The organism is Streptomyces sp. NPDC001787 (assembly GCF_040297465.1).
Taxonomy (GTDB): Bacteria; Actinomycetota; Actinomycetes; order Streptomycetales; family Streptomycetaceae; genus Streptomyces.
On the sequence record NZ_JBEOZE010000005.1, the window covers coordinates 286,532 to 342,365 of the forward strand.

Consider the following 55,834-nt stretch of genomic DNA (forward strand, 5'->3'; position numbering starts at 1 on the left):
GCCCCCGGACGTCAGCGCCTTCGTCGTACCGGAGAACTCGAAGTCGTTGATGTCCCCCACGACCAGCACGTCGGCCCGCTTGTCCGCGTTCAGCAGCTTCTTCACGAAGGTGTTGACCGACTGCGCCTGGGCCAGCCGCTGGACCTCGGAGGAGCGCGTCGGCGGCTGGTGGTGCGAGAGGATCGACTCGTCCCCGCCCTTCGACGAGAAGTGGTTGGCGACGACGAACACCGGACGGCCGCGGAAGGCGAACTCGCCGACGAGCGGCTTGCGGCTGTCCGTCCACGCGGCGGCCGACGGGTCCACACGGCCGGGGGAGAGGGTCAGGGCCGCCCGGCCCCGCTCCCGGACGACCTCGGTCGCGGTGGTCGCGTCGCCGCCCGCGCGGTCGGTGAACGACACCCGCTCCGGGTTGAACAGGAACACCTGACGGATGTTGCCGCCCGGCTCGCCGCCGTCCTTCTTGTCCTCGGGGGCGATGGAGCGCCAGTCGTACGCCGGTCCGCCCGCCGCCGTGACCGCCTCGGTGAACCTGCGCACGGTCCGCTCGGCCGAGACCGTGCCGTCGTCCGTCGGGCCGTTGTCGTCCTGGATCTCCTCCAGGGCCAGGATGTCCGGCGAGGCGAGGTTGTCCACGACGGCCGCCGCCAGCGCGTCGAACTTCTCCTGCGGGTCGCCCGGGTCGAGGTTCTCGACGTTGTACGTCGCCACCGCCAGCTCCCCGTCGCGCTGGGCACGCGTCCGCTCCCGGCCCGGCCCGCGGTCCACGACCGTGCCGAGGGTGCGCGCGGTGAGCGTGTAACCGCCGTACTGGCTGAAGTCCAGCGGCCCCTCGGTCGGGCCCGCCAGCACATCGCCGACGTCCGCCTTGGGGAACGGCTGCTCGGCGAGCGGCACCAGGGACTGGATCTGGAGCCGCCCGGTGTTCTGCGAGGTGTACGAGCCGTAGACCGTGCCGCCCCGACGGTTCGTGTTCTCGTGCGGCTTGACCGTCACCCACAGCTCCGCGTGGGAGTCGGTGGCGCCGACCACGCGCGAGGAACCGACACGGACGTTCATGCCCTCCAGCGACTCGTAGAAGTCCAGGGCGTACCGGCCCGGGGAGAGCCGGAGTCCGTTGACCGAGCCGCCGGCCGCCGGGTCGCCCGCCGGGGCGTAGCGGGCGGGTACCGAGTGCGCCGAGACGGTGACCGGGGCGGGCAGCGCGTTGCCGGACGAGACGACGGAGACGGTGGGCCTGGTGATCTGGGTGAGCGACTGGTTGCCGGACGCGGCGCCGCCGGGGACGTACTCGGCGACCGTGCCCGAGACGGTGACCGCGTCGCCCACCGCGACGGCCGGTGCCGAGCCGGTGTAGACGAAGACACCCTCACTGGTGGCCCGGTCGGTGTCGGCGTCCGGGTCCTGGAACCAGAAGCCCTTCGAGCCGTAGCCGCGCACACCGGTGACGATGCCCGGAACATCGGTGACCTGCGCACCGGCCAGCGGGGATATCCGGGTGGTGCCCTGGATGTCATGGATACGGACCTGGCCGTCGGGGGCCGCGACGGCCGAGGACGCGCCGGTGAGCAGACCTGCGGCCAGGGCGGCGGTGACGACGGCGGAGACGGCGGTGGTGCGGGAGGATGCGGCTGGCATCACGGACTCCGGAGGGTTCGAGGGTGCGGAAGGACGCGTAGCGGGCTCGGCGGCACAACGTCTACGCGCGTCAATCTCTTGGGTCCGTACCGGAGTTGTCAAGGTTCTCCGTGAGACGGCGGTGGTAGGCCGCCTGAACCGGGTGGCATGGGACGAAATGCGTCTACGCTTGGTCGGCCCAAGCCGCGTACGCACCCGGTACGCCCGAGCACGCCCGAGGAGAACCCCCGATGTCCGCAGAGCGCCCCACCCTGCCGCCGGTGCGGCTGCATTCCGAGGCCGAGCTGGCACGGGCCGCCCTGGCCGCTCCGCTGCTCGCCCGCGCCGTCCGGCTCGCCCGCTGGGCCGGACCCGCCACCCGTGTCGGCGCGGGCGGCGAGCTGGCCGAGGCGCAGCTTCCGGCGGCGGCCGAGCACCTCGGCCTCACCCCGGACGAGGACGGTGCCGCGTACGCCAGCGAGGCGTGGCGCCTCGCCGTCGACACCGGGCTCCTGGACGTCACCGACCCCGAGGAACCGGCGCGGGACGCCGGGGACCCGGAGGCGGGCGGGGAGAGCGCCGAGGACACCGCCGAGGCCGAGGGGACCGTCACCGAGGGCGAGAACCTGGCCCTGCTCACCGGCGGCTCCCCGCAGGACGTCCTGGCGATCTGGCTCGACGGCCTGGAAGCGGTGCACGCCGACGCCACCGCACCGGTCTTCGACGACTTCGCCGACCTCGTCAACGAGGACGGCTCGATCGACTTCGACGCCCTGGACTGGGACCCGGAGGCGGAGGCGGAGTTCCTCGACGGGGTCCTCGGCAACCTCTACCTCCTCACCCTCGCGGACAACGGCGCGGGCGACGGGCCCGTACCGCTGCCGGCCCTCGCCGCGTCGATGATCGTGCCCGACGACATGGGCGAGCCGACCGACGACATCCTGGAGCAGGTGTCGGAGGCGATGATGCGGCTGGACGACCAGTTCCGGCTGCTGGAGCCCATCGGGATCGTCGAATACCGGCCGGTCGACGAGGCGTTGCTGGTCGAGGAGGGCGAGCAGGGCGACCAGCCGGCCGCGCTCGCCGACGAGGACGACGTCACCCGGTACGGCATGGTCAAGCTCACCCCGCTCGGCCTCTACGGCATCCGGAACCGGATGCTGGAGGCCGGGGTGGACGCGCCCGCCGTCGGCGACCTCGCCGGCAAGGGCGCCGATGTGCTCCTCGACGGCATCGCCCACTACCCGGAGGCGGCGGCCCGGTCCGAGGTCGAGCTCTGGCTCGGCGACCGGGGCGCCGACGGCGCGGTGGCCGCCGCCGCCGAACTGCTGGCGGCGGCGCGCGGCACGGACGAGGGGGCGCCGCTGCGCCGGCTGCACTGCCAGCAGGCGCTCTCGCTGGCGGGTCCCGAGGCGGAGCCCGCGGTGCGCGCGGTGCTCGGCCACCCGGAGCTGGGTGGTCTGGCCCGGGTCTGGCTCGCGGAGCGCGGAGCGGCCGACGTCCCCGCGCCGCCGGAGTCGATGATCTTCTGGCTGGCCATCGACACCATCGCCGCGCAACTGGACGCGGACGGCGATCTGGAGGAGCTCCAGGGGCTTGTCGAGGGTCTCGCCGGGCAGCACAGCGGCTTCTTCGACGGTGCCTGGCGGGTCGACCACCCGGCGACGGCGGATGTCCTGGAGGCCATGGGGCGGCTGCACAGCGACAAGAAGACGGCGAAGGACGCCCGCAAGGCCGCGTTCAAGGCCCGCTCGCGCACGGGCGGCTGAGCGCGCGGGACGCTCCCGGTGGGCGGGGCCGGAATCAGGGCCCGCCCACCGGAACTGCGGGAAACCCGGCCGCGGAGGCCCGCGCACGGCAAGGGTGTTGCTCGAAGTCGCCCGCTGTTCAACCGGCGTTCGCACACGGCGGGGAATGTGGGCGGGCCAGCCACCAGCCAGCCGCACCAGGAGCCCCGATGCCCGTCACGCGCAGGGAATTCACCAAGCAGTCCGCCCTCACCGGCGCGGGCATCGCCCTGACGGGTGCGGTCGGCACCCTGGCGACCGCACCCGGCGCCCTCGCCGCCGAGGACGCGCGGCACGGCCACGGCCACGACGGGCACGGCCACGGTCACGGCAGGGAGCCCGGCTACGGCCCGCTGATCCCCGACCCCGAGGGCATACTCGCGCTGCCGGCCGGATTCTCGTACCGCATCGTCACCCACAGCGGTGTCACCAAGCTGGAGTCGGGCGAGTACACCCCCTCCAACCACGACGGCACGGCCGCCTTCGAGGGCCCGCGCGGAGTCACCCTCCTCGTCAACAACCACGAGCTGAGCGGCACCCGCGCCAAGTGGAAGTACCCGGTCCCGCTCACCGAGGGCCTCGTCTACGACCCGGTCGCGGCCGGTGGCTGCACCGTCGTGGAGACCCGTCGCGACGGCCGCACCGCCGAGTGGGTCGGCATCGCCGGTACGTCCACCAACTGCGCGGGCGGCAGCACTTCCTGGGGCACCTGGCTGACCTGCGAGGAGACCGAGGACAAGGCCGGCAGGAACGGTCTGCTCAAGGACCACGGCTATGTCTTCGAGGTCGACCCCTACGACAGGCGCGCCAACCGTGACCCGCGCCCGGTCAAGGCCTTCGGCCGGTACGCGCACGAGGCCGTCGTCATCGATCCCAAGCGCGGCCACGCCTACCTCACCGAGGACGCCTCCGGCCCCAACGGACTGCTCTACCGCTGGGTCCCGCCGCACGGCTTCAAGCACGGCCGGGGCAAGCTGCGCACGCTCGCCGACGACGCGGGTGTCCTCCAGGCCACCAAGTGCTTCGACGGGAGCGGGCGCTTCGTCGACGACCTGTCGCGCGCCACGAAGGTCGGCACGGTGTACGGGGTCGACTGGGTCGACGTGCCCGACCGTGACGCGAGGACCGTCTCCGTGCGCAAGCAGTTCACCGACAGTCAGGTCACCCGTGCCCGGAAGCTCGAAGGCATGTGGTGGGGCGACGGCGGCGCCTACTTCGTCTCCTCGTACGCCCGCGACGAGAGCCCCGTCCAGCACGACGGCCAGGTCTGGTTCTACGACCCGAAGCGGCGCACGGTGACCCTGAAGGTGATCCTCGGCGTCAACGCCGACCCGTCCAGGGACGGCGCCTTCGACGGCCCCGACAACATCACCGTGTCGCCGTACGGCGGCATCGTCATCTCCGAGGACGGCGAGGGCGTCCAGCACCTCTTCGGGGCGACCGAGAGCGGTGCCACGTACCCGATCGCGCGCAACGAGCTCAACGCGGGCACCGAGGAGGAGCCCTCGTACAGCGAGATCGCCGGGGTCACGTTCTCGCCCGACGGGAAGACGCTGTTCGCCAACATCCAGACGCCCGGCATCATGCTGGCCATCACGGGCCCGTGGCGGCGCCGTCCGAACGGACACTGACCGGCACCGCCGGCCGCCGAGGGGAGGCCGCCGGTACTCACGGAGGGTCGCGCCGTGTTCGCGTACGGTGGTGATGGTGTCGTGCGGCCCGGGGCGGAGGGGCCTGCCGCACCGGTGAACCGGACCGGCCGCGGCGCGTCCGGGAGTGGAGAACGCCACACCTTCGGGGGTCTTTCCGGCGCGGAATTCCGGGCGGCGAGCCTGCCGAAGGCGGGTGGAACCGCCGCCGGGGCCCGGTAACGCCTGATTACGAATCCGGTACTTCTGGGCCTCCGGAAGCGGTCGGGCATGGCGTCGGGCGTCGCGGGGGCGCATACTCAAGGTAATGAAACAGTCAGCCGGATCCCGGCGTCACCTGCCTTCCAGTCCCTTCAACCGCCCGGCCCAGGCGGCCCCACCGGTCGAATGTTTCGATGTGGGCGACAGGGTGTCGCACGATCAGTTCGGGCTCGGCAGAATCCTTGCTGTCGAGGGCGACAACGATGCAGTCCTCATCGACTTCTCGGGGCGACAGGGGAGGATCCTGAGCCCGTACTCCAAGCTGACCAAGCTCTGAGAGGGCGGACGAGTTCGAGCAGCGTCCACCCGGAGAACCTCCGGATCCGGGGCACCTGAGAACATCAGGTGCCCCGGAAGCCGTTTGCCGGGGGTTGCCGGGGGCTGTTCCCGGCCCGGGGTTACAGGGACTTGGCGGCGGGCTTCACCATGCCGCGCACGGTGCGCGACTTCACGAACTCGCCCATGGCGGTCATCTCCCACTCACCGGAGAACTGCTTGATCAGCTTGGCCATCATCACGCCGGTCTGCGGCTCGGCGCCCGTCAGGTCGAAGCGGACCAGCTCCTCGCCGGTGGCCGCGTCGAGCAGCCGGCAGTAGGCCTTGGCGACCTCGGTGAACTTCTGACCGGTGAACGAGTTCACCGTGAAGACCAGTCCGGTGGCCTCGGCGGGGATACGGCCCAGATCCACGACGATCACCTCGTCGTCACCCGCGCCCTCGCCCGTGAGGTTGTCGCCGGAGTGCTTGACCGCACCGTTCAGGATGGAGAGCTTGCCGAAGTAGCAGCTGTCCAGGTGGTTGCGGTTCGGGCCGTAGGCGATCACCGAGGCGTCGAGGTCGATGTCCTTGCCCCGGAACGCGGGCTCCCAGCCGAGGCCCATCTTGACCTGCGAGAGCAGCGGCCGGCCGCCCTTGACCAGGGACACGGTCTGGTTCTTCTGGAGGTTGACCCGGCCCTTGTCGAGGTTGACCTTGCCGGAGCCCGCGGGCGCGGCGGCCGGAGGGGCGGGCGGCGCGGGGGGAGCGATCCGCGGGTCCACCGGGGCGGCGTGCGGGACCGGGGCGGCCGGCGGGACCGGTGCCGGAGGGGCGACCGGGGCGGCCGGGGCGGCGGCCGGGGCCGCGGGCTCCTCGACCGAGACGCCGAAGTCCGTGGCGATGCCCGCGAGTCCGTTCGCGTAGCCCTGGCCGACCGCGCGGGCCTTCCAGGCGCCGTTGCGCAGATAGATCTCGATGACCACCAGCGCCGTCTCGGCGCCCAGCTGGGGCGGGGTGAAGGTGGCGAGCACACTGCCGTCGTCCGCGTTGCGCACGGTGGCGGTGGGCTCGATGCCCTGGAAGGTCTGGCCGGCGGCGTCCGGGCTCGCGGTGACGACGATCTTCTCGATGCCGGGCGGGACCGCGGCGGTGTCCACCACGATCGCGTCGGGCGCGGAACCGCCGCCGGAGCGGTAGGTCACCCCGGGGCCCGAGGGCTGGTTGTAGAAGATGAAGTCGTCGTCGGAGCGCACCTTGCCGTCGGCGGTGAGCAGCAGGCCCGAGACGTCGAGCCGCACCGGTGCGGCGACGTCCACCGCCACACGGGCGGCGGAGAGAGGGATGTTCGAGCCGGGGGTCATTGCGGTCATGCACCGGGTAACGAACGACCCCGCTTTGCCGTTCCCTTACCTTCGCGCACCTTCGCGCACCTTCGCGCGCCTCCACCCGGACCGCCCGGCGCGGCCCCGGTCCCCGGCTCAGCGTCGGTTGCGGGGGTGGTCGCGGGCGGTGCGCTCATTGCCGTGCCGGTACGCGCCCGTCCAGCGCGCCATCACCAGCTGGGCGTCCCCCGACTCCACCTCCGCCAGGAACTTCTCCGCCCGGCCGCCGCGCAGGGTGCCCGCGGGACGGCCGTGATGGGTGATCGTGACGATGGCGTCGCCCCGCTGCTCGTACCGGAATCCGGAAGGTCTGGGCATGGGCGCATCCTGCCCGGCCCCCGCCGTCCTGTCCCGCGGTTTTCGGGTGCCGGGCAGGTGGGGGACCGGCGTTCCGCGCCGGTGGGGACCGCGCCGCTCCCGTGGGGGATCAGCGCGGCCAGATGGGCGGGTCGGTCACGAAGTGGCCGCCCAGATGGGCGTGGTCGGGGTTGGCGGGGTCCAGTTCGCCCTGCTCGGCGATGAGCCCCGCCGCGTAGCCCTCCGAGTCGTCCCTCGGTTCGTACCCGAGCGCCCTGGCGGTCGTCAGGTCCCACCACAGGCGGGTGTTGTCGGAGGAGCCGTACACGACGGTGTGCCCGACGTCCTCGGCGGTGAGCGCGGCGTGGAAGAGCCGGGCGCCGTCGGCGGGGCTCATCCAGACCGACAGCATCCGTACCGATGTCGGCTCGGTGAAGCAGGACCCGATGCGCACGGAGACGGTCTCGATGCCGTGCTTGTCCCAGTAGAGCTGGGCCAGGTCCTCCCCGAAGGACTTGGACAGGCCGTAGAAGGTGTCGGGGCGGCGCTTGACGCCGATGGGGAGCAGCGGATCGCCGGGGACCGGGCGCGGGGTGTAGCCGATGACGTGGTTGGAGGAGGCGAGGACGATGCGGCGCACGCCCTCCGCGCGCGCGGCTTCGTAGAGGTTGTACGTCCCCTCGATGTTCGCGCGCAGAATCTTCTCGAAGGAGGCTTCCAGGGAGATGCCCGCGAGGTGGATGACCGCGTCGGTGCCCCGCACCGCCGCGCGCAGAGCCTCCCTGTCGCCCAGGTCGGCGGTGATCGCGGCGGGTTCGCCCTCGACCGGGGCCATGTCGAAGAGCCGGAGTTCGTAGCCGTACGCGGGCAGCAGCCCCCGCATCAGGGTGCCGAGGCCGCCGGCGGCGCCGGTGAGCAGGACGGTGCGTGGAGCGGGCATACGGGATCTCCTCGGTGCGGCGCATCCATCGGCCGCGCGGCGATCGGATGCGCGAAGCATCAAATCCATGGATGTCATTCACATGCATGGACAAGCTAAGAACCCGTGGCCGGACCCGTCAAGTGTCGTGGACGGGGTCCGGCTCCGCCGTGCGGAGCGGTTGGCTCGGTGCCGCGAGGGCGTGTTCCCTTCTTGACCTGCGCCGCGCGGCTGCCTTAGCGTGATGCTGTTCAGAAATATGGACGACGGTCAGAGTTGTGTACGTCTGAATCTGCTCAGGGAGCGCACGTGTCCTCAGCCCCCCTTGCCGCCCGGCTCACCCATGTCGCCGGGCCGCTCTTCTTCCCCGTCACCGCGTACGGGCCTGACGGCACCGTCGACCTCGACACCTTCCGTACCCATGTGCGCCGGGGCGTCGACGCCGGTGCGGCAGCCGTCTTCGCCTGCTGCGGTACGGGCGAGTTCCACGCGCTGACCCAGGAGGAGTTCCGCCTCGTCGTCGCCGCCGCGGTCCAGGAGACGGCCGGCCGGGTCCCCGTCGTCGCGGGCGCCGGATACGGCACGGCACTCGCGGTCCAGTACGCGAAGCTGGCCGAGGAGGCGGGGGCCGACGGGCTCCTCGCCATGCCCCCCTACCTCGTCGTCGCCGACCAGGAGGGGCTGCTGAAGCACTACGCGGCCCTCGCGGCGGGCACCTCCCTGGAGACGATCGTCTACCAGCGCGACAACGCGGTCTTCACCCCGCAGACCGTCGTCGCCCTCGCCCAGACGCCCGGGATCATCGGGCTCAAGGACGGCTACGGCGACCTCGACCTGATGCAGCGCATCGTCAGCGCCGTACGCACCCAGCTGCCCGGCGGGGACTTCCTGTACTTCAACGGGCTGCCCACCGCCGAGCTGACCGGACCGGCCTACCGGGGCATCGGCGTCACGCTCTACTCCTCCGCCGTCTTCGCCTTCGCCCCCGACATCGCCCTCGCCTTCTACCGGGCCCTCGAAGCCGGCGAGGACGGCCTGGTCAACGCGCTGCTCGACCGCTTCTACCGGCCCCTGGTCGAACTGCGCGCCCAGGGCCGCGGATACGCCGTCTCCCTGGTCAAGGCGGCCGTCCGGCTCCAGGGCCTGGACGTCGGCGGGGTACGCACCCCGCTCACCGAGCCGACCGCCGCCCACGTCAAGGACCTGGCCGGGATCATCGCGAGCGGGCGCGCGCTGCTGGAGGAGTACGCGGAGGGGGAGCGGGCGTGAAGACCTCCGCCTTCCTCTACCCGTGGGACGTCATCGGGGACCCGGACGCCCCCGCGCGGATCGCGGACCTCGGCGTCCAGCAGGTGACGCTGGCCTCCGCCTACCACTCCACCCGGGCCCTCACCCCGCGCCATCCGGAACGCAGGATCGTCACCGCCCAGCACGCCGCGGTGCTCTACCCGCCGGACGCGAGCCGCTGGGCGGGGCGCGAACCGGCGCCCTACGCGCAGACCTGGGTGGACCGGGACGACCCGTACGGCGACGCGGCGCACGCCCTGGCCGGGGCCGGTCTCGACGTGCACAGCTGGGTCGTCCTCGCGCACAACTCCCGGCTGGGCGCGGAGTATCCGCACCACAGCGTCGTCAACGCCTACGGCGACCGCTACCCCTGGGCGCCCTGCATCGCCCGGCCCGCGGTCCGCGACTACCTCGTCGCCCTGGCGGAGGAGGCCGCCGCCCGGCCCGGGACGAGCGGCACCGAACTGGAGTCCTGCGGCTGGTACGGCTTCGCCCATCTGCACGCCCACGACAAGGTCACGGGCGTCGGTCTGGGGGACGCGGCGCAGTACCTGATGTCCCTGTGCTTCTGCGCCTCCTGCCGGGACGGCTACGCCGCGCAGGGACTGGACGCCGACGAACTGGGGGCGGCCGTGCGCCGCGCCCTGGCCCCCGGCTGGGCCGGTTCCGGCTCCACCGAAGCCGGCTGGTCCGGCGTCGAGAAGCTCCTCGGGCCCGGCCTCGCCGACGCCACCCTCCGATGGCGGACCTCCGCAGCCCGCGCGCTCCAGGAGGCCGCGGTCGCCGCGGTGCGGGCGGCGGCCGGGCCGGGCTTCCAGGTCCTGCTGCACGCCGACCCCGCCCCGTACCGCTCGGGGGCCAACGCCGGAGTGGAGGCGGAGCACATCCTCGGGGTGGCCGACGGCGTGGTGCTGCCGTGCACCGGCGGTGACGCGGTGCGCGAGGCGGTGCTCGGGCCGTTCGCGGGGCGGTCCGCGGTGCTCGCCGCCAACTTCGGTGTGGTGACCGGGATGGGCGGCGCTCCCGGCACCCTGGAGCGGGACGCGGCCCACGCCGCCTCCCTCGGCGCGAACCAACTGCGCCTCTATCACGCCGGGCTGGCCTCCGACCCGGACCTCAGAGCCGTCGCCGAGGCGCTGTCGCGCATCGGGCGATGACGGGAACGGACCGGTGGGGGCGCCCGTCAGCCTCCCCCGCCGGTCCGGACCGGCCGCGGTGCCCCCCGGCGCCCCCGGACCGGCAGCACCGCCGCGAACAGTCCCAGCGCGCCCGTCAGTGCCAGCAGCACCCGGGTGTCCAGTACCGCGACGAGCCCCGCGCCGAGGGCCAGCGCCAGCGCGTTGGGCGCCATCATCAGCGAGTTGGCCGTCGCCGCCGTCCGGCCGAGCGCCGCGTCCGGTGTCTCCCGCTGCACGGCCGTCATCGCCGCGATCAGCACACACGGCAGCCCGAACCCGATCGCCACGGCGCTCACCGGGGCCACCGCGTCGTACGGCAGCGCACGCGCCCCCACGGCAACCGCGAACAGCGCGATCCCGGCCCCCGCGAACACCCGCTCGCCCAGCCGCCGCAGCAGCGGTCCGGCCAGCAGCCCGACCGCCACCGAACCGGCGCCCTGGGCCGCGTACAGCAGTCCGGCGTACGCGGGGGAGCGGCCGAGCACATCGTCGACATAGGCGTAGGCCGCGGCCCCGTTCAGCCCGGCGAGCAGCATCGTCGCCGCTCCGGCGCGCACCAGGGGCCGCAGCACCGGCGATTGCCGCAACTGCCGGGCGCCCTCGGACAGTTCTCTCCAGCGTGACTCCTTCCCGGTCCCGCTCCGCAGCGGCTCCCGCGCCTCCTCGCGCACCGGCAGCCGCGCGAAGATCAGCGCGGCCAGGACGAAGGTCGCCGCGTCCAGCACCGCCACCGTTCCGCCGCCGAACCGTGCGTACAGTCCCGCGCCGGCGAGCGGGGCGAGCAGCTTCATCCCCTCGTTGGCGCTCATCCGCAGCCCGTTGAGGTCGCCCAGCAGTGCGGGGTCCACCGAACGTGCGACCAGGGCCGCTTCCGCCGCGTCCACGAGCACCCCGCTCACCCCGTAGAGCACCAGGACCACGAAGACCAGCCAGATCCGCCCGGCCGAACCGACCAGCGGCAGCGTCATCAGCAGGACCGCCATCGCGGCGTTCACCCGGACCAGCAGCGGCTTTCCCGGCAGCCGGTCGGCGACCGCGCCGAGCGCCGGAGCGATGAGCACCGGCGCCCACATCGCGAACACGGTCAGCGCGGCGAGGGAGTCGGACCCGGTGAGCGACTTGACCCAGATCCCGGCCGTCAGCCACATCGCCGAGGTCCCGAAACCGGAGACGACCACCCCCGCCAGATACCGCCCCGCCGTGCGGTCCCGGAGCACCCTGCCCGCCGCTGACCCCGCCATCGCACCCCACCGTGCCTTCCTGACCCGCGCATCCGTCACAGGGACCAGGCTCGTGACTAAGGAGGGGGGACGGCATCGGGAAGATTCCCCAAGGGCTGTCCCGCCGTGCCCGACAGGCGCACGGCGGGACGACGATGCGGCCCGTACGCGAACGGCTCGACCGGATACCGGGACTCAGCGTCCTCTCGCAGCCCCTCAAGGACGTATTTCCCCGAGGCACCGAAGGAATGGCGCAGGTCCACCACGAGCGCTTCCGCTCGCCCGCTACCCCTGGAGCGCCGCCTTCATCATCTTCTGGGCGATCGGCGCCGCCAGCCCGTTGCCGCTGACCTCCGAGCGGGACGCGTCGGAGCTCTCGATCACCACGGCGACCGCCACCTCCTTGCCGGAGGACCGGTCCTTCGCGTACGAGGTGAACCAGGCGTACGGGGTGTTGCTGTTGTCCACACCGTTCTGCGCGGTGCCCGTCTTGCCGCCGACCTCGGCCCCGGCGATACGGGCGTTCGTGCCGGTGCCCTCCTCGACGACGGTGACCATCGCGCTGCGCACCTGCTCCGCCGTCCGTTCGGAGACGACCCGCTTCGTATCGCCGTCCTCGAACTCCTCCAGCGTCCCGCCGTCCGCGTCCACGACCTGGGAGACCATGTGCGGGGCGGCCAGCTCGCCGCCGTTGGCGAGGGTGGCCGAGACCATGGCCATCTGCAGCGGGGTCGCGGTGACCTCGAACTGGCCGATGCCCGTCAGCGCCGTCTGCGCCTTGTCCATGCCGGTCGGGTAGACACTCTCCGAGGCCCGCACCGGGACGTCCAGCTTCTCGGTGTCGAAGCCGAAGCCGTCCGCCATCGCCTTCACCTTGTCCTGGCCGAGGTCGGCGGCCACCTTCGCGAACACGTTGTTGCAGGAGTACTGGAGCGCGGTGCGCAGGGTGGCGTTCTCGCACGGGGCGCTCGCGCTCTCGTTGCGCAGCACCGTCGAGGTGCCCGGCAGCGTGTACGGGTCGGGGCTGTGCGTGGGCTCGTCGACCGAGCCGTAGAGCCCGTCCTCCAGCGCCGCGGCGGCCACCACCAGCTTGAAGGTCGAGCCGGGCGCCAGCGGCTGCCGCAGCGCCCGGTTGACCTGCGGCTTGTCCTTGTCGGCGAGGAGCTGCTCCCAGGCCTCGCCGTCCGCCGTCCCGCTGATCTCCGACGGGTCGTACGAGGGGGTGGAGACCATGCCCAGGATCCGCCCGGTCTCCGGGTCGATGGCCACGGCCGCGCCCTTGTCGTCGCCCAGCGCCTCGTAGCCCGCCTTCTGGACGTCCGGGTCGATGGTCGTCAGCACATTGCCGGGCGCGCTCTGCCCGCCGGTGAGCAGGTCGGCCGGATTCTTCAGCCGGTCGTCCGTGCCGTCGAGGACATCGCCGTAGATGCCTTCGAGCTGGGTGGCCCCGTACGCCTGCGAGCCGTAGCCGGTGACCGCCGCGTACAGATCGCCCTGGGTGTAGGTGCGTTTGTACTCAAGATCACCGCCCGTCGTCCTCTCCGATCCGGTGACCGGGGAACCGGCCACGATGATGTCTCCGAGCGGCTGCGCGTACCGCGCGATGACGTTCCGCCGGTTGTGCTCGTTGTCTGCGAGCGCCTCCGCCTTGTACGTCTGCAGCCAGGTCGCCCGCACCAGCAGGGCGAGAACCATCAGCAGACAGAAGACCGAAGCGCGCCTGATTGTCTTGTTCATCCCGTTGGAGGGACGAGCGGGCCCGCTCCGGACGTTCCCGGCCGCGGTCCTTCTCACCGTTTTCTCAGGCGCCCCGGCCGAGACCCGCCAGGCCTCCGGGCGAGGGTCCGGAGCCCTCGCCGGGGAGTCAGAGCCTCCGGGTGGCGAGCGTGAGCCGGTCGCGGGCGTCGAACAGGGCGTCCTTGACCATCTGCTCGTGCGCGGGTGTGAGCCGCGCGACCGGGACCGAGCAGCTGATCGCGTCGCGCGCCGGCGTCCGGTAGGGGATCGCGACGCCGAAGCAGCGCAGACCGAGGGTGTTCTCCTCACGGTCCACGGCGAACCCCTGCTCGCGGATGAGGTGCAGTTCCTCGATCAGCTTCTCGCGGTCCGTGAGGGTGTGCTCGGTCAGCGCGGGCAGTGTCTCCGGCAGCATCTTGCGGACCTGCTCGTCACTGTGGGTGGCCAGCAGCGCCTTGCCGAGCGAGGTGGAGTGGGCGGGCAGCCGGCGGCCGACCCGGGTGAAGGGGCGCAGATAGTGCTGGGACTGCCGGGTGGCGAGGTACACCACGTTCGTCCCGTCGAGACGGGCCAGGTGGATGGTCTCCGTGGTGTCGTCGGAGAGCCGGTCCAGGGTGGGGCGGGCGGCGGCCACGACCTCGTCGCCGTCGATGTACGACGTACCGACCAGCAGGGCGCGCACCCCGATCCCGTACCGGGTGCCCGTCGCGTCGGTCTCCACCCAGCCGAGCTCCACCAGCGTGCGCAGCAGCATGTAGAGACTGGACTTGGGGTAGCCGACAGCCTCCTGCACGGCGGCGAGCGAGTGCATGCCGGGGCGTCCCGCGAAGTATTCGAGCAGTTCCACCGTCCGCACCGCGGACTTGACCTGTGCTCCACCAGACTCGGCAACCGCCATCGTCCCTACGCCCCTTCCAGCCCATCACGCCAAAACCCTGAGACTTCTTGCCAACACGGAACGCCCGGAAATAGAGTCCCCGTACATTCACGATCAGGAACGCTGTTCAGAATACCGAACAACCTCGTGATGCGTGGCAGCGGACCGGGAAGGAAACACGGTGGCAGCAGCACCAGTCTGGAGCGTCGACCCCCGAACCGGGAACCCGCGTGAGCAGGTTGCGGTGGAGTCCACGGCCGAGGACGTCGACCGCGCGGTCGGGGCCGCCCACGCCGTACGCGACGCGCTCGCCGACCGCACCGTACGCGCCGCCTTCCTGCGCACCGCCGCGGACCTGCTCGGTGAGGCCGGGGAACAGGTCATCGAGGCCGCGGACGCGGAGACCGCGCTCGGACCGGCCCGGCTCACAGGGGAACTCGCCCGCACCGCGGCACAGTTGAGGGCCTTCGCGGAGGTCGTCGACGAGGGCGCCTACCTGGACATCCGCATCGACCACCAGGACGGCACCAGGACCCCGCCCTGGCCCGATCTGCGCCGCTATCGGATTCCCCTCGGTGTGGTCGCCGTCTACGCGGCCGGCAACTTCCCGCTCGCCTTCTCCGTCCCCGGCGGCGACACCGCGAGCGCGCTCGCGGCCGGCTGCCCGGTCGTCGTCAAGGCGCACCCCGACCACCCCGCGACCTCCGAGCTGTGCGCCTCCGTGCTCCGCCGTGCCGCCGCCCGGGTCGGACTGCCCGAGGACGTGCTCACCCTGGTGCACGGCTTCGGGGCGGGCGTCGAGCTGATCAGGCACCCGCTGGTGGGCGCGGCGGGCTTCACCGGTTCCGTACGCGGCGGACGGGCCCTGTTCGACGCGGCCGCGGCCCGGCCCGCCCCGATCCCCTTCCACGGCGAACTCGGCTCGCTCAACCCCGTCGTCGTCACCGAGGCGGCAGCCGCCGAGCGCGGTGAGCAGATCGGCGCCGGGCTCGGCGGCTCGATGACCATGGGAGCCGGGCAGTTCTGCACGAAGCCCGGCTTCGTCCTGGCCCCCGCGGGCGAGGCCGGTGACCGGCTGCTGAAGGCTCTCGCCGAGACGGTCGGCGCCGCCGGTGCCGGAGTGATGCTCGGCCACCGGATGCGCGAGGCGTTCCTCGCGGGCGTCCGGGAGCGGGCCGCGCTCGCGGAGGTGGAAGCCCCCGTCGTCCCCGGCGCCGACGGCGAACACACCGTCCGCGCGGGCTTCCTGACCGTACCGGCCGCACGCCTCACCGCAGCGGGCCCGCACGACGCGCTCCTGGAGGAGTGCTTCGGCCCGGTCACCGTCGTGGCGCGGTACGCGTCCGAGGACGAGATCACCGCGGTGCTCTCCCGGCTTCCGGGCAACCTGACCGCCACCCTCCAGATCGCCGCCGAGGAGGCCGAGGGCGGCGCGGCCGGACTGCTCGCCGCCCTCACACCTCTCGCCGGACGCGTCCTCGTCAACGGCTGGCCGACCGGCGTCGCCGTCGCACCGGCCCAGCACCACGGCGGCCCCTACCCGGCCTCCACCTCCCCGTCCACCTCGGTGGGCGCCACCGCGATCGAGCGCTGGCTGCGCCCGGTCAGCTACCAGGACACGCCCCAGGCCCTGCTGCCGCCGGAGCTGCGGGAGGACAACCCGCTGGGGCTGCCCCGCCGCGTGGACGGACGGCGGGCATGACGACGAACATCCCCGGACTCCCCTTTCCGCTCCTGCCGTTCGGCCCGGACGGCGACTGGTCCTACGCGGACGGGGTGCTGACCGGCCGGGCCGGTGCCCGCCACGACCGCTTCGTTCCCCCGGGCGGCGACGCCCTGGACTCCGCCACCGACGCGCCGCGCCTGCTGGCAGCCGTTCCGGACGGGGACTTCCAGCTCAGCGCCCGCGTACAGGTCGGCTTCCGGGCCGCCTTCGACGCCGGGGTGCTCTATCTGCACGTCGGTGAACGGGAATGGGCGAAGCTCTGCCTGGAGCTCTCCCCGCGGACCCCGACCATCTGCACCGTCGTCACCCGCGGACACTCCGACGACGCCAACTCCTTCGTCGTGGACGGGGACAGCTTCTGGCTGCGGCTCAGCCGCACGGGCGGCGCCTACGCGTTCCACGCCTCGGCCGACGGCGAGACCTGGACCTTCGTCCGCGTCTTCACCCTCGGCACCCCCCAGGAGCGGGCGTCCGCGCTCGCCGGATTTCTGGTGCAGTCGCCCACCGGTGAGGGGTGCGGCGCGGTCTTCGACCGGATCGGCTTCCGGGCCGAGGGGCTGAAGGACCTGCGCGACGGCAGCTGAGGCGCCAACGCCCGCACCCGCCCACGGAGTCGACCGGCCCAGGCCCCGCCCTCCGCCAACAGCCCCGGCCCCGCTCACCACATGAGCGGGGCCGGGGCGGTTCACCGGGGCCCTCGCCCGCCGCCCCGCGAACCGCGGCACGTCCGGCCCGCGGTGCCGTTCCGTCGGCCCGATGGGGACGCCCACGCACCGGTCCGGCAGGATTTCCCCTCCCGCCTCCTTCTGGTACCGGTATCGGCACCGGCCCCGTCCGTCCCATCTCACAGATGCGAGCACCAGCATGTCCGTACGTTCCGCGATGACGACCTGGCTCACGCGCCGTTACCTCGCCCGCCTCAGGTCCAGGGGCACCTCCCTCGACCTCTCGAAGCTGCCCGATGCCGCGCTGCTGCCGCTGCGCCGTGACGGCCTCGATCCCGTGCCCGAGATCGGGGCGCTGCGCGACCGCGAACCGGTCAGCAGGCTGCCGATCCCGGGAATGACGGTCTGGCTGGTCTCCGGATACGAGGAGGCCAAGCAGGTCCTCGGCGACGCCCGCGCCTTCAGCAACGACTTCGCCCACCTCGTCGGACGCACCGGTGTCGTCGAGAACCACCAGCCGGGCGGCCTGGGCTTCTGCGACCCGCCGGACCACACCCGTCTGCGGCGCCTGCTCACCCCCGAGTTCACGATGCGCCGCCTGGGCCGTCTCACTCCCCGTATCCACGCGATCGTCGAGGACAGCCTGGACGGACTGGCCAAGGCGGCGGACGCCGAGGGCCGGGTCGATCTCGTCGAGCACTTCGCGCTGCCGGTCCCGGCCCTGGTCATCTGCGAACTGCTGGGCGTCCCCTATGCGGAGCGGCAGGCGTTCCAGCAGTTCTCGGTGGCCCGCTTCGATGTGCTCGGCGGTGTCGGAGCGTCCTTCGGCGCCATATCCCGCTCCCGCGACTATCTGCGCGGCGTGGTCGAGCAGCAGCGCCGCTGCCCCGGGGACGGCCTGCTCGGCATGCTCGTCCGCGAACACGGCGACAGCGTCACCGACGAGGAACTCACCGGTCTCGCCGACGGCGTCCTCACCGGCGGCCTGGAGACGACCGCGAGCATGCTCGCCCTCGGCACGCTGATCATGCTCCAGGACCGCGAGCACTTCACCGCGCTCCGCGACGCCGAGGACCCGGCGCTCGTCGTGGCCCCCTTCGTCGATGAACTCCTGCGCCATCTCACGGTCGTCCAGACGGCCTTCCCGCGCTTCGCCCGCGAGGACCTGGAAGTCGGCGGCGTCCGGATATCCGGCGGCGACATCGTCATCGTCTCGCTCAGCGCCGCCGACCGCGACCCGCGCCTGGGCCCCGCGATGGACTCCTTCGACCCGTCGCGCCCGCCCCCCTCCTCCCACCTGGCCTTCGGCCATGGCATCCACCGCTGTATCGGAGCGGAGCTGGGCAGGATGGAACTCCGGGCGGCCTTCCCCCCACTGGTGTCCCACTTCCCCCGGATGAGCCTCGCCGTGCCGCCCGCGGAACTGGAGTTCCGGAAGCTGTCGATCGTGTACGGAGTGGACGCGCTGCCGGTGTACCTGGACTGATGAACCGTCGGTGGGGCGCCCCGGCACCGGCCGCCGCGGTGGGGGCGCAACCGCGACCGGGGTCCGGAGCGTCCCTGTCCTCATGATCAGAACAGCGGCCCCCGCCGATCTCGACGCGATAGTCCGCCTGCACACGGAGGCGCGTGCCACCTACTACCGGGACCATCTGCCGGTCGAGGAGTACGCGGGCGAGGCCGAGGTCTCGCGCAGCCGCGAGGGCTGGTCCGGTGCCATCGACCGCCCCGGGGCCACGGTCCTGTGCGCCGAGCGGGACGGTGCGCTGGCGGGGGTCGCCGCCTACTCCGTACGCGACGGGGTCATGCGTCTCACCCAGCTCCATGTCGCGCCGTCCCGGTGGCGGACGGGCATCGGCACCGCCCTGCACACCGCCTGCACCGACGCGTGGCGGCGCACCGGCGTGCGGACCGCCCTGCTGGAGGTCTTCGAGCCCAATGCCGGGGCCCGGTCCTTCTACGCCCACCACGGCTGGACCCAGGACCCCGACACCCCGCGCGCCGGGGACCATCTCGTCCTGCGTCTCGCCCTCGGGAATCAGTAGGTCCGCTTCTGTGTTCGACCTGGGTGCGGGGTGTCCTGCGTACTGCCCGAGAGCCTGGAGAGAAGAAGAGTCATGCGCGTCGAGATCTGGAGCGACATCGCCTGCCCGTGGTGCTACATCGGCAAGGCCCGGTTCGAGAAGGGCCTGGCGGAGTTCGCCCACCGGGACGAGGTCGAGGTGGTGCACCGTTCCTTCGAGCTCGACCCGGGCCGGTCCAAGGGTGACACCGCGCTGGTGATCGACATGCTGGCGCAGAAGTACGGCCGCACCCGCGAGGAGGCCGCGTCCATGGAGGCCAATGTGGCGTCCAACGCGCAGGCCGAGGGACTCGGCTACCGCACCGAGGGGCGCGACCACGGCAACACCTTCGACATCCACCGGCTGCTGCACCTGGCCAAGGCCCGGGGCCGCCAGGACGAGCTGCTGACCCTCGCCTACCGGGCGAACTTCGCCGAGGAGCGCTCGGTCTTCGACGACGAGGTGCTTCTCCGGCTCGCCGTCGAGGCCGGGCTCGACGAGGCCGAGGCCCGCGCGGTGCTCGCCGACCCCGAGGCGTACGCGGACGACGTACGGGCCGATGAGCGCGAGGCGTCCGAACTGGGCGCCAACGCCGTGCCGTTCTTCGTGCTCGACCGGCGCTACGGGATCTCCGGCGGCCAGCCGTCCGAGGTGTTCGTCAAGGCGCTGGAGCAGGCCTGGAAGGACCGTCCGGCCGCCGCGCTGACCGCGATCGGCGAGGACGGGGCCGCCTGCGACGCGGACGGCGCCTGCGAGGTTCCGCGGGCCTGAGCACGTCCTGTCATAAGAACTCCTTGGGTGCACCCCTTGACTCCTCGCAATTGACTATGAGTCAAGGGGCCTCCAGGCTTGGGGCATGGAGATCTCTTCGCTCAGCCTCAGCCAGGCGGTGGCCGCCGAGTTCGCGCCGGAGACGACATACCTGAACAGCGCCAGTTGCGGGCTGCTGCCCCGCCGTACCGTCGAGGCCGTCAAGGCCCTCGCCGACGGCACCGCCGCCGGCGTGCGGGGCGGCGCGGGCAGCTTCGAGGCGGTGGAGGCGGCCCGCGCCGGGTTCGCCCGGCTGGTGGGCGTCGGCCCCGACCGGGTCGCCACCGGAAGCTCGGTCGCCGTCCACGCCGGGCTGATCGCCGCGTCCCTGCCGCCGGGTGCCGAGATCCTGGCCCCGGAGGGGGAGTTCAGCTCGGTGGTCAGTCCGTTCGCGCTCCGCGGCGATCTGCGGATGCGTTACGTCCCGCTCGCGGACCTCGCCGAATCGGTGCGGCCCGGGACCGCGCTCGTCGCCTTCTCGGCCGTGCAGTCCGCCGACGGCAGGGTCGCCGACCTGGACGCCGTCCGGACGGCCGCCGCCGCGCACGGCGCCCGGACGCTGGTCGACGCCAGCCAGGCGGCGGGCTGGTTCCCGCTGGACGCCGGTGCGTACGACTACACCGTCACGGGCGGCTTCAAATTCCTGCTCTGCCCCAGGGGCGCCTCGTTCCTCACGGTGACCGAGGAGGCGCAGTCGGCCCTGCCGCCCGTGTTCGCCGGCTGGGTGGCCGCTGAGGACCCCTGGAACAGCACGTACGGCCCGGTCGAGCGGCTGGCCGCCACCGCCCGCCGCTTCGACGAACCGCCCGCCTTCCTCGCCTACCACGGGGCCGAGCATTCCCTCGCGCTGCTGGCACAGGTCGGTGCCGACGCGCTGTACGCCCACTCCACCGGGCTCGCGGCCCGGTTCCGCGAGGGGCTGGCGGCCATCGGGCACAGGGCCGTCCCCGGTGAGTCGGCCATCGTCGCCGTGCCCGGACTCGGCGGCCGCGAACCCGATCTGGCCGCGGCCGGGGTCATGGTCTCGGCGCGGGCGGGCAATCTCCGGGCGGCCTTCCACCTCTACAACACCGAGGCGGACGTGACGCGCGCCCTGGACGTCCTGGGCTGACGCCCTGGATGTCCGGGGGTGAAGCGGTGCGCCCGGGGGTCAGGACACTCCCGGGCACCCCTCGGTCTCCGCGCAGAGGTTCGACTCCACCTTGGCCAGCAGCCGGGCCAGCTCCGCGCGCTCGGCGGGAGCGAGGCCCGCGAGGGTGTGCTCCTCCAGACCCGTCCACGCCGCCTCCACCGCGGTGCGCAGGGCACTGCTCCCGTCCGTGGCCTCGACCAGGACGGCCCGCCGGTCGGCCGGGTCGGGGCGGCGGCGGACATGCCCGGTCTGCTCCAGGCGCTGGAGCATCTTGGTGACCGTGGACGGGTCGAGGTCCAGGGCCCGGATCAGCTCCGACTGCCGGACCGCGCCCGCGTCCCACAGGTGCATCATCAGGAATTCCTGGCCCGGGTAGAGGTCCAGCCCCCTGAGCAGCCTGCCGGCCGTGATCCGGTGCAGCCGGGAGATCCGTGAGACGGCATGGCTGAGCGGGCCGCCGCGCGCCGCGCTGGGCAGCGCGTCGGTACAGGAGCCGCCGTCGGCGCTTCCGGCGCTCTCGGCGGTCCCGGTGTTCGCCGCGGGGTCAGTGGCGTGGGCGGTGGTCATCAGGGCTCCTCGGGGCGGGGCTACGGCGGGTCCGATGATGCCCCGGCAGCTTCCCCCCAACTTTACCTTGGTCGGCCAAGTAATGCGCTACAGTGGCGCCCGGAGCCAATAGTTGGCCGACCATGTAAATTCTTCGGGAGCTGCCATGACCACCGTGTTCGACCCGATCGACCTCTCCGGCACCCGGCTCGCCAACCGTGTCGTCATGGCGCCGATGACCCGCAGCCGGGCCGGTGCGGGCGGCACGGCCACCGACGGCACGGCCGAGTACTACGCCCAGCGCGCCTCGGCCGGGCTGATCATCACCGAGGGCATCCAGCCGTCGGCGGTGGGCCAGGGCTACTCGGGCACCCCCGGTCTCCACAGCGCGGAGCAGGTCGCCTCCTGGCGCAAGGTCACCGACGCCGTCCACGCCGAGGGCGGCCGGATCTTCGCCCAGCTCATGCACACGGGCCGGATCGGCCACCCGGTCCTGCTGCCGGACGGACTGGTGCCCGTCGGTGCCTCTCCGGTCAAGGCGGAGGGGCAGGCCTACACCCATGCCGGGCCGAAGGACTTCGTGGAGCCGCGCGAGCTGACCGGTGACGAGGTCCGGGAGACCGTCGCGGACTTCGTCACGGCCGCCCGCAACGCCGTGGAGGCGGGCTTCGACGGTGTGGAGGTGCACGGCGCCAACGGATATCTCATCCACCAGTTCCTGGCGCCCAACACCAACCTGCGCGAGGACGAGTGGGGCGGCTCGGACGAGGCCCGCATCCGCTTCGCCGTCGCCGTCGTCGAGGCCGTCGCCGCGGAGATCGGCGCGGAGCGCACCGGGCTGCGCATCTCGCCCGGAAACCCGTACAACGGCATCGACGAGCCCGCCCCGGACGGCGTCTACACCGCGCTGACCGAGGCGATCGACCCGCTGGGACTGGCGTATCTGCACATCGTGGAGGCGGTGGAGATCCGCGAGCTGACCCTCGAACTGCGCAAGCGGTACACCGGCACCCTGATCATCAACGTCCGGTCGGACGGTCCGACCGGGCCCGGCCACCACACGGTGATCGACGACGGGATCGCGGACCTCATCTCCTACGGCGCGCTCTTCCTCGCCAACCCGGACCTGCCGGCCCGCCTCAGGGCCGGCGGCCCGTACAACACCCCGGACCGCGCCACGTTCTACGGCGGCGGCGCCGAGGGGTACACCGACTACCCGGCGCTGGACACCGTCTGAGGGCCGGCCGCCCACGCCCGCGCGGTTCCGCGTACGGCTCCTCAGTCCAGCGGGGCGCCGTGCCACTTCCAGGAGGTACGGCGGGCCCGGCCCGGCAGTTCGGCGCGGCCCGTGGACCACAGCAGGGCGCTCCACCGCTCCACGTCCGCCGGGGCCTCGGGGAAGAGCCGGGCGAGTGCCCGGTCGCACAGGGCGGCGGGCGGCGCCCACGGGATGCCCAGCCCCTCGGCGATGTCATGCGTGTGGACCAGGGTCTCCACGACGCCCATCGCGGCGAACCCCTCCGGGTCGGAGACGCCGTGCGAGTGGTAGGACCGGACCCCGGCCGGAGTCGTCCGCACCATCGCGGCCAGCAGCGCACCGCTCGCCTCCAGCGTCCGGAGCAGACCGGCGGAGCCGGCCGCGCGGTCCGCGAAGACCGCGTTCGCCGGGCCGCCCGTACGCTCGGCACCCCACCGGTAGGGGACCTCGCCGTCGAGCGGGGGCGTGCGCGGGCCCAACTGGACGGCGTACGCGAAGAGATCGTCGCTCAGGTGCTCCGCGGTCTCCCAGCAGGTCCACTCCAGCGTCCCGGCGGGCGCCTCCCAGCGATCGGCCGCCGCCGTGCCGAGAGCGTCCACCGACGACCGGACGGCAGACGTCACGTCGTCCGCGGTGACCGGCAGCCGGGTGCCGGTCACCGCCGCGCGTTCGGCGGCCTCGCGCACCACATGGAATTCGTTGTCCTCGGGATCTCTCATGACAGCAATCTAAGGGCTGCTTCTCGGCGGTCGCGGAGTCCTTGCGCGGTGGCATCGACCCCGGGCGGGAGGGGGGATCACACCGTGCGGTGCATCCCCACCGAGGCCGGCGCGGTCTCGCGGAAGCCGAACTTCTCGTAGAGATGCCGGGCATCGCCGTCGGCGATGAGGGAGACATAGGCGCCGGCCGGGGCCCGGCGCTCCAGTTCGCCGATCAGCTCGGCCATGATGCGCTTCCCGAGGCCCCGCCCCTGATGGTCGGGGAGGACGCAGATGTCGACGACCTGGAAGAAGCAGCCGCCGTCGCCGATCACCCGCCCCATGCCGACCGGCTCACCGCCGTGCCGGATCTGGACCGCGTGCCAGGTGTTCGGCAGGCTCACCACCGCGGCCTCGCGGGTCTTCGCGCTCAGTCCCGCCGCGGGTCGCAGCCGCAGATAGGTCTCGACGGCAGGCAGCTCGACGGACAGTTCGTAAGGGTCAGAGTTCATCTGCATGCATTACATGCTAGAGGGGTCCGGCAGTCGTCGTCGATGCGGGCCCGGCCTCTTGGGGCGGACCGGCGGGGCGAAGGCCGGTCGGTACGGCCCCGGTCGCCGTCCTCGCCGGTGGCCGGTTCCGGTCCGGCCGGTCACGGCGGTGGGGGCGGAGCGGTACGCCGCCCCGCCCCCACCGGTTCTGCCTCCCGCGCTACCTCACCGGCGTGAAGTCCCGCGCCCCGATGAACTCCGGGCGGCGGACCGGAGCCGCGAAGGGCTCCTCGGCCGCGTTCTCCACGCTGTTGAACACGATGAAGACGTTGCTGCGCGGGTACGGGGTGATGTTGTCGCCCGAGCCGTGCATGCAGTTGCAGTCGAACCAGGTCGCCGAACCGGCCCGCCCCGTGAAGAGCTTGATGCCGTGCCGGTCGGCCATCGTCGTCAGCGCCTCGTCGGACGGGGTGCCGGCGTCCTGCATCTGCAGGGACTTCTTGTAGTTGTCCTTCGGCGTCTCGCCCGCACAGCCGAGGAACGACTTGTGCGAACCGGGCATGATCATCAGCCCGCCGTTGGTGTCGTAGTTCTCGGTCAGCGCGATCGAGACCGACACGGCCCGCATGTTCGGCAGACCGTCCTCGGCGTGCCAGGTCTCGAAGTCCGAGTGCCAGTAGAAGCCCGAAGCCCCGAAGCCCGGCTTGACGTTGATCCGCGACTGGTGGACGTAGACGTCCGAACCGAGGATCTGGCGGGCCCGGCCCACCACCCGTTCGTCGCTCACCAGCCGGGCGAAGACCTCACTGAGCCGGTGGACCTCGAAGACGGACCGTACGTCCCGCGACTTCGGCTCTATGATCGAGCGCTCGTCGGCGCGTACCGCCGGATCGGCGATCAGCCGTTCGAGCTCCGCGTGGTAGACGGAGACCTCGTCCGGCGTGATCAGCTGGTCGACGGTGAGGAAGCCGTCGCGTTCGAACCCCTGGAGGTCCTTCACGGCGACCGGTCCCGGTGCGCCGGGCGCGGACCAGATGACCGGGTCCTGGCGGGGAGTGGTCATCTCGGCGGCGCCGCGCGAGGGATACCGGTCGGCGCGTACTTCGGTGGTCATGGTTCAGCCCTCCTCGGTCAGCAGTGGGTAGACACCGTTCTCGTCATGGTCCTCCCGTCCGGTGACGGGCGGGTTGAAGACGCAGACGCAGCGGAAGTCGGTCTTCGGCCGCAGTGTGTGGTGCTCGTGCCCGTCCAGCAGGTACATCGTGCCGGGGGAGATCCAGTGCTTCTCGCCGGTCTCGTCATTGGTCAGCTCGGCCTCGCCCTCGGTGCAGAGCACCGCCTCGATGTGGTTGGCGTACCACATGGAGGTTTCCGTGCCCGCGTAGAGCACGGTCTCGTGGAGCGAGAAGCCGACCTTCTCCTTGGCGAGCACGATGCGCTTGCTCTCCCAGGTGCCGGACGCGGCCTTGACATGCCGGTCGGTGTTCTCGATGTCACTGAACGATCGGACGATCACGGTGGGTCGGTGCCTTTCTCTTGACGAATTCTCTGTGCGGTGGGAGTTGCTCTCCGCCTCGCGGTCTGTTCCGGAGTACCGGGTCAGGCCGTCTCCCGGACGCAGCGGGCCAGCGTGCGCAGGCCCTCGTCCAGTTCCTCGGGGGTGATGGTCAGCGGGGGCAGCAGCTTGACGACCTCGCTCTGCGGGCCCGAGGTCTCCAGCAGGAGGCCCAGCTCGAAGGCGCGGGCGCAGACGGTCGTGGCACGCGCCGGGTCGGCGAACTCCATGCCCCAGACCAGACCGCGGCCGCGGAACCGCGCGGTCGGCTCCTCGGCGCAGATCGCCAGCAGCGACTGTGTCACCTGCTCGCCGCGGGACTGCGTCTGCTTCTCCATCTGGCCGTCGGCCCAGTAGGCGTCGAGCGCGGCGGCGGCGGTGACGAACGCCGGGTTGTTGCCGCGGAAGGTGCCGTTGTGCTCGCCCGGCTCCCAGATGTCCAGCTCCGGCTTGAACAGGCAGAGCGACATGGGCATACCGTAGCCGCTGATGGACTTCGACAGGGTGACGATGTCCGGCACGATGCCGGCCTCCTCGAAGGAGAAGAAGCCCCCGGTACGGCCGCAGCCCATCTGGATGTCGTCGACGATCAGCAGCATGTCCTGGCGGTGGCACAGCTCCTGGAGCGCGCGCAGCCACTCGGCGCGGGCGACATTGATGCCGCCCTCGCCCTGGACGGTCTCCACGATCACGGCGGCGGGCTTGTTGAGCCCGGAGCCCTGGTCCTCCAGCAGCCGCTCGAACCAGAGGAAGTCGGGGACCGTACCGTCGAAGTAGTTGTCGAACGGCATCGGTGTGCCGTGCACCAGCGGGATACCGGCCCCGGCCCGCTTGAAGGCGTTGCCGGTCACGGCGAGCGAGCCGAGCGACATGCCGTGGAAGGCGTTGGTGAACGAGACGACGGACTCGCGGCCCTTGACCTTACGGGCCAGCTTCAGCGCCGCCTCGACGGCGTTGGTGCCGGTCGGGCCGGGGAACATCACCTTGTACGGCAGGTCGCGCGGACGCAGGATCACGTTCTGGAAGGTCTCCAGGAACGCGCGTTTGGCGGTGGTCGCCATGTCCAGGCCGTGGGTGATGCCGTCGCGCTCGATGTAGTCGATCAGCGCGCGTTTCAGCACCGGGTTGTTGTGGCCGTAGTTGAGCGATCCGGCACCGGCGAAGAAGTCGAGGTACGAGTGGCCGTCCTCGTCGGTCAGCCGGGCGCCCTGCGCACGGTCGAACACCGCGGGCCAGCCGCGGCAGTAGCTCCGTACCTCCGACTCCAGGGTCTCGAAGACACTCAGGGCGGGCGGGGTGATGGTCACAGCGGTCTCCTGGTCGAGGGGGGTGCGACGGGCGGCGGTGAAGCCTGCTTCCGGCGGCGGGTGCGTGGCCGGGGTGCGCGCCGGGGGGTCGGTCCGGTGCGGGCGGCCGGTGCGCGGAAGCGGCGTCGGCCGGGGCCGGCGGTCGGAACTGCGTCGTTCGGGACGGCGTCGATCGAATCGGCGCCGGGCGGCACCGCGCCGGGGCGCCGGGTGTCGCGGCGCTCGGCGCCTTGGTGCGTCAGGAGTGGAACGGGCCTATGCGGTACAGCACTTCCGGCAGATGCGTGCCCTCGGGGAACAGGTCCCCGTCGAAGAGCACCTCGCGCTCCAGGGGCACGTCGTGGCGCTGCGCGTAGGAGGTGAACAGCCGGTCGGACGCGGTGTTGTCCGGGGTGATGGTCGTCTCCACCAGGGCGAGCCCCTGTTCGGCGGCGACCCGGGCGGTCAGCGAGTCCAGCAGCGCGGCGGCCAGGCCCTCCCCGCGGTGGCCGTGGTCGACGGCGACCTGCCAGACGACGAGGGTCTCCGGGCGGTCGGGCCGGATGTACCCCGTCACGAAGGCGATGGGCTCGCCGTTCTCGTCGCGGGCGACCACGGAGGTCGCGGAGAAGTCCCGGCACCACAGCAGGTAGCTGTACGAGGAGTTGAGGTCCAGGACCTCGGAGTCGCGGGCAATGCGCCAGATCGCGGCTCCGTCCTCCACTCGTGGGGTGTCGATTCTGAGGAATTCACTTCGGGCACGGGCAAAATCTGCTGGTGCGGCGGTCATGTGAATTGAATTTACCCAGCAAATTTCGAAATTGCATCGAGGTGAAGGGTTGGGTCGGCGGCGGATTTGTGCTATCACGCGGGCGCGTGCTCCTGCATGAACCGCCTGAGCTTTCTCACCATTTGACCGGAATTTTTCCGGCATTGCGGTCACTGTGTGGAGTCGGTCACAGAGTTGTAACTCTCGGGAGACGTGCCCGAATCGTGTGGATCGGTGTTCACGAAACTCTAGCGTTTAGGGTCGGGGAAAGCGGGCAGAAGAATGCGGGGAGCTGCTTTCGGTAAAGCAGCTCCCCGCATTTGATAATTCTGGTCCGCACGGCGGTGGGAGCCGCTGCGGATAGGCGGCGCCAGGGAAAGGCGGGCGCCGTGGAGTTTATTCGCTCGGCCAGGTTTCCGAAACGGCCTTGCGGGCAGCTTCGAAGTCGACCTGCCGGCCCGTATCGGCCAGCGCCGCCCCCAGAGCCGCGAGCGAGGAGCGCACCGCGCCCCGCGTCGCATCCACCCCGTAGTGATTGACCCGGATCATCTCCTTGGACAGCGCCCCGCCGCCCGCGATGAGCGGCAGCGAGGGGTCCGCCGCGAGCGCCTGCGCGACCAGCTCGGCGGCATCGACTCCCGCCGGGGCGCGCAGCGTCGTGGCCACCGGAGCCGCGTCCCGCGCGTCATGGACATACGGCTCCAGGCCGCCGCCGAGCGCCCGCGCGCCGGCCCGGGTCGCGGCCGCCGCCGCCGCGTGGCGGGCCATCAGCGCATCGAGCCCCTCGGCCTCGATCCGCTCCACGCACGCCTCCAGCGCCAGCATCTCCAGCTGCGCCGGGGCGTGCAGCAGCGCCTTGCGGCCACCGTCGATCCAGCGCTCCTTCCAGTCCAGGAGGGACAGGTAGGAGCGGCGCGGGGCCCGGGGATTGGCGGAGATCCGCTCCCAGGCCCGCTCGCTCACCGACACCGCCGACACCCCGGCCGGCCCGCCCATCGCCTTCTGCGCGCCGATCACGCACAGGTCGACACCCCAGGCGTCCGGCAGCAGCGGTTCGGCGCCCACCGAGGCGACGGCGTCCAGCATGAAGAGCGCGCCGTGCTCCCGGACCACCTCGCCGATCTCCGCGACGGGGTTGGTGTTGCCGGTCGCGGCCTCGGCGTGCACCAGCGACACGAAGTCGATCTCCGGGTGCGCGGCCAGTGCCTGCGCGACCTGCTCGGCGGTCACCGCGGTGTGGAACGGCACCGCGAGGTCGACGACCTCGGCGCCGCAGTCCCGCAGCCAGTTTCCGAAGGTCTGTCCGTACGGGCCCGTGACGATGTTCAGCGCGGTCGAACCGGGCCGGGCGCCGCCCCGGATGCAGCCCTCCAGGGGCAGCAGCGCCTCGCCCTGCATGATGACGACGTCCTGCTGCGTGGCGAGAAGACCGGCCACCCGCCGCTCGATGGCCGCGAAACGCGCGGCGGTGAGCGGGGCGAGGTCGAGGAAGGGGTGCGTCACGGTGGTGCTCTCTTCGGTTCGGTCGGCGGGTCGGTCGGCTGTTCTGCTCACGAACGGTGCTCCGTCGAGGGTACCGAGGGCCTCGTACAGTGCGGCATATGAGTGATCAGGAGCAGCGGGTGCTGCGGGTGAAGGGGCGGGTGCTCGTCGGTCCGGACGAGATCCGGGACGAGCTGTGGGCCGTGGACGGACGGATCACGTCACAGCGGCCGCCGGGTGCGGACGGGGCGGTGACGGTCACCGGGTGGGCGCTGCCCGGACTGGTCGACGCGCACTGCCATGTGGGCCTCGACCAGCACGGCCCGGTCGACGCCGCGACCAGTGAGAAGCAGGCGCTCACCGACCGGGAGGCGGGCACACTGCTGATCCGGGACGCCGGGTCGCCCTCCGACACCCGGTGGATCGACGACCGCGAGGACCTGCCCAAGATCATCAGGGCGGGCCGGCACATCGCCAGGACCCGCAGGTACATCCGCAACTACGCCCATGAGATCGAGCCCGGCGACCTGGTCGCGTATGTGGCGCGGGAAGCCCGGCGCGGGGACGGCTGGGTGAAGCTGGTCGGCGACTGGATCGACCGGGACGCCGGTGATCTGACCGCCTGCTGGCCGCGCGGCGAGGTCGAGGCGGCGATCGCCGAGGCGCACCGGCTGGGCGCCCGCGTCACCGCGCACTGCTTCGCCGAGGACGCGCTGCGCGATCTCGTGGAGGCCGGGATCGACTGCATCGAGCATGCGACCGGCCTGACCGAGGACACCATTCCGCTGTTCGCCGAGCGCGGTGTCGCGATCGTCCCCACGCTGGTCAACATCGCCACGTTCCCCGATCTCGCGGCGGGCGGCGAGGCCAAATTCCCGCGCTGGTCGGCGCATATGCGGCAGTTGTACGAGCGCCGCTACGACACCGTCCGCGCCGCGTACGACGCCGGGATCCCGGTCTACGTCGGCACCGACGCGGGCGGCTCGCTGGCCCACGGTCTGGTGGCGGCCGAGGTCGCCGAGCTGGTGAAGGCGGGCATCCCGCCCCGGGAGGCCCTCGCCGCGACGGCCTGGGGCGCCCGGCGCTGGCTGGGGCGGCCGGTTCTCGAAGAGGGCGCCCCGGCGGATCTGGTCGTCTACGACGAGGATCCGCGCGCGGACGTACGGGTGCTGGCGGCGCCGCGTCACGTCGTGCTGAACGGGCGCGTGATCGGCTGACCGTCCGGGCGGGGTGCCGGTGTACAGGGGTGCGGGCACCCCGGCATGGGGGCGTCGCATTGACAGGCGGTGACCGCAGGGGTGCGTGGCTCGTTTACGCACTTCTGCCTGCACCCCGGAACGGTCAACACCCCTGCCGCTCACACTCGGTGAAACGGGTGACGTGAAGGAACGCACGTGCCGAAAGATTCGAATACGCACGCTAAAACCCCTCTTTGGGGTGAACTCACCGCAGGTATCCGCGAGTTCACCCTCCGTACGTAAAGATTCACGGAGTCGAGGCCACCGGCGCCCGCGATGTCCCCCATTGGACGGCGCCGGTGGCTCCATGTCTCTTGTGGGGGTTCCACCATCTTGAACAGCAACACCTTCCGTCTCGCCGCTCTGGCGGTCGCCGCCGCTCCCGTCGCCCTGCTTGCCGCCGTCCCCGCGCAGGCAGCCACCGCGACGGCCACGACCACCGGCGAGGGCAGGGCGAGCGCGGTCGTGCTCCGTACCGCACTGAACGTCTCGCTCCTGAACAAGACGATCGAGGTTCCGCTCAAGGCCACGCTCAACGAGGTGCAGGCGCCCGCCAGCGCGAAGAAGACCGCCCTCAGCGTGCGGCTCGAAGGCGTGGACCACGGACAGCCGTTCAGCGTGCTGCGCGCCGATGTGGCCACGGCCGAGGCCACCGTGGGCAAGCACAAGGCGCAGGGATACAGCAATCTGGCGAAGGCCGCCGTCCATCTGCCCGGACTGCCGCTGCTCCCGCTGATCGAGGTCGAGAAGGTCACCTCCAAGGCGGTCTGCCAGGTGGGCAGGAAGCCGGTCGCGGAGTCGAACGTGCTGGGCCATGTGTCGGTCCTGGGCACGAAGGTCGCGCTCACCGCGGGCGGGACGACCCGGGTGGAGGTGCCGGGCGTCGGTGAGGTGACCCTGGACCTGTCGAAGACCAGCACCACCTCGCGGACCGCCGCCGCGGCGGCGCTGCAGCTCCGGGTGTCCGTGAATCCGCTCAAGCTCAACGTCGCCGATGTGCAGGGAGATGTCACGCTGGCCGAAGCGACCTGTGAGACACCGAAGGCGACCGACCCGGGAGGCACCGACGGCGGCTCCAGCGGCAGCGGCGGTTCCAGCAGCGGCGGTTCCAGCAGTGGCGGTTCCAGCGACGGCGGTTCGAGCGACGGCGGCGCGTCCGGCAGCGGTGGCTCGACGGACGGTGGCTCGACGGACGGCGGTTCGACGGACGGCGGTTCGACGGGCGGCAAGGGGGACGGCGGCCCGGATGTGAAGACCCAGACGGGCTCGGGCAAGGCCCCGGCCACGGGGAATCTCGCCGAGACCGGAGGCAGCTCCGCCACCCCGTACATCGCGGGCGGCGCGGCACTGCTGCTGGCGGTCGGCGCGGGGGCGACGGTGATGGCCCGCAGGCGCGCCCGGGGCTGATTCGACCGGAGGGCGTCCGCCCCAGGGGCATCCGACCCGAAGGGGGCGGGGCCCGAGGGGCCGGGGCCCGGGAGAACGGGGGGCTTGAGGGGACGGGGGCTTGAAGGGCGGCGTTTCCCGGGGAGGGACGCCGCCCTTCGGGGCGGGCCCACGGCCCGGCCCCGGGCGCCCTCAGGGCAGAGGTCTCGCGGGCAGGGCCTGAAGGGCCTGGTCGAAGGCCTGGAGGAAGCGGTTGGTCGTCACCCGGTCGCGTACGGCCAGCCGCAGCCACTCCGGCCCGAGGCCCGGGAACGTGTCACCCCGCCGTGCCGCGAAGCCCAGCAGCCTCAGCCGCTCCCGCACCTCGGCCGCCCGCTCCAGCCGCAGCAGGACGAACGGCCCCTCGGCGGGCTCGACCGCCCGTACCTCGCCGAACTCCGCCAGCCCGGCCAGCAGATGGGCCCGGTCCACCGCGATCCGGTCCGCCGCCCCGGCCGCCTCCACCAGCGCCCGCGGCTCCATGCAGGCCTCGGCCGCCGCCAGTGCCGGGGACGACACCGGCCACAGGGGCTGTGCGTCGGCCAGCAGCGCGATGGTGACCGGGTCGGCCAGCACATAGCCGATCCGCAGCCCCGCCAGCCCCCAGGTCTTGGTGAGGCTGCGCAGGACGACGAGCCCGGGGATGTCCGTACGCCCGCACAGCGCCTCCCGCTCGCCGGGGACCGCGTCCATGAACGCCTCGTCGACCACGAGCGTCCGCCCGGGGCGCGCCAGTCGCTCCAGGACGGCCGCCGGGTGGAGCACGGACGTCGGGTTGGTCGGATTGCCGACCACCACCAGATCCGCCTTCTCGGGCACCGCCGCCGGATCCAGCCGGAAGCCGTCCTCGGCACGCAGCAGCACCCGTCCCACCTCGTGACCGGCCGCCCGCAGCGCCGCCTCCGGTTCGGTGAACTGGGGATGCACGACGACCGGATGCGCCGCCGGCAGCGCGCGGGCGATGAGTACGAACGCCTCCGCCGCGCCCGCCGTCAGGAGCACCCGTTCCACCGGGAGCCCGTGCCGTCCGGCGACCGCGGCCCGCGCCGCGGCCCCGTCCGGATACGAGGCCAGCGACACCAGCGAGGCCGCTATCCGCTGCCGCAGCCAGTCCGGCGGCGTATGGGTGCGTACGTTGACGGCGAGATCGGTCAGATTGCGGTCGCGCACCTCCGCGTCACCGTGGTGCCGGAGATCCGGCTCGGTGCTCGCGACTGACTTCGTGGGGGGATTCATGGCTGCCATGGTGAAGGCGCCCGCCCCGTCCGTCACCGGCGGGGTGGAACTTTTCCGGTCAGGGGTCGCAAGGGTGGCCGGAATTCGACGGGCCACCGCGCAGGTCACGGCCCCCTTCGGAGCCGTCCCGCGCACCGAGCGGGTCTTGGCGACCAGCAGTTCGTCCGCGTCGATCAGCGCGGCGGCCTCCGCGACCGAGGGCGTCCCCACGGCCGCGCCCGGCGCACCCGAGGGGTTCGGTACGAGGACCCCGGCCAGCGCCTCGGCCGTATGCGTCCGCACCGGGACTCCCAGCCGCGCCGCGGCCCCCACGATCCCGTGTTCGGCGGCCTTGGCCTCGACGGTGGCCAGTTCCACGACGTCGGCCGCCCGCAGTCCCGCCGCCAGCAGCGTCTTCTCGATCAGGCCGAGCACCTCGTCGAGCGGTGCGCCACGACGGGCCCCGACCCCGACGACGAGCGTTCCGGTGAGGGGGACCGGGCAGGGGCCGGCGGCTGCTCCGTTCATGGGCGGAGTCCTTTCGTACGCCGGCCCGGGGGCCGGGTGTCGCGGGGGGGAGGAAGGCGGGACGGGGGCGGCCGGCGGGGGTGAGGGGCCGGAGCCGGTAAGGGCGGCCTGAGATGCGGGCACGGGGGTCAATCGGCTAGCAAGGGCCCATGGCGGTGTTCGTCGCGCTCGGCGCGTTCCTGATGACTCTGGCCGGCGGCTGGGTCGCTCAACGTGTGACCGACCGCCGTCACCTGGTGCTCGGCTTCGCGGGCGGGCTGATGCTCGGCGTGGTCGGCCTCGACCTGCTGCCGGAGGCGGTCGAGGCGGCGGGCGGACCGGTCTTCGGCGTCCCCGCCGCCCTGCTGCTGTTCGTGGGCGGGTTCCTGGCGGCCCATCTGGTGGAGCGGCTGCTCGCCGTACGCCAGGCGGCACACGGGGCGAGCGAGGAACGGGTGCCGCAGGTGGGGCTGACGGCGGCGGCCGCGATGGTCGGCCACAGCCTGATGGACGGAGTCGCGCTCGGCGCCGCGTTCCAGATCGGCGGGGGCATGGGCGCGGCGGTCGCGCTGGCCGTGATCAGTCATGACTTCGCCGACGGATTCAACACGTACACCATCACCAGTCTCTACGGGAACGCCCGCCGCAAGGCGCTCCTCATGCTGTTCGCGGACGCCCTGGCTCCGATCGTGGGCGCCGCGACGACGCTCCTGTTCACCCTTCCGGAGGAACTGCTCGGCTGCTATCTCGGCTTCTTCGGCGGCGTACTGCTCTATCTGGCCGCCGCAGAGATTCTGCCCGAGGCACACCACGACCATCCCGCCCGATCCACATTGCTCTGCACGGTCGGGGGAGTGGGCTTCATCTGGCTGGTGGTGGGCATCGCCGAGTAGGCCGTACCCGCCGGCGGCCCACCCGCCGCTTCCTCATCCCCCGGAGGACGCGGCGCACCGTTCGACGAAGCGCCGTGCCACCCCGGGCGAGGACGCCCAGTGCGTGTGCAGATAGCTCGCGTGCACGCCCCGCTGCACAAAGCCCTCCACCCGCCGCTCCGGCTGGTGCATGCCCCACGCGGGCACCGGCCCGGCGCCCGGCTCCAGCACCGTCCGGTGGAACTCATGACCGCGCAGCCGGGTCCCCGCCACCGCCAGCGAACTGTCGGAGACCGCCACCGCCTCCCGGTATCCCAGCGTCAGCCGCTCCGACATCCGGGCCGCGGCGTCCAGCACCCCGCACATCGGCCGCCCGTCCAGCTCGCGCGCCAGATACAGCAGCCCCGCGCACTCCGCCGCCACCGGCGCACCGCTCAGCGCCAGCCGGGTCACCGCCCCGCGCAGCGGCTCGTTGGCCGACAGTTCGGGGGCGTACATCTCCGGGAATCCGCCGCCGATCACGAGTCCCGCCGTGCCCGCCGGGAGCTTCTCGTCGCGCAGCGGGTCGAAGACCGCGACCTCCGCGCCCGCCGCCGCCAGCAGTTCGGCGTGTTCCGCGTACGCGAAGGTGAACGCCGCCCCGCCCGCCACGGCCACCACCGGCCGGGACCCGGGCGCCGGGTGGCGCTCGGGCTCCCACGCCCCGTCCGGCAGCGGGGGAGCCGTCCGGGCCAGCGCCATCAGCGCGTCGAGATCGCACCCCGCGCGCACCCGGTCGCCCATCGCCGCCACGGCCTCGACGGCATCGGTCTGCCGCTCGGCCACCGGCACCAGGCCCAGATGGCGCGAGGGCGTCGCGAGCCGCGAGGCCCGCCGCAGCACCCCGAGCACGGGCAGGCCCGACTCGTCCAGCGCGTCGCGCAGCAGCGCCTCGTGCCGGTCGGAGGCCACCTTGTTCAGGATCACGCCGCCGATCCGCACCTGGGGGTCCCAGGAGGCGAACCCGTGCACCAGGGCCGCGACGGAACGGGACTGCGAGGAGGCGTCGACGACCAGCACGACGGGCGCCCGCAGCAGCTTGGCGACCTGAGCCGTGGAGGCCAGTTCGCCCTGCCCCGAGGCACCGTCGTACAGCCCCATGACGCCCTCGACGACGGCGAGGTCGCAGCCGTCCGCCCCGTGCGCGAACAGCGGGGCGATCAGATCCGTCCCGCACATGTACGCGTCGAGATTGCGGCCGGGCCGTCCCGTCGCCAGCGCGTGGTAGCCCGGATCGATGTAGTCCGGGCCCACCTTGTGCGGGGACACGGCGAGCCCGCGTGCGGCGAACGCCGCCATCAGACCCGTGGCGACCGTGGTCTTGCCGCTGCCGGACGCCGGAGCGGCGATGACCAGACGGGGAACACTCACCACTCGATGCCCCTCTGGCCCTTCTGCCCGGCGTCCATCGGGTGCTTGACCTTCGACATGTCGGTCACCAGGTCGGCGGCCTCGATCAGCTTGTCCGGAGCGTTGCGCCCGGTGATCACCACATGCTGGATGCCGGGACGGTTCCGCATCACCTCGACGACCTCGTCGGTGTCGATCCAGCCCCAGTGCATCGGATAGGCGAACTCGTCCAGGACGTACAGCTTGTACGTCTCGGCCGCCAGGTCGCGCTTGACCTGCTCCCAGCCCTCACGGGCCTTCTCCTCGTTGTCCAGCTGGTTGTCGCGCTGCACCCACGACCAGCCCTCGCCCATCTTGTGCCAGGCCACGGTGCCGCCCTCGCCGCTGGCCCCCAGGACCTTCAGCGCGTTCTCCTCGCCGACCTTCCACTTCGCCGACTTCACGAACTGGAACACCCCGATCGGCCAGCCCTGGTTCCAGGCCCGCAGCGCGAGACCGAAGGCCGCCGTCGACTTCCCCTTGCCGATGCCCGTGTGGACGAAGAGAAGCGGGCGGTTGCGCCGCTGACGGGTGGTGAGCCCGTCGTCCGGTACCGATGTCGGCTGTCCCTGTGGCATTACGCGGCCCTCCCGGCTGCGGTGACGTCCTTGACGAGCCCGGCGATCGAGTCGGCCCGCAGCTCGTCGAGCGTGACGGCGGTACCTCCCAGATCCCGGGCGAGTTGTGCGGCGAGCCCGAGGCGTACGATCCCCGACTCGCAGTCCACGACGACGGACGCGGTGCCCTCGGAGCGGTGCAGACGCCCCGCCCGCCCGGCCAGCGCCACCGGTTCGGGGCCGCCGGTGGCCCGGCCGTCCGTCACCACGACGAGCAGCGGCCGCCGCGACGGATCACGCAGCCGCTCCACCCGCAGGACGTCATGGGCCCTCAGCAGCCCGGCTGCCAGCGGCGTCCGCCCCCCGGTCGGCAGCGATTCCAGCCGTGCCGCCGCAGCGTCCACCGACGAGGTCGGCGGCAGCGCCACCTCGGCGTCCTTGCCGCGGAAGGTGACCAGGCCGACCTTGTCGCGCCGCTGGTACGCGTCCAGCAGCAGCGACAGCACCGCCCCCTTCACCGCGCTCATCCGCTGCCGGGCGGCCATCGAACCGGAGGCGTCCACGACGAAGAGCACCAGATTGCCCTCGCGCCCCTCCCGCGTCGCCTGCCGCAGATCGTCCCGGCGGACGACGAGGCCCCGCCCCGACCGCCCGCGGGCGTGCTGGTGCGGCGCCGCGGCCTGCACGGTCGCCGACAGGTGAAGCTTCGTCAGGGCACCCTGCGGGCGCCGCGACCCGGTCGTACGGCCGTGCTCGGTACGGGCCCGGGAGCGCCGCCCCGCGGCGCCCTCGCCGAGACCCGGCACGCTCAGCGTCCTCGTCCGGAACGGCTCGGCCGAGGCCACGGGCTGCTGCTCCGCACCGGCGGAGCGGCCGGGCGTGTCGGTGCTGCCCTCCTGGGCAGGCCCCGTCGTACCGCTGCCGTCGGCCTGCGGCGGCACCCCGCCGCCCCCGCCACCGTCGTCGCCCCCGCCCCCGTCACCGGGGCCGTCCGGGTGCGGACCGTCGGGATCCGGGTCGTTGCCGCCCTCGCCGCCCGCCTCGTCCCCGGCGGCCTCCTGGAGCGTGTCGTCCAGCTTGTCCTCGTCGAGGCCGGGCGCGTCGAACGGGTTGCGGCGGCGCCGGTGCGGGAGCGCCAGGAGCGCGGCCTGCCGCACGTCCTCGGCGAGCACCTCCTCGCGCCCCGCCCAGGCGGCCAGGGCGGTCGCCGTACGCGCCATCACGATGTCGGCGCGCATGCCGTCGACCTCGAAGGCCGCGCAGGTCGCCGCGATCTGCCGCAGCACGCCGTCGCCCAGCACGACCTGGGGGAGCAGGGCGCGCGCGGCGGTGATCCGGTCCCGGAGGGCGGCCTCCTCCTCGGCCCACCGGGCGGCGAACGCGACCGGGTCGTCGTCGTGGGCGAGCCTGCGCCGCACGACCTCGACCCGCTGATCGGTGTCACGGGAGGCGGCCACCTCGACCGTGAGCCCGAACCGGTCCAGCAACTGGGGCCGCAGCTCGCCCTCCTCGGGGTTCATCGTGCCGACCAGCAGGAAGCGCGCGGCGTGCCGTACGGAGACGCCCTCGCGCTCGACGTACGAGGCCCCCATCGCCGCCGCGTCCAGCAGCAGGTCCACCAGATGGTCGTGGAGCAGGTTGACCTCGTCCACGTACAGGATCCCGCGGTGCGCGTCGGCCAGCAGCCCCGGCTCGAAGGCCTTCACGCCCTCCGAGAGCGCCCGCTCGATGTCCAGCGCGCCGACGAGCCGGTCCTCGGACGCGCCGACCGGCAGCTCCACGGTCCGCGCGGCCCGCGACACGCCCGTCCCGTCCCCGTGGGGCCCGTCGGGACACGCCGGATCGGGCGCCCCCGGGTCGCACGAGAAGCGGCACCCGGGCACCACGGAGACCTCCGGCATGAGCGCGGCGAGCGCCCGCACGGCGGTGGACTTGGCGGTTCCCTTCTCGCCCCGTACGAGCACCCCGCCGACAGCCGGACTGACGGCGTTCAGCAGCAGTCCGAGCCGGAGATCGTCCTGCCCGACGATCGCGGTGAAGGGATACGGCGTACTCACAGGGCCTCCTTGTTGACATCCGACACTTCGAGGGCCGCTTCGAGCCCCTCCGGCGCTCCGGGCCCGTCGGGCCCGCGCACCGCGTTCCGGGCCGTCCCGGGCCCGTCCGGCGCTCCCGGGTCCGGCGCTTCGACGGCCGGCGCTCCCGGGTCCGGGGCTCCCGGGGACGCGCCACCGCCCGGTCCGGGCGCCCCCGTCCGCGGCGCCACCACCCCCGGTGCCCCCGGGGCGATGAACGGCAGTCCCGCGGGCGCGCCGCCCTCGATCAGCCGCCACAGCGCGTCCGTGTCCGCGTGCTCCTCCACCAGATCCCCGAGCCGGTCCAGCTGCTCCTCCCGCAGCACCCCGAAACTCGTGTCCGGCGCGGCGACGAACCGCCGGCCCGCCGCCCGCGCGACCTCCGCGAGGAACCGCCGCCGGAACGCGTCGCTCTCCAGCGACCCGTGCCAGTGCGTCCCCCACACGGCACCCACCCGGCAGCCGTCCAGGAACGGCTCACCGCCGCGCACATCGGCGACCCCGTGGTGGATCTCGTACCCCTCCACCGGCTCGCCGAGCGCCGTACCGGACGGCCGGGCGAGCGTCTTGGCCCGCTCGAACCGGATGCGTACCGGCAGCAGCCCCAGCCCGTCGACCACCCCGGCCCGCGACTCCACCTCGTCCTCGATCCGCTCCCCGAGCACCTGGAACCCGCCGCAGATGCCGAGCACCGGCCGTCCCTCGGCCGCCCGCCGCACCAGCGCGTCGGCGAGACCCCGCTCGCGCAGCCAGGCCAGCGCCCGCACGGTGCCGCGCGTGCCGGGCACGATCACCAGGTCCGCGTCGGCCAGCTCCTCCGCCCGGTCCACGAACCGCACCACCACACCCGGCTCGGCGGCCAGCGCGTCCACATCGGTGAAGTTCGACATCAGCGGTACGGCGCACACCGCCACCCGCAGCACGTCCTCGCCGTGCGGCGGCGCGACGACCGACTCCCGTACGGCTCCGCGCATCGAGACGCGCAGGCCGTCCTCCTCGTCGATGCCCAGCCCGTGCGCGAACGGGAGCACCCCGTAGGTCCGCCGCCCCGTCAGCCCGTACAGCATGTCCAGGCCCGGCTCCAGCAGCGAGACATCGCCCCGGAACTTGTTGACGAGATAGCCGGCGACCAGCGACTGGTCCTCGGCGCTCAGCAGCGCCGTCGTACCGAAGAACGAGGCGAAGACGCCGCCGCGGTCGATGTCGCCGACGACCAGCACGGGAAACCGCGCGGCGCGGGCTATGCCCATGTTCACGATGTCGGTGCGCCGCAGATTGATCTCGGCAGGACTGCCCGCGCCCTCGCAGATCACGGCGTCATACGTGCCCCGAAGCCGCTCCAGGCAGTCCACGACCGTCCCGAGGAGCGCTTCCTGGCGCCCCCCGTGGTAGCCGCGGGCGCTCATCTCGCCGACCGGCTTCCCCATCAGGACGACCTGGCTGGAGCGGTCGCCGCCGGGCTTGAGCAGCACCGGGTTCATCAGCGCGGACGGCTCGACCCGGGCGGCCTGGGCCTGCATCGCCTGGGCACGCCCGATCTCCGCGCCCTCGCGGGTCACGAACGAGTTGAGCGACATGTTCTGCGCCTTGAACGGCGCGACCTTCACGCCCCGGCGCACGAGCCACCGGCAGATCCCCGCCGTGACGACGCTCTTGCCCGCGTCCGAGGTGGTCCCGGCGACCAGGAGTCCGCCGCTCATTTCGCTCTCCGTCCCGCGAGCAGCCGGCCCGCCACGCATACGCCCAGGGCCAGCGCGCTCACCCGGCGCGACAGCCGTACCGCCCGTTCGATGTCGGCGCTCTCCACGGCCCGGCCGTCCGCTCCGTTGAGCACGGGCCGGTGCTCGACCCGCCCGGCGTACGCCAGGGTCCCGCCGAGCCGTACGCCGAGCGCCCCCGCGAACGCGGCCTCCACCGGCCCCGCGTTGGGGCTCGGATGGCTGCCCGCGTCGGCCCGCCAGGCCCGTACGGCCGCACGGGGCCGTCCTCCGGCCACCACGGCCAGCGCGGCCGTCAGCCGGGCTCCCGGTCCGCCCGCCAGGTCGTCCAGGCGGGCCGAGGCCCAGCCGTAGCGCCGGTAGCGGGGCGACTTGTGGCCGACCATGGCGTCCAGCGTGTTGACGGCCCGGAAGCCGACGAGCCCGGGGACCCCGCCCAGGGCGCCCCAGACGAGGGCGCCGACGACGGCGTCCGAGGTGTTCTCGGCGACGGACTCGACCACGGCGCGGGCGATCTGCTGCCCGTCCAGCGAGTGGGGGTCGCGGCCGCACAGATGGGGCAGCCGCTCCCGGGCCACGTCGAGGTCCCCGGCGGCGAGCGCGCCGGCGACGGCGCGCGCCTCACGGCCCAGCGACGTACCGCCGATCACGGACCAGGTGGTGACGGCGGTCAGCGCGACGGCCATGGCGGGGCGGTCCCGTACGGCGCGGGCGGCCAGCGCGGCGGCCCCCGCGGCGCCGCCGGCGCAGACCAGGGTGTGCAGGGCGCCCCACCCGCGGTGGTCGCGCCAGAGCAGGCGTTCGGCCTCCGCCGCGGCCCGGCCGAACCCGGCCACGGGATGTCCCCGGCGGGGGTCACCGAGCAGGGAGTCGGCGATCAGGCCGGCCGTGGCGCCGTACGCGAAGATGCGGTCGGCACGCATGGCTCAGCCGGCCGGGGTACGGGAGATTTCCGCAAGGGGTGACACAGGTTCCGGCGCACGGCAGCCAGGCATGGCGTATGTCCTCACTCAGGGTCCGCGCCCTGGTTCGACGTGACCGGCGACGAGAGTCTCCTGGCTTCCGGATCCGCGGTTCCCCCGGCCTTCCAGTCCGCGTGGGCGGACCGTGACTTCCGATGGGGGACTGCTCCCCGGTGACAGTGGCGGGACCGCGCCGGATTCGCACCGGCTTCCTCTGCTGTCGCCGTAAACGGCTCCGGCAGTCCACCACGCTGTGAGAACGCCCGTCAACTTGCCGTTGACCTGCGGAGCCGCAGTGTGCGCAGACGCACACTGGCCGGACACACAGGGTGTGTCCGGCCAGGTGGAGGTGCGGTGTTCCGGTCAGGCGACGATCAGATAGATCCCGTACGTGACCGCCGCCGCGCACAGCGCGAAGCAGAGGTACGCGCCGGCGCGGGCCGGGGTGAACGAGCCGCCGGAGGCGCCGTTCCGCGCCGTCGGGGACTGCTTGGAGAGGCCGACGATGCCGAGGGTGAAGAGGCCGACCAGCGCCACGGTGACCACGAGGCTGACGCCGAAGACGGAGGCGAGAGCTGCCCAGTCGATGTTCATGCGGATCTGTCCTTACACCGTGGCGGGCCGCGCCGGATCGGCGGGCGTACCGGCCGGAGCCGGGATGGTGGACGTGAGGTCGGGACCCGTGGTGCCGACGGGCGGCGGGGTGACGGCGGCGATGGCCGTGGTGACGACGCCCGCGGGCTCGTCCTCCGGGCCGCCGCCGGTGACGTTGGTGTGGTCGACCGGCTTGCGGCGCGACAGCAGCCAGATGGCGCCGGAGCCCGCGACGAGCAGGACCGCGACGACGCCGACGCCCCAGCCGCCCTGCTTGGTCAGGAACTCCGCGCCCGCGCCGACCAGGCCCGCGGCCGGCAGGGTCAGACCCCAGGCGACGAACATCCGGGTCGCCGTGGACCAGCGGACCACGCCTCCCTGACGGCCGAGGCCCGCGCCCATCACGGCGCCGGAGCAGGACTGGGTGGTGGAGAGCGAGAAGCCGAGGTGGGAGGAGGCCAGGATGACCGTGGCCGCACTGGTCTGGGCGGCGAAGCCCTGCGGCGGCTTGAGGTCGGTCAGGCCGCTGCCCATGGTGCGGATGATGCGCCAGCCGCCGAGGTACGTGCCCAGGGCGATGGCCACACCGGCGGAGACGATGACCCAGACCGGCGGGTTGGAGCCGGGGGCGAGGACGCCGCCGGTGACCAGGGCCAGGGTGATGATGCCCATCGTCTTCTGCGCGTCGTTGGTGCCGTGGGCGAGCGAGACGAGACCGGCCGAGGCGATCTGCCCGGCCCGGTAGCCCTTGGCGGTCGACTTCAGCTGTCCCTCATCGGTGACCTTGCGCCCGATGCGGTACGTCAGCTTCGTGGCCAGCAGCGCGGCGAGACCGGCGACGACCGGCGCGGCGATCGCGGGCAGCAGCACCTTGGTGACGACGGTGCCGCCATTGATCGAGGACCAGCCCGCCGACATGACCGCGGCGCCGATGAGGCCGCCGAACAGGGCGTGCGAGGAACTGGAGGGCAGGCCGACCAGCCAGGTCAGCAGATTCCACAGGATGGCGCCGACGAGCGCCGCGAAGATGACCTCGGTTCTGAGGCCGTCCTCGTTGACGATCCCGCCGGAGATCGTCTTGGCGACCTCCACCGACAGGAACGCGCCGATCAGGTTGAGAACGGCGGACATCGCCACCGCTGTCTTGGGCTTCAGGGCGCCGGTCGAGATGGTGGTGGCCATCGCGTTGGCGGTGTCGTGGAAACCGTTCGTGAAATCGAACACGAGAGCTGTCACGATCACGATCGCGAGCAGCAGCGTGATGTGTTCCATTTACCCAGGCAATCGTTCGACGTCAGTGGCTCGTGGACCGTAGGCAACCTGGATGAACGGAAGATGAACTGGGCGGGGCGCTGTGGTGACTCCAACCGGATGCAATCCCCTCCGCTTGTCTGCTTACGAGGTGGGGCGAGGCACCTGGGGCGGTGCGAGGGCTGCTCTTTGCCGGGCCTTGGCGAACATTTGAGGACGCGTTTTTTCACCCGGAAGAGATTCCGGTCACCCGGCGTCCGGTATCACCCCCGCCGCCCCGGCGCAGCCCTTAGGGTGCCCCGCATGAGCGTGAGCGATCAGCCTCGGGAAGAAGCGATCGAGCGGGCCTGGCGGGGCGTGGTCGACACCGCCCGCCGGTCCGCGGCCGACGGGCTGGTCGTCGGTACCTCGGGCAATGTCTCGGCACGTGTCGGCGGGACCGTCCTGGTCACCCCCAGCGGGGTGCCCTACGACCGGCTCGGCCCGAACGACGCGGTCGGCGTCGACCTCGAAGGGCGCCGGGTCCTCGGCGATCTCGCCCCGACCAGCGAACTCCCCCTCCACCTGGCCGTCTACCGCAACAGCGACGCGGCGGCCGTCGTGCACACCCACGCGGTGCACGCCACCGCCGTCTCCACCCTGGTCGAGGAGGTCCCGCTGGTGCACTACGCGGCGGCCATGCTCGGCGGCCCCGTCCGCACCGCCCCCTACGCGCGCTACGGAACGCGGGAGCTGGCCGACAACATGCTCGCCGCCCTGCGCGACCGCACCGGCTGCCTCCTGCGGAACCACGGGACCGTCACCTACGGCGACAGCCTCGACCAGGCGTACGACCGCACCGCCCAGCTCGAATGGCTGTGCAGGCTCTGGCTCACCGCGAGCTCCGTACCGGGCCGCGAACCGGCCCTGCTCTCCCCGGCCCAGCTGCGCGAGGTGACCGAGGCCCTGAAGGGATACGGCCAGCCGGGCTGACCCTCCCCGGCCCGCACCGGACCGCGCCGCGCCCTTCCCGGCCCGCACCGGACCACGCCGCACCGGCCCTCCCCGGCCCGCACCGGACCACGCCGCGCCCTTCCCGGCCCGCACCGGACCACGCCGCACCGGCCCTCCCCGGCCCGCACCGGACCACGCCGCACCGGCCCTCCCCGGCCCGCACCGGACCACGCCGCACCGGCCCTCCCCGGCCCGCACCGGACCACGCCGATCCCGCCCGCCGTCGATTCCGTCCGCCCGATCCCGCCTGCCGCCGGGCCCCGCACCGGACGGCCCCCGCCCGCTGGCACCGGTCCGGGCCCGCCACGACACTGAAGCAGTGCGCCCGGCAACAGCGACGGCAGCGGCCGTCACCACGATCCTCGGCGTCGGCGCGGCTGCGGTCGCGGCCGGCCGGTACGCCAGCGACGCCGCCCTCAAGGTGCCGTCCGGCCGTCCCCTCCCCGCCGACCGCAGACTCACCGTGCACGCCACGGCGGCCGGACAGGTCACCCTGACCCGTTCGTTCGCCGCGCTCCGGCCCGGTACGTACGGGCTGACGGGCCCCGGCGTCCACGCCGTCGTCGGACCGGTCGTCGACCAGGCGCCGCACGCCCCCGACACCGTCGTCCGCAGACTGGAGCGGGTCGGCCACGGGGTCCTGGAACCGGGTGCCAGGGTCCGCGTCACGCCCGAGCTGTACAGCGGCGACCCGGGCAGCGCCCTCGGCCTCGACCACAAGGAGGTCGAGATCCCCGGCGAACTCGGGCTCCTGCCCGCCTGGTTCGTCCCCGGCGCCCGCGACACCTGGGTGATCACCGTGCACGGCCTCGGCACCACCCGGGCACACCCCATGAACCTGATGGCCTTCCTGAACTCCCAGCGGCTGCCCGTGCTCGACCTGGCCTACCGCGGCGACGCGGGCGCCCCCCGCTCCACTGACGGCCTCGGCCACCTCGGCGCCTCCGAATGGCGCGACCTGGACGCCGCCATCCGCTACGCCGTGCGCTACGGCGCCCGGAGCGTCGTGCTGCACGGCTGGTCGACCGGCGCCTCGATGGCGCTGCACGCCGCCGTCAACTCCGCGCTCCGCGACCGCGTCAGCGGCCTCGTCCTGGACTCCCCGGTCATGGACTGGCAGGCCACCCTGCGCGCCCTGGCCGTCGCCCGCGGCGTACCGGCCGCCCTGCTGCCGCTCGCCGTCCGGGCCGCCCAGGGACAGACCGGGCTGCGCGACGCCCCGCTCCTGGACACCTCGCTGCCGGCCGCCCTGCGTGCCCCGACACTGATCTTCCACGGCCCGGACGACACCCTGGCCCCCTGGCAGCCGTCGCGCGAACTCGCCGCGCGCCGCCCCGACCTGGTCAGCCTGCACCCCGTACCGCAGGCTCCGCATGCGGCGATGTGGAACGCCGGTCCGGCACGGTACGAGGAGGCCCTGCGGCGCTTCCTCACGCCCCTGATGTGAGGCGATGGGCGGAACCCGGCCGGCCGCCGGAGGGCCGACGAGCGCCCGCACGGACCGGTGAACCGGCTTCCGTTTGGGCTTTCGGGCCGTCAGAGGCAAGACTGCTCCCCGTGACGTCCCGTACCCCGCGCGACTCCAGGCTGCGACTTGTCCGCCCGCGACCCCTTGCCACCGCCCGCAAGGCCGTGACCACCCGGCGCACCAGGCCGGCTCCCCGGCCTCCCGAGGGCACCCCGCCCCGGACGGAACTGGCCCGCCAGGCCAGGGCGGTCCTCGCCGATTCCGTACGGATCGCCCACTGGGCCGCCGACGGCACGAGCCCCGGCGCCGCCCCGCTCGCCGCCCAGGCCCTGGAACGGGCCGCGGCCGCGCTGGAACTCTCCCCGGCCCAGGTGCGCGCGGGCTGGGACCGCGCCCGGCTGGCCGGACTCGTCGAACTCCACGGCGACACCGCACGCCCCGGCTGGCGGCTGCGTGCCTGGGACCGCGACGACTCCGCCGTGCTCCGCGGCTGGGTGGCGCTCTTCGACGCCTGGTCGCTCGTCCACGCCGCACCGGAGGGCATCGAGTCCACCGCTGTCGCCGAGGCCGTCGAGGCCGTACCCCAGGTGCTCTCCCTCCTCCAGCTCTCGGCGGGCCCGGTCACCGTGCCCGCACTCCTGGACCTCCTGGGCCAGCGCGTCGCGGAGCTCCACGAGGAGCGGTGCGAAGTGCCCTACGGCCCCGAACAGCCGCCCGCGCAGAGCGCCCCGGCCATCGAACACACCGACCCGGCACAGGACGCGGACCTCAACGCGCTCCTGCTCGACTGGGCCCTGGAGGGGCTGGCCGAGGTCGGGGCCCTCACCCTCGGCGCCGGGCACGCCACCCTGACCCCGCTCGGCAACTGGGCGGTCTGGGTGAAGCTGGAGCAGATCTGCGTCGCCGCCCAGAGCCCCGCCGGGAACATCGAGCAGTCCGCCGCGGACATGCTGCTCGGCTGCGCCCGGCTCACCCCGGGACCGGCCCGCGACGAATACCGGGCCTGGCTCGCCGCCCGCCCGGTCGGCAGCGCCGTCACCGAACTGCTGGCCGTCGCCCGCGGCGAGGACGCGCTGCTGCGCGGCCTGGCCTTCGAGGCGCTCCGCGTCGTCGGCGCCCCCGCCGAGCCCGTGGTGCGCTCCGTGGCCACCGATCCGACGCTGCGGCCCTACGCGCTCCTCTGGCTCGCCGAGTACGAGGGCGCCGACCCGGACGACGCCCAGGAGGTGCTGAGCCGGGAGGAAGCCACCTGGCTCTGGGTCGACACCGCGGCGGCCGTCGCCGACCACGGGGAGACCGGCCTGCTGGTCCGCCACCTCGACTCCGCCGTCCAGGGCACCGTCCCCGCGCTGCTCGACGAGGTCAGGGCCGTCGGCCACCCGCGCACCGTCCAGGTCCTGGTCGCCCTGGCCGCCGCCCACCCCGACCCGGCCCTGGCCAAGGCGGTACGCCGCGCCGCCTTCCAGGTCCACACGGGCGGCGCGTAGACACACCGGGCCGGACAGGCCCGCCCGCCGTCCGCAGGCCCGGACCGCACTGTCGCCGGAGCGGTCCGGGCGTCCGGTGATCTGGCAGTCAGCGAGTCAGCGAGTCAGCGAGTCAGCGAGTCAGTGAGTCAGCGAGTCAGCGAGTCAGCGATTCAGTGCGTCCGGGTCTCCGGACGCACTGGCTCGCCCGCCCCGCTGGCCCCGTACGGCCCTGCCCGGCCCCTCCGGCCCCGTACGCCCGACTTCCTGTGCCGCCGCCCCGCCGCCCCTTTCCCCGACGTCCCGTCGCCCCTGTGTCCCATCGCCCCGTCGCCCGGGAAGTCAGTCGGCGGATCCCGGGGCGTACGTCCCGAAGCTCCAGATGTTGCCCTCCCCGTCGCGCGCCATGTAGTCCCGCGAGCCGTAGTCCTGGTCCGTGGGCGGCATCAGGATCTCCACGCCGTGCGCCACCGCCCGCGCATGGTGCTCGTCCACCTCGTCCACGACCACGTACACCCCGGCCGGGCCCGCGCCCGCCATCGCCTTGGCGAAGACGCCCTCGCGGCCCTTGGAGCCGAGCATCACCCGGCCGTTGCCGCAGGACAGTTCGGCGTGCAGCACGCTGCCGTTCTCCCCCTCGTACACCGCTTCCTCGGTGAAGCCGAGCCCCTGCGTCAGTGTCCTGATCGCGGCCTTCGCGTCGTCGTACAGAATCGTCGGATAGATCGTCGGTACGCCCTTCGGCACACCTGCCATCACGCTCACCCACTTCTGCCGTTCACACCGCATTGCTGTGATCTGCGTCTCAGTCTTCCACCGACCACTGACAACGCCCTCCCGGAGGGCATCCGCGCAGGTGGCGTCGCCGAACCGAAGGGACGCCAGCCCCTCGGCCCCGGCGGGCGAGGGCCGTGCCGTGCCGGGCCGGGTGCTGGGCGGTTCGTCCCCACGGGCACGCGGAAAAGCAGTTGCACACCGCCAGTAGAATGGGCCGTATGGCCATTCTCCTTGTGCATTAGCGGCGTCGAGAGACCTCCGCCCTCGTCCCTCCGCCGTCCATCACTGCCCTGGAGTTTTTCCCGTGATCACCGCTTCCGGCATCGAGCTGCGCGCCGGCGCCCGCATCCTCATCGAGTCCGCCTCCTTCCGTATCGCCAAGGGCGACCGCATCGGCCTGGTCGGCCGCAACGGGGCGGGCAAGACCACCCTCACCAAGTGCCTCGCGGGCGAGGGCACCCCCGCGGGCGGCACCATCACCAAGTCCGGCGAGGTCGGCTACCTCCCGCAGGACCCGCGCACCGGCAACCTCGACACCCTCGCCCGGGACCGCGTCCTCTCCGCCCGCGGTCTCGACGAGATCCTGCGCAAGATGCACGAGAACGAGGACCGGATGGCGAACGGCAAGGGCGCCACCCGCGAGAAGGCGATGAAGCGGTACGAGCGCCTGGAGACGGAGTTCCTCACCAAGGGCGGGTACGCCGCCGAGGCCGAGGCCGCCACCATCGCCGCCGCGCTCAACCTGCCCGACCGGGTGCTCGGCCAGCCGCTGCACACGCTCTCCGGCGGTCAGCGCCGCCGTGTGGAGCTCGCCCGCATCCTCTTCTCGGACGCGGACACCCTGCTCCTCGACGAGCCCACCAACCACCTCGACGCGGACTCGATCGTCTGGCTGCGCGACTACCTCAAGTCCTACCGCGGCGGCTTCATCGTGATCTCCCACGACGCCGACCTCATCGAGACCGTCGTCAACAAGATGTTCTACCTCGACGCCAACCGTGCGCAGATCGACATCTACAACATGGGCTGGAAGCTCTACCAGCAGCAGCGCGAGGCCGACGAGAAGCGCCGCAAGCGCGAGCGCCAGAACGCCGAGAAGAAGGCCGCGACCCTCAACGCGCAGGCCGACAAGATGCGCGCCAAGGCCACCAAGACCGTCGCCGCCCAGAACATGGCCAAGCGCGCCGAGCGCCTGCTGTCCGGCCTGGACGCCGTCCGGGTGTCGGACAAGGTCGCCAAGCTGCGCTTCCCCGAGCCCTCGCCGTGCGGCAAGACCCCGCTGATGGCGGAGGGTCTGTCCAAGTCCTACGGCTCGCTGGAGATCTTCACCGACGTCGACCTCGCCATCGACAAGGGCTCCCGCGTCGTCATCCTCGGACTCAACGGCGCGGGCAAGACCACGCTGCTGCGCCTTCTCGGTGGTGCGGAGAAGCCCGACACCGGCGAGATCATCAAGGGCCACGGCCTCAAGCTCGGCTACTACGCCCAGGAGCACGAGACCCTGGACCCGGAGCGCACCGTCCTGGAGAACATGCGCTCCGCCGCGCCGGACCTCGACCTGGTCGAGGTCCGCAAGACCCTCGGCTCGTTCCTGTTCTCCGGCGACGACGTCGACAAGCCCGCCGGGGTGCTCTCCGGTGGGGAGAAGACCCGGCTCGCACTCGCGACCCTGGTCGTCTCCTCGGCCAACGTCCTGCTCCTCGACGAGCCGACGAACAACCTCGACCCGGCCAGCCGCGAGGAGATCCTCGGCGCGCTGCGCACGTACAAGGGTGCCGTCGTCCTCGTCACCCACGACGAGGGCGCGGTCGAGGCGCTCCAGCCGGAGCGGATCATCCTGCTCCCGGACGGGGTCGAGGACCTGTGGGGTGCGGACTACCGGGACCTCATCGCCCTGGCCTGATCCACCGGGGATAGATCATTCGGCCTAGGCGTGATCCATCATCTGAGTGAGTGCGTCTCATACCCCGGCGTGGCGCCCGGCAGATAGCTGCCGGGCGCACCCATTTCGCCTTCATCTTCCCGTACGGCCCTGACCTGGCAGTTCTTTCGGGCGGTGCTTTCAGAGGCCGCCGCAGCCGTAGGGAATTCGCGATTCCGATTGTGTCGGCCCCCTCTGGGGCGGGGAATCCGCTCGCACCGACCTTGCCGAATGGCTGGCCAGGAAGCGCGGGAGGGGTGATCATGAGAGTCCAGAGCGCACTTCCCATGAGGAGGCACGGGTGGCCGAGACTCTGAAGAAGGGCAGCCGGGTAACCGGCGCCGCGCGCGACAAGCTCGCGGCAGACCTGAAGAAGAAGTACGACTCCGGTGCGAGCATCCGGGCGTTGGCCGAAGAGACCGGCCGCTCCTATGGATTCGTCCACCGGATGCTCAGCGAGTCCGGAGTGACGCTGCGGGGACGCGGCGGAGCTACGCGCGGCAAGAAGGCCGCTGCGGCCTGAGGGCCGAAAGCGGTCGGGGCGGTCGCGGGGCAGGCCTCGGGGCTCACCGGAACACGTGGTGGCCACCCGGCCGGTCGTACGGCCGACCGGGTGGTTACTGTTCAGTCACTTAATTGTGAGTGCTGACTGCACCCGATCCGGAGGCGCCCCATGACCTCGCTCGACTCTGTGCTCGACAAGGATGGCGTACGGCTCACCGTCGATGACGCGGTTGCCACGGTGACTCTCACCAACCCGGCCAAGCGCAACGCTCAGTCTCCCGCTCTGTGGCGGGCGTTGACAGAGGCCGGACGGGTACTCCCCGGCAACGTGCGGGTCGTGGTGCTCCGCGGCGAGGGCAAGTCCTTCTCCGCGGGCCTCGACCGGCAGGCGTTCACCCCGGAAGGGTTCGACGGTGAGCCGTCCTTCCTCGACATGGCGCGCGGCCCGCAGGACGAGCTCGACGCGACCATCGCCGAGTACCAGGAGGCGTTCACCTGGTGGCGCCGCAACGACATCGTGTCGATCGCGGCCGTCCAGGGGCATGCCATCGGTGCGGGCTTCCAGCTCGCCCTCGCCTGTGACCTGCGGATCGCCGCCGAGGACGTGCAGTTCGCCATGCGCGAGACCAGTCTCGGTCTCGTCCCCGACCTCACGGGCACCCACCCTCTGGTGAGCCTCGTGGGGTATGCCCGCGCGCTCGAAATCTGCGCCACCGGGCGCTTTGTGCACGCGGAGGAGGCCGAGCGCACCGGCCTCGCCAATCTCGTCGTCCCGGCCGACCAGCTCGACGAGGCCGCCCGCGACCTGGCCGCCGCCCTGCTGGCCGCCCCGCGTGACGCCGTCATCGAGACCAAGGCCCTGCTGAGCGGTGCCGTCTCCCGCGGTTACGAGGAGCAGCGCACGGCCGAGCGGGCCGCGCAGGGACGCAGGCTGCGCGATCTGGCAGGCCTCGGCGACTGACCCGGCACACGGACAGGTGCGGGCACGGGCGCAGAACAGGCACAGACTCAGGCAGTGACAGTGGCAGTCGCTGTGACAGTGGCAGCGGTTCCGGTTCCGGCCGGTGCCTGGGTCAGTCCCGCGCCACCACGGCTGTGACCAGTACGGCGACCGGCGGGTGGCCCTCCACGGCCGCCGCCACCGCCGTGCGCACCGCCCGCGCCACATCGAGGGCCCGGTGGTCCCCGGCCGTCGCCACCTCGACCCGGAGATGATCCGCGCCGGTGTGCACCGCACTGCCCAGCTCCCGGGTCAGCGCGACGACACCGGGCACTCCGGCGGCCGCGTCCGCCGCAGCCCCGTCCGCCGTCGCGGCCCGTACCTCGTCCGCCGGGACACTCACCCGGTCGGGCGCACCATCCTCCAGCAGCGCTGTGACCCGCAGGTCCACCTCACCGACCACCAGGCCGAGCCGGGCGGAGGCCGCGCTCAGCAGTGCGGCGCGCAGGGTGCGGGCGGTGTCGGGCAGCGGCCGGTCCGCGGAGGCCGAGAACTCCGCCTCGATCCGCAGCGGTCCGGACGCCAGCGCACTCGGCGGCGCCGGAGGGGCCTCGTGCGAGGGGGACGCGTGTGATCCCGGGGGCGGCGCGTCCGTTTCCGGCCCGGCGCCGGCCGTGTCGCGGCCCGGCCCGTCCGGGTCCGCCGCGCCGATCCTGAGCCTGCCCAGGACCGCGCCGGGGCCGGCCGCGGCGCTCCGCAGCACCGAGGCCGCCGCCCGCTCCGCGATCCATGCCCCGTCGGCCGGACCCCCCAGGGGGAGCAGCCGGCCGAGGCCGAGCCGTTGCCGTACCGCCGCGGTCCATCCGTCGGCCTGCTGCGGGCTGTGCGACGTTGTCATTGCTCCACCCTGCCGCATTCATGGCGCGAGTCGGGGCAAGCGCACCTAATGTGGGCAACGAAGTCCAACCCTGCCCCCGAAGGGAAGAGCGGCGATGACTGACACCCCACAGCGGAACCGGCCCGAGAACCCCGGCAAGGATGCGGGTGACGACCGGGGCAGGAATCCGCTCACCAAGCGCGGCGGGGGAGACCCCGCCACCCGTGGCCGCACCACCATCGCCGATGGTGTGGTCGAGAAGATCGCCGGAATGGCCGCACGTGACGTCGTCGGTGTCCACGCGATGGGCAGCGGGCTGTCCCGGACGTTCGGGGCGGTGCGCGACCGGGTCCCCGGCGGCGGCAAGTCCGTCACCCGCGGGGTCAAGGCCGAGGTCGGCGAGTCGCAGACCGCGCTGGATCTGGAGATCGTCGTCGACTACGGCGTGTCGATCTCCGATGTCGCCCGCGATGTACGGGAGAACGTCGTCGCGGCGGTCGAGCGCATGACCGGGCTCGAAGTGGTCGAGGTCAACATCGCGGTGAGCGACGTCAAGCTGCCCGATGAGGACGACGACGAGGACGAGCCCGAGCCACGTCTCCAGTAGATCTCCGCCGAAAGGCAGTTGAGGAGTCACGATGAGCATGGCTGTGGCCGGCCTGTTGGCCGGCATGGCGCTCGGTTTCGCCGGGTACTTCGGCGGGTTCGGGGCCTTTCTGCTGGTGGCGGCCCTGGGGGCGGTCGGCTTCGTCGTCGGCCGCTTCCTGGACGGCGACCTGGAGCCCGGCGACTTCTTCCGGAGTCGCGAGCGCGGCGACCGGCGACGGTGACGGCGGTGACCGGGCGGGTCGCCGCCGCCGAGCGCGGGGAGACCCGGATCGCCGACCGGGTCGTCGCGAAGATCGCCGCACAGGCGGCCGGGGAAGCGGTCGACGAGCCGCCCGAGGACGGTTCCTCGCCGCGCGCCACGGTCACCGTGCGCCGGGACAGCGCCCGGGTACGGGTCACCCTGGAGCTCGGATATCCCAGTGATATCGGCCGCCAGTGCGGCGCGGTGCGTCGCCATGTCGCGGAGCGGGTAAGGACATTGGCGGGCATGGAGGTGCCCGAGGTGGCGGTGCGGGTCGAAAAGCTGCACCCCGCGGGACCGGGCGCCGCGGCACAGGGGAGGATCCGATGACCGAACCCCAGGAGCCGACGGGCAGCACCGAGCGGCTGCCCCGGGCCGGCGGACCGGGCGCATCGGATGTGCTCGAACTCGACCAGAGCGCGTCGTCCGCCGCGTACGACCCCGTGCCCACCCGGGGCAAGGACGGCGGCCGGGCGGGCAGGTTCTGGTCCGCGCGCCGCGTCCCCGCCGCGCTGCTCGCCCTGGTGGTGCTCGGCGGCGCCGGTCTGCTGCTCTACGACATCGCCGCGGTACGGGCCGACCACCCGGCGATGCGGTGGCGGCGCTCGCTCGCCGACGAGCTGGCCGAGCGGCCGCTGGACGACGTCTGGGTCCTTGCCGGGGCCGCTCTCGCGGCCGCGATCGGCCTCTGGCTGATCCTGCTCGCCCTCACCCCCGGACTGCGCGATCTGCTGCCGATGCGCCGCGACCGCGCGGAGGTACGGGCCGCGCTCGACCGGACCGCGGCGGCACTCGTGCTGCGCGACCGGGCCGTGGAGGTGTCCGGGGTGCAGTCCGTGCGGGTCCGGATGGGCCGCGGCAAGGCCGCCGTGCGCGCGGTCTCCCACTTCCGGGAACTCGACGACGTACGCGCCGACCTGGACACCGCACTGGGGGCGGGAATCAAGGAACTGGGCCTGGCCAGGCCGCCGAGCCTGTCCGTCCATGTCCGCCGTCCGGCGAAGAAGGGGTGAACGGCGTGCTCAGGACCGTCAACCGGGTACTGCTGGGCCTTGCCGGGCTGGTGCTGATCGCCGTCGGCGGCGCCGTACTGGCGGCCGGCCTCGGCGCGTCCCTGCCCTCCTGGTGGCCGTGGGACGGAAAGCACGACGTGCTGCTCAGCGAGGCCGACCGGGATCGCTGGCGGGACGACGGCTGGTGGTGGCCGACGGTCATCGCGGTCCTCGCCGTCCTGGTCGTCCTCGCTCTGTGGTGGCTGCTGGCCCAGCTGCGCCGCGGCCGGCTGGCCGAGGTGCTGGTCGACAGCGGTGACGGTGAGGGGGCGCTGCTGCGGGGCCGGGCGCTCGAAGGCGTTCTCTCCGGGGAGGCGGGCACCCTGGACGGGGTGGCCCGCGCCCAGGTCGCGCTGCGTGGCCGCCGCTCCGCGCCCCGGGCCGCGATCCGGCTGCTGATGGAGCCGCACGCCGCCCCCGAACAGACGTTGCGGGGCCTGGCGGACGAGGCGCTGGCCCACGCCCGGGACTCGGCCGGGCTGGCCGAACTGCCCGCCGAGGTCCGGCTGAAGGCCGTCAAGCACCGCGCGGAACGCGTCTCCTGACGGCTGCACGGGCTCCGCGCCCTTGCACGGGCTCCGCGCCCTTGCACGGACCCGCGCCCCCTGACCCCCCGTTTCAGAAGCCGTGCCGCGAGCCTCCGTCGACGGGCACCATGATGCCCGTCAGATACGAGGCGGCGGGGGAGAGCAGGAAGGCCGCGGTCTTCCCGAACTCGTCCGGCGTGCCGTAGCGCCGCAGCGGGATGCGCGCCTCACCGGCCCTGCGGGCGGCCTCCGCGTCGCCGGACAGGGCGTCCAGTTCGCGCACCCGGTCCGTGTCGATCCGGGCGGGCAGCACCCCGACGACCCGGATGCCGCGCGGGCCCAGCTCGTCGGCGAGGGACTTGGCGAAGCCGGCCAGGCCGGGGCGCAGTCCGTTGGAGATGGTCAGTCCGGGGATCGGCTCGTGGACCGAGCCGGAGAGCACGAAGCCGATCACACCGCCCTCGCCGAGCACGGCGGCGGCCGTCCGGGCCAGCCGTACCGCACCCAGGAACACCGACTCGAAGGCCGTCTGCCACTGGTCGTCCGTGTTGTCCGCGACGAAACCGGGTGCCGGGCCGCCGACGCTGATCAGGATGCCGTCCAGTCGGCCGAACCGTTCGACCGCCGCGTCCACCAGGTGCTGCGCCGCGCTCGGATCGGCGTTGTCGGCGGCGATCCCCACCGCGTCCGGCCCCAGCGCGGCGGCGGCCTCCACGGCCCCCTTCTCGTCCCGGCCGCTGATGATCACCTTCGCGCCGTCGCCGGTCAGGGCGCGCGCCGTGGCGTTGCCCAGGCCGCGGGTGGCGCCGGTGACGATGTACACACGGTCCTTCAGTCCAAGATCCATGGCCCTATCCTGCCGGGTCCTCGCCGGAGAGGGCGACAGCGGTGTTCACCAGCCCGATGTGGCTGAAGGCCTGCGGGTAGTTGCCCAGCTGGCGTCCTGCCACCGGGTCGTACTCCTCGGCCAGCAGCCCCACGTCGTTGCGGAGCGCCAGCAGCCGCTCGAACAGCTCCTCGGCCTCGGCCTTCCGCCCCGTCAGGAAGAGCGCGTCGGCCAGCCAGAACGAGCAGACGATGAAGGCGCCCTCGTCCCCCGGCAGGCCGTCGACCGCGGTGCCGTCGGTGCTGTAGCGGCGGACCAGCCCGCCGCTGCCCAGCTCGTCGCGCACCGCGTCGACGGTGCCGACGACCCGGGGGTCGTCCGGGGGCAGGAAACCGGTCCTGAGGATCAGCAGGGTCGCGGCGTCCAGCTCCCGTGAACCGTAGGACTGGGTGAAGGTGTTCCGCTCGGGGTCGTACCCCTTGGCGCAGACCTCGGCGTGCACCGCCGACCGCATCGCCCGCCAGCGTTCCGCGTCGCCCGGCAGGGTGGGATTCTCCTCCAGGGTGCGCACCGCGCGGTCGGCGGCGACCCAGGCCATCACCTTGGAGTGCACGAAGTGGCGGCGTGCCCCCCGGATCTCCCACAGCCCCTCGTCCGGTTCGCGCCAGGTGGACTCCAGGAAGCCCAGCAGGCTGAGCTGGAGCTTCCAGGCGTGCGGCTTGTCGTCCAGGCCCGCCTCCCGGGCCAGCCGGAGCGAGTCGATGACCTCGCCGTACACATCGAGCTGGCGCTGCCGGACCGCGGCGTTGCCGGAGCGGACCGGCCGGGAGTTCCCGTATCC

The 55,834-nt window shown here is 72.8% G+C and carries 52 protein-coding genes, 1 pseudogene and 1 riboswitch (2 of these 54 cut by a window edge); of the genes and pseudogenes, 26 read left to right on the forward strand and 27 right to left on the reverse strand.

The genetic code is table 11. From position 1 onward, the window contains the following. Positions 1–1,638 carry the 5' portion of a DUF8508 domain-containing protein gene (locus ABT170_RS09890; RefSeq protein ID WP_351865609.1) on the reverse strand. It extends 198 nt beyond the left edge of the window, so only the first 1,638 of its 1,836 coding nucleotides appear in the window; it begins with the start codon at positions 1,636–1,638; its stop codon lies off the left edge, out of view. 230 nt (positions 1,639–1,868) lie between these two features. Between ABT170_RS09890 and ABT170_RS09895 the strand changes: the two genes are divergently transcribed. The 3 genes from ABT170_RS09895 (at position 1,869) to ABT170_RS09905 (ending at position 5,591) form a co-directional block, all read left to right on the forward strand. Further along, entirely contained in the window at positions 1,869–3,386 is a 1,518-nt protein-coding gene (locus ABT170_RS09895) for a hypothetical protein (protein WP_351865612.1), read from the forward strand. 188 nt (positions 3,387–3,574) lie between these two features. After that, positions 3,575–5,035 (forward strand): alkaline phosphatase PhoX, encoded by a 1,461-nt coding sequence (locus tag ABT170_RS09900; RefSeq protein WP_351865615.1) that lies wholly within the window; start codon positions 3,575–3,577, stop codon positions 5,033–5,035. A gap of 325 nt (positions 5,036–5,360) precedes the next feature. Further along, positions 5,361–5,591 (forward strand): hypothetical protein, encoded by a 231-nt coding sequence (locus ABT170_RS09905; RefSeq protein ID WP_073720249.1) that lies wholly within the window; start codon positions 5,361–5,363, stop codon positions 5,589–5,591. A gap of 121 nt (positions 5,592–5,712) precedes the next feature. Here ABT170_RS09905 and ABT170_RS09910 read toward each other — a convergent pair whose 3' ends face one another. The 3 genes from ABT170_RS09910 to ABT170_RS09920 form a co-directional block, all read right to left on the reverse strand. Then, positions 5,713–6,942: a TerD family protein gene (locus ABT170_RS09910; protein WP_351865618.1), complete on the reverse strand. Its 1,230-nt coding sequence runs from the start codon at positions 6,940–6,942 to the stop codon at positions 5,713–5,715. A gap of 108 nt (positions 6,943–7,050) precedes the next feature. Then, the gene (locus tag ABT170_RS09915) at positions 7,051–7,272 is read right to left on the reverse strand and encodes a hypothetical protein (RefSeq protein ID WP_351865621.1); all 222 of its coding nucleotides are present in this window, start codon (positions 7,270–7,272) and stop codon (positions 7,051–7,053) included. A gap of 109 nt (positions 7,273–7,381) precedes the next feature. Next, complete coding sequence (locus ABT170_RS09920; RefSeq protein WP_329942342.1) at positions 7,382–8,191, reverse strand: NAD-dependent epimerase/dehydratase family protein; 810 nt, start codon at positions 8,189–8,191, stop codon at positions 7,382–7,384. Positions 8,192–8,479: 288 nt separating this feature from the next. Between ABT170_RS09920 and ABT170_RS09925 the strand changes: the two genes are divergently transcribed. Then, on the forward strand, positions 8,480–9,439 hold the full coding sequence (locus tag ABT170_RS09925) for a 5-dehydro-4-deoxyglucarate dehydratase (protein WP_351865624.1): 960 nt from the start codon (positions 8,480–8,482) through the stop codon (positions 9,437–9,439). Next, complete coding sequence (locus ABT170_RS09930) at positions 9,436–10,614, forward strand: hypothetical protein (protein ID WP_351865627.1); 1,179 nt, start codon at positions 9,436–9,438, stop codon at positions 10,612–10,614. The genes ABT170_RS09925 and ABT170_RS09930 overlap by 4 nt, the downstream gene beginning before the upstream one ends. 26 nt (positions 10,615–10,640) lie before the next feature. Here the strand turns inward: ABT170_RS09930 and ABT170_RS09935 are convergent, their stop codons facing one another. The 3 genes from ABT170_RS09935 to ABT170_RS09945 form a co-directional block, all read right to left on the reverse strand. Further along, the gene (locus ABT170_RS09935) at positions 10,641–11,876 is read right to left on the reverse strand and encodes an MFS transporter (RefSeq protein WP_351865630.1); all 1,236 of its coding nucleotides are present in this window, start codon (positions 11,874–11,876) and stop codon (positions 10,641–10,643) included. A gap of 264 nt (positions 11,877–12,140) precedes the next feature. Then, positions 12,141–13,592: a peptidoglycan D,D-transpeptidase FtsI family protein gene (locus tag ABT170_RS09940; RefSeq protein ID WP_351865633.1), complete on the reverse strand. Its 1,452-nt coding sequence runs from the start codon at positions 13,590–13,592 to the stop codon at positions 12,141–12,143. Positions 13,593–13,719: 127 nt separating this feature from the next. Next, positions 13,720–14,490 (reverse strand): IclR family transcriptional regulator, encoded by a 771-nt coding sequence (locus tag ABT170_RS09945; protein WP_329942347.1) that lies wholly within the window; start codon positions 14,488–14,490, stop codon positions 13,720–13,722. Between the two features lie 160 nt (positions 14,491–14,650). Here ABT170_RS09945 and ABT170_RS09950 point away from each other — a divergent pair, with 160 nt between their 5' ends. The 6 genes from ABT170_RS09950 (at position 14,651) to ABT170_RS09975 (ending at position 20,844) form a co-directional block, all read left to right on the forward strand. Continuing rightward, positions 14,651–16,171 (forward strand): aldehyde dehydrogenase (NADP(+)), encoded by a 1,521-nt coding sequence (locus ABT170_RS09950; protein ID WP_351865637.1) that lies wholly within the window; start codon positions 14,651–14,653, stop codon positions 16,169–16,171. Continuing rightward, complete coding sequence (locus ABT170_RS09955) at positions 16,168–16,779, forward strand: DUF1349 domain-containing protein (protein ID WP_329942349.1); 612 nt, start codon at positions 16,168–16,170, stop codon at positions 16,777–16,779. The genes ABT170_RS09950 and ABT170_RS09955 overlap by 4 nt, the downstream gene beginning before the upstream one ends. A 280-nt stretch (positions 16,780–17,059) precedes the next feature. Further along, positions 17,060–18,346 (forward strand): cytochrome P450, encoded by a 1,287-nt coding sequence (locus ABT170_RS09960; protein ID WP_351865640.1) that lies wholly within the window; start codon positions 17,060–17,062, stop codon positions 18,344–18,346. An 82-nt stretch (positions 18,347–18,428) separates the two neighbouring features. Beyond that, complete coding sequence (locus ABT170_RS09965; protein ID WP_329942351.1) at positions 18,429–18,905, forward strand: GNAT family N-acetyltransferase; 477 nt, start codon at positions 18,429–18,431, stop codon at positions 18,903–18,905. Between the two features lie 72 nt (positions 18,906–18,977). After that, positions 18,978–19,694 carry a DsbA family oxidoreductase gene (locus ABT170_RS09970; protein WP_329942352.1) on the forward strand — a complete coding sequence of 239 codons (717 nt, stop codon included), beginning with the start codon at positions 18,978–18,980 and terminating at the stop codon, positions 19,692–19,694. An 85-nt stretch (positions 19,695–19,779) separates the two neighbouring features. Then, on the forward strand, positions 19,780–20,844 hold the full coding sequence (locus tag ABT170_RS09975) for an aminotransferase class V-fold PLP-dependent enzyme (protein WP_351865644.1): 1,065 nt from the start codon (positions 19,780–19,782) through the stop codon (positions 20,842–20,844). Positions 20,845–20,883: 39 nt separating this feature from the next. Here ABT170_RS09975 and ABT170_RS09980 read toward each other — a convergent pair whose 3' ends face one another. Next, entirely contained in the window at positions 20,884–21,432 is a 549-nt protein-coding gene (locus ABT170_RS09980; RefSeq protein ID WP_329942354.1) for a MarR family winged helix-turn-helix transcriptional regulator, read from the reverse strand. Positions 21,433–21,577: 145 nt separating this feature from the next. Here ABT170_RS09980 and ABT170_RS09985 point away from each other — a divergent pair, with 145 nt between their 5' ends. Beyond that, on the forward strand, positions 21,578–22,648 hold the full coding sequence (locus ABT170_RS09985) for an alkene reductase (RefSeq protein WP_351865647.1): 1,071 nt from the start codon (positions 21,578–21,580) through the stop codon (positions 22,646–22,648). A 41-nt stretch (positions 22,649–22,689) separates the two neighbouring features. On the opposite strand, the pseudogene ABT170_RS09990 reads toward ABT170_RS09985, so the two are convergent. The 7 genes and pseudogenes from ABT170_RS09990 to ABT170_RS10020 form a co-directional block, all read right to left on the reverse strand. Continuing rightward, positions 22,690–23,394: pseudogene (locus tag ABT170_RS09990) on the reverse strand (VOC family protein); the annotation flags it as partial. 71 nt (positions 23,395–23,465) lie between these two features. Beyond that, complete coding sequence (locus ABT170_RS09995; protein ID WP_329942356.1) at positions 23,466–23,885, reverse strand: GNAT family N-acetyltransferase; 420 nt, start codon at positions 23,883–23,885, stop codon at positions 23,466–23,468. 193 nt (positions 23,886–24,078) lie between these two features. Then, entirely contained in the window at positions 24,079–24,972 is an 894-nt protein-coding gene (gene thpD / locus ABT170_RS10000) for an ectoine hydroxylase (protein WP_329942357.1), read from the reverse strand. 3 nt (positions 24,973–24,975) lie between these two features. Then, positions 24,976–25,374: an ectoine synthase gene (locus ABT170_RS10005; RefSeq protein ID WP_136328578.1), complete on the reverse strand. Its 399-nt coding sequence runs from the start codon at positions 25,372–25,374 to the stop codon at positions 24,976–24,978. A gap of 83 nt (positions 25,375–25,457) precedes the next feature. Beyond that, entirely contained in the window at positions 25,458–26,720 is a 1,263-nt protein-coding gene (gene ectB, locus ABT170_RS10010; protein ID WP_351865650.1) for a diaminobutyrate--2-oxoglutarate transaminase, read from the reverse strand. A 238-nt stretch (positions 26,721–26,958) separates the two neighbouring features. After that, a complete protein-coding gene (ectA, locus tag ABT170_RS10015) occupies positions 26,959–27,489 on the reverse strand; it encodes a diaminobutyrate acetyltransferase (protein ID WP_329942359.1) in 531 nt (176 codons plus the stop codon). Positions 27,490–27,864: 375 nt separating this feature from the next. Beyond that, positions 27,865–28,971 carry a pyridoxal-phosphate-dependent aminotransferase family protein gene (locus ABT170_RS10020; protein WP_329942417.1) on the reverse strand — a complete coding sequence of 369 codons (1,107 nt, stop codon included), beginning with the start codon at positions 28,969–28,971 and terminating at the stop codon, positions 27,865–27,867. Between the two features lie 98 nt (positions 28,972–29,069). Between ABT170_RS10020 and ABT170_RS10025 the strand changes: the two genes are divergently transcribed. Together ABT170_RS10025 and ABT170_RS10030 are read left to right on the forward strand one after the other, a co-directional pair. Beyond that, on the forward strand, positions 29,070–30,167 hold the full coding sequence (locus tag ABT170_RS10025; protein ID WP_351865653.1) for an amidohydrolase family protein: 1,098 nt from the start codon (positions 29,070–29,072) through the stop codon (positions 30,165–30,167). A 354-nt stretch (positions 30,168–30,521) separates the two neighbouring features. Next, the gene (locus tag ABT170_RS10030) at positions 30,522–31,595 is read left to right on the forward strand and encodes an SCO1860 family LAETG-anchored protein (protein WP_351865656.1); all 1,074 of its coding nucleotides are present in this window, start codon (positions 30,522–30,524) and stop codon (positions 31,593–31,595) included. Between the two features lie 171 nt (positions 31,596–31,766). Here ABT170_RS10030 and cobC read toward each other — a convergent pair whose 3' ends face one another. Next, a complete protein-coding gene (gene cobC / locus ABT170_RS10035) occupies positions 31,767–33,356 on the reverse strand; it encodes an Rv2231c family histidinol phosphate aminotransferase CobC (protein WP_351865659.1) in 1,590 nt (529 codons plus the stop codon). 149 nt (positions 33,357–33,505) lie between these two features. On the opposite strand from cobC, the gene ABT170_RS10040 reads away from it, so the two are divergent. Further along, entirely contained in the window at positions 33,506–34,228 is a 723-nt protein-coding gene (locus ABT170_RS10040) for a ZIP family metal transporter (RefSeq protein WP_329942363.1), read from the forward strand. A gap of 33 nt (positions 34,229–34,261) precedes the next feature. On the opposite strand, the gene ABT170_RS10045 is transcribed toward ABT170_RS10040, so the two are convergent. The 7 genes from ABT170_RS10045 to ABT170_RS10075 all read right to left on the reverse strand — a co-directional run bounded on the left by ABT170_RS10045 (position 34,262) and on the right by ABT170_RS10075 (position 42,813). Then, positions 34,262–35,620 (reverse strand): cobyrinic acid a,c-diamide synthase CobB, encoded by a 1,359-nt coding sequence (locus ABT170_RS10045; protein ID WP_351865663.1) that lies wholly within the window; start codon positions 35,618–35,620, stop codon positions 34,262–34,264. Beyond that, positions 35,614–36,213, reverse strand: a complete 600-nt coding sequence (gene cobO, locus ABT170_RS10050; protein ID WP_329942365.1) for a cob(I)yrinic acid a,c-diamide adenosyltransferase — start codon at positions 36,211–36,213, stop codon at positions 35,614–35,616. Before cobO ends, ABT170_RS10045 begins: the two co-directional genes overlap by 7 nt. After that, positions 36,213–38,249 carry a putative cobaltochelatase gene (locus ABT170_RS10055; protein WP_351865667.1) on the reverse strand — a complete coding sequence of 679 codons (2,037 nt, stop codon included), beginning with the start codon at positions 38,247–38,249 and terminating at the stop codon, positions 36,213–36,215. The genes cobO and ABT170_RS10055 overlap by 1 nt, the downstream gene beginning before the upstream one ends. Continuing rightward, positions 38,246–39,967: a cobyric acid synthase gene (locus ABT170_RS10060; protein ID WP_351865670.1), complete on the reverse strand. Its 1,722-nt coding sequence runs from the start codon at positions 39,965–39,967 to the stop codon at positions 38,246–38,248. The genes ABT170_RS10055 and ABT170_RS10060 overlap by 4 nt, the downstream gene beginning before the upstream one ends. Then, positions 39,964–40,908: a cobalamin biosynthesis protein gene (locus ABT170_RS10065; RefSeq protein ID WP_329942368.1), complete on the reverse strand. Its 945-nt coding sequence runs from the start codon at positions 40,906–40,908 to the stop codon at positions 39,964–39,966. The genes ABT170_RS10060 and ABT170_RS10065 overlap by 4 nt, the downstream gene beginning before the upstream one ends. Positions 40,909–41,012: 104 nt before the next feature. Continuing rightward, positions 41,013–41,202, reverse strand: a riboswitch (cobalamin riboswitch). Between the two features lie 108 nt (positions 41,203–41,310). Then, complete coding sequence (locus ABT170_RS10070) at positions 41,311–41,541, reverse strand: hypothetical protein (RefSeq protein WP_329942369.1); 231 nt, start codon at positions 41,539–41,541, stop codon at positions 41,311–41,313. A gap of 12 nt (positions 41,542–41,553) precedes the next feature. Then, on the reverse strand, positions 41,554–42,813 hold the full coding sequence (locus ABT170_RS10075) for an inorganic phosphate transporter (protein ID WP_266929576.1): 1,260 nt from the start codon (positions 42,811–42,813) through the stop codon (positions 41,554–41,556). Between the two features lie 282 nt (positions 42,814–43,095). Between ABT170_RS10075 and ABT170_RS10080 the strand changes: the two genes are divergently transcribed. The 3 genes from ABT170_RS10080 (at position 43,096) to ABT170_RS10090 (ending at position 46,740) form a co-directional block, all read left to right on the forward strand. Further along, positions 43,096–43,764 (forward strand): class II aldolase/adducin family protein, encoded by a 669-nt coding sequence (locus ABT170_RS10080; protein WP_443034268.1) that lies wholly within the window; start codon positions 43,096–43,098, stop codon positions 43,762–43,764. 340 nt (positions 43,765–44,104) lie between these two features. After that, positions 44,105–45,232, forward strand: a complete 1,128-nt coding sequence (locus ABT170_RS10085) for an alpha/beta hydrolase (RefSeq protein ID WP_351865675.1) — start codon at positions 44,105–44,107, stop codon at positions 45,230–45,232. A gap of 185 nt (positions 45,233–45,417) precedes the next feature. Next, positions 45,418–46,740, forward strand: a complete 1,323-nt coding sequence (locus ABT170_RS10090; protein ID WP_329942419.1) for a hypothetical protein — start codon at positions 45,418–45,420, stop codon at positions 46,738–46,740. A 321-nt stretch (positions 46,741–47,061) separates the two neighbouring features. On the opposite strand, the gene ABT170_RS10095 is transcribed toward ABT170_RS10090, so the two are convergent. After that, positions 47,062–47,475, reverse strand: coding sequence for a VOC family protein (locus tag ABT170_RS10095; protein ID WP_351865677.1), 414 nt, complete (start codon positions 47,473–47,475; stop codon positions 47,062–47,064). 325 nt (positions 47,476–47,800) lie between these two features. On the opposite strand from ABT170_RS10095, the gene ABT170_RS10100 reads away from it, so the two are divergent. The 3 genes from ABT170_RS10100 to ABT170_RS10110 all read left to right on the forward strand — a co-directional run bounded on the left by ABT170_RS10100 (position 47,801) and on the right by ABT170_RS10110 (position 50,882). Next, positions 47,801–49,399 (forward strand): ABC-F family ATP-binding cassette domain-containing protein, encoded by a 1,599-nt coding sequence (locus tag ABT170_RS10100; RefSeq protein ID WP_329942372.1) that lies wholly within the window; start codon positions 47,801–47,803, stop codon positions 49,397–49,399. Between the two features lie 319 nt (positions 49,400–49,718). Then, positions 49,719–49,940: a helix-turn-helix domain-containing protein gene (locus tag ABT170_RS10105; protein ID WP_007263382.1), complete on the forward strand. Its 222-nt coding sequence runs from the start codon at positions 49,719–49,721 to the stop codon at positions 49,938–49,940. Positions 49,941–50,090: 150 nt separating this feature from the next. After that, positions 50,091–50,882, forward strand: a complete 792-nt coding sequence (locus ABT170_RS10110) for an enoyl-CoA hydratase/isomerase family protein (protein ID WP_329942373.1) — start codon at positions 50,091–50,093, stop codon at positions 50,880–50,882. 112 nt (positions 50,883–50,994) lie between these two features. Here the strand turns inward: ABT170_RS10110 and ABT170_RS10115 are convergent, their stop codons facing one another. Beyond that, positions 50,995–51,759 carry a hypothetical protein gene (locus tag ABT170_RS10115; protein ID WP_351865682.1) on the reverse strand — a complete coding sequence of 255 codons (765 nt, stop codon included), beginning with the start codon at positions 51,757–51,759 and terminating at the stop codon, positions 50,995–50,997. Positions 51,760–51,853: 94 nt separating this feature from the next. Here ABT170_RS10115 and ABT170_RS10120 point away from each other — a divergent pair, with 94 nt between their 5' ends. From ABT170_RS10120 to amaP, 5 genes are read left to right on the forward strand one after another with little or no spacing between them, the layout of a single operon-like run. After that, positions 51,854–52,345 (forward strand): Asp23/Gls24 family envelope stress response protein, encoded by a 492-nt coding sequence (locus tag ABT170_RS10120; protein ID WP_329942375.1) that lies wholly within the window; start codon positions 51,854–51,856, stop codon positions 52,343–52,345. Between the two features lie 31 nt (positions 52,346–52,376). Beyond that, entirely contained in the window at positions 52,377–52,568 is a 192-nt protein-coding gene (locus tag ABT170_RS10125; protein WP_266929565.1) for a hypothetical protein, read from the forward strand. Then, positions 52,565–52,918, forward strand: coding sequence for an Asp23/Gls24 family envelope stress response protein (locus ABT170_RS10130; RefSeq protein ID WP_329942376.1), 354 nt, complete (start codon positions 52,565–52,567; stop codon positions 52,916–52,918). The genes ABT170_RS10125 and ABT170_RS10130 overlap by 4 nt, the downstream gene beginning before the upstream one ends. After that, positions 52,915–53,601: a DUF6286 domain-containing protein gene (locus tag ABT170_RS10135; protein ID WP_329942377.1), complete on the forward strand. Its 687-nt coding sequence runs from the start codon at positions 52,915–52,917 to the stop codon at positions 53,599–53,601. The genes ABT170_RS10130 and ABT170_RS10135 overlap by 4 nt, the downstream gene beginning before the upstream one ends. Positions 53,602–53,606: 5 nt before the next feature. After that, a complete protein-coding gene (amaP, locus tag ABT170_RS10140) occupies positions 53,607–54,185 on the forward strand; it encodes an alkaline shock response membrane anchor protein AmaP (RefSeq protein ID WP_443034269.1) in 579 nt (192 codons plus the stop codon). Between the two features lie 73 nt (positions 54,186–54,258). Here amaP and ABT170_RS10145 read toward each other — a convergent pair whose 3' ends face one another. Further along, positions 54,259–55,014 carry an SDR family oxidoreductase gene (locus tag ABT170_RS10145; RefSeq protein WP_351865688.1) on the reverse strand — a complete coding sequence of 252 codons (756 nt, stop codon included), beginning with the start codon at positions 55,012–55,014 and terminating at the stop codon, positions 54,259–54,261. A gap of 4 nt (positions 55,015–55,018) precedes the next feature. After that, positions 55,019–55,834, reverse strand: partial view of a glycoside hydrolase family 15 protein gene (locus tag ABT170_RS10150; RefSeq protein WP_329942380.1) — the 3' end only. 978 nt of this gene lie beyond the right edge of the window; only the last 816 of its 1,794 coding nucleotides appear in the window; its start codon lies beyond the right edge, outside the window — the gene reads right to left on this strand; it ends in the stop codon at positions 55,019–55,021.

Excerpts from the sequence above, each read along its gene's own strand:
- ABT170_RS09895 (WP_351865612.1), top strand. The coding sequence starts at position 1,869 with ATGTCCGCAGAGCGCCCCACCCTGCCGCCGGTGCGGCTGCATTCCGAG.
- ABT170_RS09900 (WP_351865615.1), top strand. The coding sequence starts at position 3,575 with ATGCCCGTCACGCGCAGGGAATTCACCAAGCAGTCCGCCCTCACCGGC.
- ABT170_RS09905 (WP_073720249.1), top strand. The coding sequence starts at position 5,361 with ATGAAACAGTCAGCCGGATCCCGGCGTCACCTGCCTTCCAGTCCCTTC.
- ABT170_RS09910 (WP_351865618.1), bottom strand. The coding sequence starts at position 6,942 with ATGACCGCAATGACCCCCGGCTCGAACATCCCTCTCTCCGCCGCCCGT.
- ABT170_RS09915 (WP_351865621.1), bottom strand. The coding sequence starts at position 7,272 with ATGCCCAGACCTTCCGGATTCCGGTACGAGCAGCGGGGCGACGCCATC.
- ABT170_RS09920 (WP_329942342.1), bottom strand. The coding sequence starts at position 8,191 with ATGCCCGCTCCACGCACCGTCCTGCTCACCGGCGCCGCCGGCGGCCTC.
- ABT170_RS09935 (WP_351865630.1), bottom strand. The coding sequence starts at position 11,876 with ATGGCGGGGTCAGCGGCGGGCAGGGTGCTCCGGGACCGCACGGCGGGG.
- ABT170_RS09940 (WP_351865633.1), bottom strand. The coding sequence starts at position 13,592 with ATGAACAAGACAATCAGGCGCGCTTCGGTCTTCTGTCTGCTGATGGTT.
- ABT170_RS09945 (WP_329942347.1), bottom strand. The coding sequence starts at position 14,490 with ATGGCGGTTGCCGAGTCTGGTGGAGCACAGGTCAAGTCCGCGGTGCGG.
- ABT170_RS09955 (WP_329942349.1), top strand. The coding sequence starts at position 16,168 with ATGACGACGAACATCCCCGGACTCCCCTTTCCGCTCCTGCCGTTCGGC.
- ABT170_RS09960 (WP_351865640.1), top strand. The coding sequence starts at position 17,060 with ATGTCCGTACGTTCCGCGATGACGACCTGGCTCACGCGCCGTTACCTC.
- ABT170_RS09965 (WP_329942351.1), top strand. The coding sequence starts at position 18,429 with ATGATCAGAACAGCGGCCCCCGCCGATCTCGACGCGATAGTCCGCCTG.
- ABT170_RS09970 (WP_329942352.1), top strand. The coding sequence starts at position 18,978 with ATGCGCGTCGAGATCTGGAGCGACATCGCCTGCCCGTGGTGCTACATC.
- ABT170_RS09975 (WP_351865644.1), top strand. The coding sequence starts at position 19,780 with ATGGAGATCTCTTCGCTCAGCCTCAGCCAGGCGGTGGCCGCCGAGTTC.
- ABT170_RS09980 (WP_329942354.1), bottom strand. The coding sequence starts at position 21,432 with ATGACCACCGCCCACGCCACTGACCCCGCGGCGAACACCGGGACCGCC.
- ABT170_RS09985 (WP_351865647.1), top strand. The coding sequence starts at position 21,578 with ATGACCACCGTGTTCGACCCGATCGACCTCTCCGGCACCCGGCTCGCC.
- ABT170_RS09995 (WP_329942356.1), bottom strand. The coding sequence starts at position 23,885 with ATGCAGATGAACTCTGACCCTTACGAACTGTCCGTCGAGCTGCCTGCC.
- thpD (WP_329942357.1), bottom strand. The coding sequence starts at position 24,972 with ATGACCACCGAAGTACGCGCCGACCGGTATCCCTCGCGCGGCGCCGCC.
- ectA (WP_329942359.1), bottom strand. The coding sequence starts at position 27,489 with ATGACCGCCGCACCAGCAGATTTTGCCCGTGCCCGAAGTGAATTCCTC.
- ABT170_RS10025 (WP_351865653.1), top strand. The coding sequence starts at position 29,070 with ATGAGTGATCAGGAGCAGCGGGTGCTGCGGGTGAAGGGGCGGGTGCTC.
- cobC (WP_351865659.1), bottom strand. The coding sequence starts at position 33,356 with ATGAACGGAGCAGCCGCCGGCCCCTGCCCGGTCCCCCTCACCGGAACG.
- ABT170_RS10040 (WP_329942363.1), top strand. The coding sequence starts at position 33,506 with ATGGCGGTGTTCGTCGCGCTCGGCGCGTTCCTGATGACTCTGGCCGGC.
- cobO (WP_329942365.1), bottom strand. The coding sequence starts at position 36,213 with ATGCCACAGGGACAGCCGACATCGGTACCGGACGACGGGCTCACCACC.
- ABT170_RS10060 (WP_351865670.1), bottom strand. The coding sequence starts at position 39,967 with ATGAGCGGCGGACTCCTGGTCGCCGGGACCACCTCGGACGCGGGCAAG.
- ABT170_RS10065 (WP_329942368.1), bottom strand. The coding sequence starts at position 40,908 with ATGCGTGCCGACCGCATCTTCGCGTACGGCGCCACGGCCGGCCTGATC.
- ABT170_RS10070 (WP_329942369.1), bottom strand. The coding sequence starts at position 41,541 with ATGAACATCGACTGGGCAGCTCTCGCCTCCGTCTTCGGCGTCAGCCTC.
- ABT170_RS10075 (WP_266929576.1), bottom strand. The coding sequence starts at position 42,813 with ATGGAACACATCACGCTGCTGCTCGCGATCGTGATCGTGACAGCTCTC.
- ABT170_RS10080 (WP_443034268.1), top strand. The coding sequence starts at position 43,096 with ATGAGCGTGAGCGATCAGCCTCGGGAAGAAGCGATCGAGCGGGCCTGG.
- ABT170_RS10095 (WP_351865677.1), bottom strand. The coding sequence starts at position 47,475 with ATGGCAGGTGTGCCGAAGGGCGTACCGACGATCTATCCGACGATTCTG.
- ABT170_RS10110 (WP_329942373.1), top strand. The coding sequence starts at position 50,091 with ATGACCTCGCTCGACTCTGTGCTCGACAAGGATGGCGTACGGCTCACC.
- ABT170_RS10115 (WP_351865682.1), bottom strand. The coding sequence starts at position 51,759 with ATGACAACGTCGCACAGCCCGCAGCAGGCCGACGGATGGACCGCGGCG.
- ABT170_RS10120 (WP_329942375.1), top strand. The coding sequence starts at position 51,854 with ATGACTGACACCCCACAGCGGAACCGGCCCGAGAACCCCGGCAAGGAT.
- ABT170_RS10125 (WP_266929565.1), top strand. The coding sequence starts at position 52,377 with ATGAGCATGGCTGTGGCCGGCCTGTTGGCCGGCATGGCGCTCGGTTTC.
- ABT170_RS10135 (WP_329942377.1), top strand. The coding sequence starts at position 52,915 with ATGACCGAACCCCAGGAGCCGACGGGCAGCACCGAGCGGCTGCCCCGG.
- ABT170_RS10145 (WP_351865688.1), bottom strand. The coding sequence starts at position 55,014 with ATGGATCTTGGACTGAAGGACCGTGTGTACATCGTCACCGGCGCCACC.